General features: G+C 71.0%; 32 protein-coding genes. 18 read left to right on the forward strand and 14 right to left on the reverse strand.

What is annotated here, in order from left to right; genetic code table 11:
- Nucleotides 1-228: 228 nt before the first annotated feature.
- Nucleotides 229-1,572 carry a UDP-glucose dehydrogenase family protein gene (locus ACFWM2_RS14570; protein WP_383278180.1) on the reverse strand — a complete coding sequence of 448 codons (1,344 nt, stop codon included), beginning with the start codon at nt 1,570-1,572 and terminating at the stop codon, nt 229-231.
- Nucleotides 1,573-1,782: 210 nt separating this feature from the next.
- Here ACFWM2_RS14570 and ACFWM2_RS14575 point away from each other — a divergent pair, with 210 nt between their 5' ends.
- Nucleotides 1,783-2,955, forward strand: a complete 1,173-nt coding sequence (locus ACFWM2_RS14575) for an acyl-CoA dehydrogenase family protein (RefSeq protein ID WP_383278183.1) — start codon at nt 1,783-1,785, stop codon at nt 2,953-2,955.
- Between the two features lie 68 nt (nt 2,956-3,023).
- Here ACFWM2_RS14575 and ACFWM2_RS14580 read toward each other — a convergent pair whose 3' ends face one another.
- The gene (locus ACFWM2_RS14580) at nt 3,024-4,301 is read right to left on the reverse strand and encodes an LCP family protein (RefSeq protein ID WP_383278186.1); all 1,278 of its coding nucleotides are present in this window, start codon (nt 4,299-4,301) and stop codon (nt 3,024-3,026) included.
- 108 nt (nt 4,302-4,409) lie between these two features.
- Here ACFWM2_RS14580 and ACFWM2_RS14585 point away from each other — a divergent pair, with 108 nt between their 5' ends.
- Complete coding sequence (locus ACFWM2_RS14585; protein ID WP_383278189.1) at nt 4,410-4,970, forward strand: acyl-CoA thioesterase; 561 nt, start codon at nt 4,410-4,412, stop codon at nt 4,968-4,970.
- 206 nt (nt 4,971-5,176) lie between these two features.
- Here ACFWM2_RS14585 and ACFWM2_RS14590 read toward each other — a convergent pair whose 3' ends face one another.
- Entirely contained in the window at nt 5,177-6,538 is a 1,362-nt protein-coding gene (locus ACFWM2_RS14590; RefSeq protein WP_383278191.1) for an LCP family protein, read from the reverse strand.
- Nucleotides 6,539-6,765: 227 nt separating this feature from the next.
- Here ACFWM2_RS14590 and ACFWM2_RS14595 point away from each other — a divergent pair, with 227 nt between their 5' ends.
- A complete protein-coding gene (locus ACFWM2_RS14595) occupies nt 6,766-7,794 on the forward strand; it encodes a glycosyltransferase family 2 protein (RefSeq protein ID WP_383278194.1) in 1,029 nt (342 codons plus the stop codon).
- 70 nt (nt 7,795-7,864) lie between these two features.
- On the opposite strand, the gene ACFWM2_RS14600 is transcribed toward ACFWM2_RS14595, so the two are convergent.
- From ACFWM2_RS14600 to ACFWM2_RS14615, 4 genes are all read right to left on the reverse strand, one after another.
- A complete protein-coding gene (locus ACFWM2_RS14600; protein WP_383278197.1) occupies nt 7,865-9,667 on the reverse strand; it encodes an LCP family protein in 1,803 nt (600 codons plus the stop codon).
- Between the two features lie 124 nt (nt 9,668-9,791).
- Nucleotides 9,792-11,534, reverse strand: a complete 1,743-nt coding sequence (locus ACFWM2_RS14605; protein WP_383278200.1) for an LCP family protein — start codon at nt 11,532-11,534, stop codon at nt 9,792-9,794.
- Between the two features lie 239 nt (nt 11,535-11,773).
- The gene (locus ACFWM2_RS14610; RefSeq protein WP_383278202.1) at nt 11,774-13,135 is read right to left on the reverse strand and encodes an LCP family protein; all 1,362 of its coding nucleotides are present in this window, start codon (nt 13,133-13,135) and stop codon (nt 11,774-11,776) included.
- 711 nt (nt 13,136-13,846) lie between these two features.
- Complete coding sequence (locus ACFWM2_RS14615; protein WP_383278205.1) at nt 13,847-14,602, reverse strand: TIGR03089 family protein; 756 nt, start codon at nt 14,600-14,602, stop codon at nt 13,847-13,849.
- 128 nt (nt 14,603-14,730) lie between these two features.
- Between ACFWM2_RS14615 and ACFWM2_RS14620 the strand changes: the two genes are divergently transcribed.
- Nucleotides 14,731-16,293 carry a peptidoglycan recognition protein gene (locus ACFWM2_RS14620; protein ID WP_383278208.1) on the forward strand — a complete coding sequence of 521 codons (1,563 nt, stop codon included), beginning with the start codon at nt 14,731-14,733 and terminating at the stop codon, nt 16,291-16,293.
- Nucleotides 16,294-16,411: 118 nt separating this feature from the next.
- Nucleotides 16,412-17,494 (forward strand): sugar phosphate nucleotidyltransferase, encoded by a 1,083-nt coding sequence (locus ACFWM2_RS14625; RefSeq protein WP_383278211.1) that lies wholly within the window; start codon nt 16,412-16,414, stop codon nt 17,492-17,494.
- Between the two features lie 171 nt (nt 17,495-17,665).
- On the opposite strand, the gene ACFWM2_RS14630 is transcribed toward ACFWM2_RS14625, so the two are convergent.
- The 4 genes from ACFWM2_RS14630 to ACFWM2_RS14645 form a co-directional block, all read right to left on the reverse strand.
- Complete coding sequence (locus ACFWM2_RS14630) at nt 17,666-18,667, reverse strand: DNA-3-methyladenine glycosylase family protein (protein WP_383278214.1); 1,002 nt, start codon at nt 18,665-18,667, stop codon at nt 17,666-17,668.
- A 68-nt stretch (nt 18,668-18,735) separates the two neighbouring features.
- On the reverse strand, nt 18,736-20,064 hold the full coding sequence (locus ACFWM2_RS14635; protein WP_383278217.1) for a coenzyme F420-0:L-glutamate ligase: 1,329 nt from the start codon (nt 20,062-20,064) through the stop codon (nt 18,736-18,738).
- A complete protein-coding gene (gene cofD / locus ACFWM2_RS14640; RefSeq protein ID WP_383278220.1) occupies nt 20,061-21,020 on the reverse strand; it encodes a 2-phospho-L-lactate transferase in 960 nt (319 codons plus the stop codon). Before cofD ends, ACFWM2_RS14635 begins: the two co-directional genes overlap by 4 nt.
- A gap of 42 nt (nt 21,021-21,062) precedes the next feature.
- A complete protein-coding gene (locus ACFWM2_RS14645; RefSeq protein WP_383278223.1) occupies nt 21,063-21,551 on the reverse strand; it encodes a cysteine dioxygenase in 489 nt (162 codons plus the stop codon).
- Nucleotides 21,552-22,235: 684 nt separating this feature from the next.
- Here ACFWM2_RS14645 and ACFWM2_RS14650 point away from each other — a divergent pair.
- The 3 genes from ACFWM2_RS14650 (at nt 22,236) to ACFWM2_RS14660 (ending at nt 27,839) form a co-directional block, all read left to right on the forward strand.
- Complete coding sequence (locus ACFWM2_RS14650) at nt 22,236-22,499, forward strand: WhiB family transcriptional regulator (RefSeq protein ID WP_003975777.1); 264 nt, start codon at nt 22,236-22,238, stop codon at nt 22,497-22,499.
- Nucleotides 22,500-22,695: 196 nt separating this feature from the next.
- Nucleotides 22,696-26,346: a glycosyltransferase gene (locus ACFWM2_RS14655; protein ID WP_383278226.1), complete on the forward strand. Its 3,651-nt coding sequence runs from the start codon at nt 22,696-22,698 to the stop codon at nt 26,344-26,346.
- The gene (locus tag ACFWM2_RS14660; RefSeq protein ID WP_383278229.1) at nt 26,343-27,839 is read left to right on the forward strand and encodes a DUF5719 family protein; all 1,497 of its coding nucleotides are present in this window, start codon (nt 26,343-26,345) and stop codon (nt 27,837-27,839) included. Before ACFWM2_RS14655 ends, ACFWM2_RS14660 begins: the two co-directional genes overlap by 4 nt.
- Before the next feature lie 148 nt (nt 27,840-27,987).
- Here the strand turns inward: ACFWM2_RS14660 and ACFWM2_RS14665 are convergent, their stop codons facing one another.
- Nucleotides 27,988-28,437 carry a metallopeptidase family protein gene (locus tag ACFWM2_RS14665; protein ID WP_383278352.1) on the reverse strand — a complete coding sequence of 150 codons (450 nt, stop codon included), beginning with the start codon at nt 28,435-28,437 and terminating at the stop codon, nt 27,988-27,990.
- 512 nt (nt 28,438-28,949) lie between these two features.
- Between ACFWM2_RS14665 and ACFWM2_RS14670 the strand changes: the two genes are divergently transcribed.
- The 7 genes from ACFWM2_RS14670 (at nt 28,950) to ACFWM2_RS14700 (ending at nt 36,637) form a co-directional block, all read left to right on the forward strand.
- Complete coding sequence (locus ACFWM2_RS14670) at nt 28,950-29,327, forward strand: DUF3499 domain-containing protein (protein WP_383278232.1); 378 nt, start codon at nt 28,950-28,952, stop codon at nt 29,325-29,327.
- A gap of 165 nt (nt 29,328-29,492) precedes the next feature.
- Nucleotides 29,493-31,109 carry an L-lactate permease gene (locus ACFWM2_RS14675; protein ID WP_383278235.1) on the forward strand — a complete coding sequence of 539 codons (1,617 nt, stop codon included), beginning with the start codon at nt 29,493-29,495 and terminating at the stop codon, nt 31,107-31,109.
- Nucleotides 31,110-31,259: 150 nt separating this feature from the next.
- On the forward strand, nt 31,260-32,621 hold the full coding sequence (locus tag ACFWM2_RS14680) for a phosphomannomutase/phosphoglucomutase (RefSeq protein WP_383278238.1): 1,362 nt from the start codon (nt 31,260-31,262) through the stop codon (nt 32,619-32,621).
- Between the two features lie 304 nt (nt 32,622-32,925).
- Nucleotides 32,926-33,096 carry a Trm112 family protein gene (locus ACFWM2_RS14685; RefSeq protein ID WP_266699539.1) on the forward strand — a complete coding sequence of 57 codons (171 nt, stop codon included), beginning with the start codon at nt 32,926-32,928 and terminating at the stop codon, nt 33,094-33,096.
- A 25-nt stretch (nt 33,097-33,121) separates the two neighbouring features.
- Nucleotides 33,122-34,249: an SIS domain-containing protein gene (locus ACFWM2_RS14690; protein WP_383278241.1), complete on the forward strand. Its 1,128-nt coding sequence runs from the start codon at nt 33,122-33,124 to the stop codon at nt 34,247-34,249.
- Between the two features lie 144 nt (nt 34,250-34,393).
- The gene (manA, locus tag ACFWM2_RS14695; RefSeq protein ID WP_383278244.1) at nt 34,394-35,545 is read left to right on the forward strand and encodes a mannose-6-phosphate isomerase, class I; all 1,152 of its coding nucleotides are present in this window, start codon (nt 34,394-34,396) and stop codon (nt 35,543-35,545) included.
- Between the two features lie 117 nt (nt 35,546-35,662).
- Nucleotides 35,663-36,637: a cation diffusion facilitator family transporter gene (locus ACFWM2_RS14700; RefSeq protein ID WP_383278247.1), complete on the forward strand. Its 975-nt coding sequence runs from the start codon at nt 35,663-35,665 to the stop codon at nt 36,635-36,637.
- 218 nt (nt 36,638-36,855) lie between these two features.
- Here ACFWM2_RS14700 and ACFWM2_RS14705 read toward each other — a convergent pair whose 3' ends face one another.
- Nucleotides 36,856-38,991, reverse strand: a complete 2,136-nt coding sequence (locus tag ACFWM2_RS14705) for a fructose-specific PTS transporter subunit EIIC (protein WP_383278250.1) — start codon at nt 38,989-38,991, stop codon at nt 36,856-36,858.
- A gap of 644 nt (nt 38,992-39,635) precedes the next feature.
- Between ACFWM2_RS14705 and ahcY the strand changes: the two genes are divergently transcribed.
- Nucleotides 39,636-41,093, forward strand: coding sequence for an adenosylhomocysteinase (ahcY, locus tag ACFWM2_RS14710; RefSeq protein WP_383278253.1), 1,458 nt, complete (start codon nt 39,636-39,638; stop codon nt 41,091-41,093).
- Nucleotides 41,094-41,434: 341 nt separating this feature from the next.
- Nucleotides 41,435-42,049 carry a hypothetical protein gene (locus ACFWM2_RS14715; protein WP_383278256.1) on the forward strand — a complete coding sequence of 205 codons (615 nt, stop codon included), beginning with the start codon at nt 41,435-41,437 and terminating at the stop codon, nt 42,047-42,049.
- A gap of 88 nt (nt 42,050-42,137) precedes the next feature.
- Here the strand turns inward: ACFWM2_RS14715 and ACFWM2_RS14720 are convergent, their stop codons facing one another.
- On the reverse strand, nt 42,138-43,256 hold the full coding sequence (locus ACFWM2_RS14720; RefSeq protein ID WP_383278259.1) for an RDD family protein: 1,119 nt from the start codon (nt 43,254-43,256) through the stop codon (nt 42,138-42,140).
- Nucleotides 43,257-43,374: 118 nt separating this feature from the next.
- On the opposite strand from ACFWM2_RS14720, the gene ACFWM2_RS14725 reads away from it, so the two are divergent.
- A complete protein-coding gene (locus ACFWM2_RS14725; protein WP_383278262.1) occupies nt 43,375-44,382 on the forward strand; it encodes a stage II sporulation protein M in 1,008 nt (335 codons plus the stop codon).
- Nucleotides 44,383-44,750: the final 368 nt, after the last annotated feature.

Here is a 44,750-nt window from a genome sequence, read left to right on the forward strand (position 1 = left end):
GCGCCTCTACCACGCGAAGTAACGCCTCTGGCCCCGCCCGGGTCCTGTTAGGTGGGGGACGGGGTGGGGACGCCGTTCCGGCCGACCGATCCTCGGCCGGACCGGCGTCCGCCTTGCGTGCGGTGCCGGGCCGGCTGCTCTGCCGGTGCCGGGCCGGCTGCTCTGCCGGGGCCCGTCCGGCTGCCGGGCCGGGCCGTGCGGGTGGGCCGAGGCCCCGGAGTACCGGGACTAGGCCGTGGGCCGGCCCATCGCGCGGTACGTCCAGCCGGCCCGGCGCCACAGCTCCGGGTCGAGCGCGTTGCGGCCGTCGAGGAGCACGCGGGCCGTGACCGCCTCGCCCAGCGCCGCCGGGTCCAGCTCGCGGAACTCGCGCCACTCGGTGAGGTGCAGGACGACGTCGGCCCCGCGCACGGCCTCCACCGCGGAGTCGGCGTACCCGAGCGTCGGGAAGAGCCGGCGCGCGTTCTGCATGCCCTTCGGGTCGTAGACGGTGACCTGGCCGCCCTGGAGGTGGATCTGCCCGGCCACGTTCAGCGCCGGCGAATCACGGACGTCGTCCGAGTCGGGCTTGAACGTCGCGCCCAGGACGGCGACCCGCTTGCCGAGGAAGGACCCGCCGCCGAGCGCCTCGCGCGCCAGCTCCACCATCTGACCGCGCTGGCGCATGTTGATCGAGTCGATCTCGCGCAGGAAGGTGAGCGCCTGGTCGGCACCCAGCTCACCGGCCCGGGCCATGAAGGCACGGATGTCCTTGGGCAGACAGCCGCCGCCGAACCCGATGCCGGCCCGCAGGAACTTCTTGCCGATCCGGTCGTCGTGCCCGATCGCCTCGGCCAGCTTGGCGACGTCGCCGCCGGCGGCCTCGCAGACCTCCGCCATGGCGTTGATGAACGAGATCTTGGTGGCCAGGAAGGAGTTCGCCGAGGTCTTCACCAGCTCGGCGGTCGGGAAGTCGGTCACCACGAACGGCGAGCCCTCGGCCACCGGCGTGGTGTACACCTCGCGCAGCAGCTTCTCGGCCCGCTCGCTGCGCACGCCGACGACGATGCGGTCGGGGTGCAGCGTGTCCTTCACGGCGAAGCCCTCGCGCAGGAACTCCGGGTTCCAGGCGAGCTCGGCGTCCTCACCCGCGGGCGCCAGCTCGGCCAGCGTGCGGGCCAGCCGGTCCGCCGAGCCGACCGGCACCGTGGACTTGCCGACCACGAGGGCGGGGCCCTTCAGATGCGGGGCGAGCGACGCGAAGGCGGCATCGACGTACGACATGTCGCACGCGTACTCACCGTGCTTCTGCGGGGTGTTGACGCAGACGAAGTGGATGTCGCCGAAGTCCGCGACCTCGGCCCAGTCCATGGTGAAGCGCAGCCGCCCGCTGGATCCCTCGATGCCCGCGACATGCTTGCGCAGCAGCTCCTCGAGACCGGGCTCGTACATCGGGACCTCGCCCCGCTGCAGCATCTCGATCTTCTCCGGCACCACGTCGAGACCGAGAACCTCGAAGCCGAGCTCGGCCATGGCCGCGGCGTGGGTGGCGCCGAGATAGCCGGTGCCGATCACGGTGATCTTGAGGGCCATGGGTGCTCCTGGTTTCAGCGGCCGTGGGTGCGGTGCCCGAGCATAGTCGGGGCTCGGCGGCCCCCTTCACCGGGCACTTTCCCCCTGGTCCTGACCGCTGTCGCCAAGCTCACGTGCCCCTCCCCTCAGCGGCCCCTTTCCCTCCCGTGGGCCGCCCCTTAAAATTTGGGTTACTTAACGGTAATTAGCATCCTTGGAGCGTGAGAGACCTTGGCCGGATCGGCTGATTTCGACTTGTACCGTCCGTCCGAGGAGCACGACATGCTCAGGGACGCGATCCGTTCGCTGGCCGAGGCGAAGATCGCGCCGTACGCGGCCGTGGTGGACGAGGAAGCCCGTTTCCCCCAGGAGGCCCTGGACGCTCTGGTCTCCTCCGACCTGCACGCCGTGCACGTACCCGAGTCGTACGGCGGCGCGGGTGCGGACGCGCTGGCCACGGTCATCGTGATCGAGGAGGTGGCCCGCGTCTGCGCGTCGTCCTCCCTGATCCCCGCGGTGAACAAGCTGGGCTCGCTCCCGGTGATCCTCTCCGGCTCCGAGGACCTGAAGAAGAAGTACCTCGGCCCGCTCGCCAAGGGCGACGGCATGTTCTCGTACTGTCTCTCCGAGCCGGACGCGGGCTCGGACGCGGCGGGCATGAAGACCAGGGCGGTCCGCGACGGCGACTCCTACGTCCTCAACGGCGTGAAGCGCTGGATCACCAACGCCGGCGTCTCCGAGTACTACACGGTGATGGCGGTCACCGACCCCACCAAGCGCTCCAAGGGCATCTCGGCCTTCGTCGTCGAGAAGTCGGACGAGGGCGTCTCCTTCGGCGCCCCGGAGAAGAAGCTCGGCATCAAGGGCTCGCCGACCCGCGAGGTCTACCTCGACAACGTGCGCATCCCCGCGGACCGCATCATCGGCGAGGAGGGCACGGGCTTCGCCACCGCGATGAAGACCCTGGACCACACCCGCATCACCATCGCCGCCCAGGCTCTCGGCATCGCCCAGGGCGCCCTCGACTACGCCAAGGGCTACGTCCAGGAGCGCAAGCAGTTCGGCAAGCCGATCGGCGACTTCCAGGGCATCCAGTTCATGCTCGCCGACATGGCCATGAAGATCGAGGCCGCGCGGCAGCTGACGTACGCGGCGGCGGCCAAGTCGGAGCGCGTCACCGCCGGCGGCAAGGAGAGCGACCTCACCTTCCAGGGCGCCGCGGCCAAGTGCTTCGCCTCCGATGTCGCCATGGAGGTCACCACGGACGCCGTCCAGCTCCTCGGCGGCTACGGCTACACCCGTGACTACCCGGTCGAGCGCATGATGCGCGACGCGAAGATCACGCAGATTTACGAGGGCACGAATCAGGTGCAGCGGATCGTGATGGCGCGCAACCTGCCGTAGTCCGCCGCCCCTCACGACCGAAGGGCCCCGCCGGTGCGACCGGCGGGGCCCTTCGTGTGCGGTGCGGCTCAGTTGCCCGAGACAGTCACCTTGTCGTCGTTCTTCAGCTCGTTCACCAGGGTCTTGACCTTGGCCTTGTCCCAGACGAGGTTGCTGCCGGTGGAGCCGGAGATCGGCATGTTCATGGACTTGCCGTCGCCGCCGCTGACGCTCTTCATCGCCCAGAACATGTCACCCAGGCCGAGCAGCCCCATGTCCTTGTCGACGACCAGGGTGTCCAGGCCGGCGCTCATGGTCGGGTAGAGCTTGAAAGGGTTCAGGATCGTGCTCGGCGTCGCGACCTGGTTGGCCAGCGCCGACAGGAACTTCTGCTGGTTCTTCGTACGGTCCAGGTCGCTGCCCGCGAGGGCGTACCGGGTGCGTACGAACGCCAGCGCCTGCTCACCGTTCAGCGTCTGCGTGCCCGCCTCGAAGTCGGCGCCGGACTTGGTGTCCTTCATGCCGCCCTTGGGGATGTCGATGTCCACACCGCCGACCGAGTCGACGATGTTCGCGAAGCCCGCGAAGCCGATCTCCACGTAGTGGTCGATGTGCAGGCCGGTGTTGAACTCGACCGTGCGCACCAGCAGCTCGGGACCGTCCTCCGCGTACGCGGCGTTCAGCTTCACGTGCCGGCCCGTGCCCGGGTACGTCTTGCCGCTGTCGGAGCCCTTGAAGGTGGGGATCTCGACGTCGGAGTCGCGGGGGAGGGAGACCAGGGTGTCGCCGTTGCTCCCGGTGTGCAGGATCATCATCGAGTCCGTGCGCTTGCCCTCGGCGGACCCGGTGTGGAGCTTCTTCTTCTCCTCGGCGGACATGCCGGCGCGGCTGTCCGAGCCGACGATCAGGTAGTTCGTGCCCTTGCCCGACTCCGGCCGGTCGATCACCTTGGAGAGATCGACGTCACGGTGGAGCTTGGAGTCGGCCCAGAAGTACGTGCCGACGGAGACCACGATCAGCAGCGTGACCAGCGTGAGCGCGGTCCACTTGATGCGCCGGCGCCAGTTCGGTGCGGGGCGCGGGCCCCGGCCACCGGGACCGGGGCCGCCCGGTCCCTGCGGGCCGCCGCCGTAGACGTGGCCGGTGTTGTATCCGCTGTCGTAGCCGTCGTCGTACCCCTGTCCGTCGACGTACGACGGCTGCTGCGGTACTCCGCTGTACGGCGGCGCCGACGGGCCCGGACCGGGCGTCGCCGGGTCACGCCGGACCTGCCGCATCACGCGGGCGCTCTCCGGCTGTGCGCCGGCGCTGCCGGCGCCGTACCGGTTGCTCCGCCTGTCATCCCGCCCGTCGGGCCAATCGTTCATGCCGCCAGTGTGCAGTGCCCGGCTATGTGCCTTACAAGGGCCGAAGGAAAATAGGACCAGTGCTGTTGCGAAGCTGACACAAAATGACCGCGGCATAAGGTGGAGGTCATGACAGACCAGGCCCTCGCTCCGGAATCAGATGTTCCGGAAGGCATTCCGGGCAAACCGACCTCGGCGTCCCGGACCACCCTCAGCCACATCATGACCCACAACGACACCAACCTTCTGGGTACGGTGCACGGCGGTGTGATCATGAAACTGGTCGACGACGCGGCCGGCGCCGTGGCGGGGCGGCACTCCGGTGGGCCCGCCGTCACCGCGTCCATGGACGAGATGGCCTTCCTGGAGCCGGTCCGGGTGGGCGACCTCGTCCATGTGAAGGCCCAGGTCAACTGGACCGGGCGGACCTCCATGGAGGTCGGCGTCCGCGTCCTTGCGGAGCGCTGGAACGAGTCCGCCCCGGCCACCCAGGTCGGCTCCGCCTACCTCGTCTTCGCCGCCGTCGACGCCGACGGGAAGCCGCGGCGGGTGCCGCCGGTGCTTCCGGAGACCGAGCGGGACGAGCGGCGGTACCAGGAGGCGCAGATCCGCCGCACCCACCGGCTCGCCCGGCGGCGCGCGATCATGGAGCTCCGGGAGAAGCGGGCGGCCGAGGGGCTGGACGACTAGGTTGTCGCCCACTTTGCCGGTGACTCGGGCGCTGGTGTGACCGGCCCCTGGCGTGACCGGCCCCTGGCGCAACCGGCCCCTGGCGCAACCGGCCCCTGGTGTGACCGACCCGGGGGCTGCCGCCCCCAGGCCCCCGCTTCGGCCTGGACGGCCTCGTCCTCAAGCGCCGGACGGGCTATTGCCTGTTACGGGCATCCCACTGCCTGTTACGGGCACACCACCTGGTCGCCCGTCACCACGCCGAACTCGCCCTGGTACGGGTCGGCCGCCTTCACTCGGCGGACGCCCTTGTAGTCGGCTCCGGCGATCACCTTGAGGGTGGGGCCCTGGTTCTTCACGGCGCGGAGTTCGCAGCCGGGCAGTGCGGTGGCGAGGGACTTCGCGGAGCGGTCCCAGCGGGGGTCGTAGGCGACCACGGTGCGCCGGGCGGTCCGGTCGGCGGCGTCCGTGGGGAGGCGTGTGGTGAGGAACCCGGTGGCGGCGAGCGCGGCGTCGACGCGGCCGCCGAGCCCCTCGGTGGGCGTCGCGTTCTCGATCTGGACCCGGATCTGCTGCGGGGCGACGTCGACCCGCAGCGCCTTGCTCTTCTTCTTGTGCCGGGCAAGCGGCTGGTCGTCGCGCAGGGCCCGGAAGAGCTTCTGCGCCTTCGGCTCGTCCCACTTCAGGGTCTCGCCGATGCCCTTCACCATGTAGGCCATCTGTCCGATCGGCACGGTGGTGAACTCGGACGAGGAGGGCGAGAAGTTCCGCATCGCCCGCCCCAGGTCCAGGAGTTCGTCGGTGCCGAACCCCTTGTCCGCGCGGACCGAGCCGAGCACGGCGTGGGTGACGTCACGGAACTTCATCGGGTTCAGCAGCACCCCGGACGAGGTCGCCTGCTCGATCAGCGCCGCGAGGAACCGCTGCTGACGCTGCATCCGGCCGAGGTCGGAGGCGCTGTCGACGTGCCGGGAGCGCACGTACTGGAGCGCCTCGCCGCCGTTGAGCCGGTGCGAGCCGGCCGGCAGGTCAAGGCCGGTGTACGCGTCCTTCATCGGCTCCGCGGTGCAGATCTCCACGCCACCGAGCACGTCCACCGTCTTCATGAAGCTGGTGAAGTCGACCTCCAGATAGTGGTCGATCTTGACGTGGGTCATGTTCTCGACGGTGCGCACGGTCAGCTGCGGGCCGCCCTCCGCGTACGCCGCGTTCAGCTTCACCGGGTGCGGGCCGTGCCGCTTGCCGGTGGTCTGGTCGGTGTGCGCGGGCGTCTCGGCGTACGAGTCGCGCGGCAGGCTCACGACGCTGGCCCGCTCCCGGTCCTCCGAGATGTGCACGATCATGATCGTGTCCGTGCAGTGGCAGGGGGCGCCGCCCAGCCGGTACTTCTGCCGCTCCGCCTCCGTGATCTTGTCGCGGCCGTCGGTGCCGACGAGCAGGACGTTCATCCCGTTGCCCGCCTCGGGACGGTTCTTCATGTCCTTGAAGGGGTCGACCCGGGCGATGTCGGCGTCGAGGCTGGTGACCACCGCGTGTCCGATGCCGGCGGAGGCGAGGACCACCACGGAGAGCGTGGTGACCATCCGCATGGCCCAGCGCGGCTTCTTCCGCCGTAGGGGGGGCCGCCGGGATCCGGGCGGTTGCGGACGGTGGGCAGGGGGAGCTGGGGAGCGGGGCGGCGTGGGCACGGGGGACACCTCCGCGTAGGCCGGGCGTGGGGATCCGTGAGCACCGTAGGCCCATACGATCTGCGGCCCGGCCCCGTAGCGCCGGCGGCGCGCGACCGTGTCCCCCATTCGCGGTAACGTGACGTCCGATGAGCGAGAAGTCTGACGTGCGAGCCCCCGCTGTTTCTGTGATCATGCCCGTCCTCAACGAGGAGCGGCATCTGCGCGGGGCCGTCCAAGCGATCCTGGCGCAGGAGTACGACGGCGAGATGGAGGTGGTCATCGCCATCGGCCCGTCCTCGGACCGTACGGACGAGATCGCCGCCGAACTCGTACGGGAAGATCCACGCGTCCACACCGTGCCGAACCCGACCGGCCGCACCCCCGCCGCGCTGAACGCCGCGATCAAGGCGTCCCGGCACCCCGTCGTCGTACGCGTCGACGGGCACGGGATGCTGTCGCCGAACTACATCGCGACCGCCGTACGCCTCCTCGCGGAGACCGGCGCGCAGAACGTCGGCGGGATCATGCATGCCGAGGGCGAGAACGACTGGGAGCACGCCGTCGCCGCCGCGATGACGTCGAAGATCGGTGTGGGCAACGCCGCCTTCCACACGGGCGGCGAGGCCGGCCCCGCGGAGACCGTCTATCTCGGCGTCTTCCGGCGCGAGGCCCTGGAACAGCAGGGCGGCTACAACGAGGAGTTCATCCGCGCCCAGGACTGGGAGCTGAACTTCCGGATCCGCGAGGCGGGCGGACTGATCTGGTTCTCGCCCGAGCTGCGGGTGTCCTACCGGCCGCGTCCCTCGATGCGCGCGCTCGCCAAGCAGTACAAGGACTACGGGCGCTGGCGCCACGTCGTCGCCCGCTACCACGAGGGCTCCATCAACCTGCGCTACCTCGCCCCGCCGACCGCGGTGTGCGCGACAGCGGCGGGTGTCGTGGTCGGGCTCGCGCTGACGCCCTGGGGCCTGGTGGTTCCCGGCGGCTATCTCGCGGCCATCGCGCTCGGCTCGGTGCCGGCGGGCAAGGGTCTGCCGCTGAAGGCGCGGCTGCAGATCCCGCTCGCCCTCGCCACCATGCACATGTCGTGGGGCTGGGGCTTCCTCACCAGCCCGAGGGCGCTGGCGAAGCGGGTCATCGCCTCGCGCCGCCCCGCGGTGCTCAGCTCCAACTGAGTTTCCAGAGCTGCCAGTTGGGCCCCACTCCGACGGAGTGGGGCCCAACTGCCGTTCCGTGCGGGCCCGCCTACCAGGTGTAGTCCGGGTCGACGTGCATACAGGCCTCGGTGTCCGAGCCGTTGAGCGCGTCGGCCGACTTCGGGGTGTCGTTGTTGTCGTCGGCGGCGGTGTAGGTGTTGCCCTCGCGCCAGTCGGCGCCGACCACCAGCGTGACACCGGAGACGTTCGTCGACTTCTCCACCGCGCTGAAGGGGATGCCGAGGGACTTGGCGACCCGCTGCGCGTCACCCTCCAGATCGGCGCTCGGATAGCGGATGACCGTCTCGTCCTCGGTGAGCGCCGTCGTCGAGTCGGCCGTCGCGGTGGTGAAGCCCTTGCCTACGAGCAGCTGGGCCACCGCGCTCGCCCGTCCGCTCACCGGCGCCAGCGTGCTGGTCCGGGTGCCGTTCTGCACCTGCACCGCGATCTTGTCGTCCGCCGCGGCCGGATCCGACGACGCCTTGTCCTCGGTCTTCTTCTTGCTGTCCTTGCCGTCCAGCGCGATGTCCTCGCGCACCAGCCGGAAGACCTTCTCGGCGTCCGTCGGCTTGGGCAGCACCCGGTTGCCGTCGGAGGAGTACACCCACGGCATGGTGGTCATGGTGATGCGCTTCGTCGGGACCTTCTTCAGCTCGTTGCTGAGGTCGTAGAGGTCCTTCACCGTGCCCAGACCGTCGTCGACGGTGAGCGCGTCGGTGGCCGTCTCGGCGAGCTTGCGCAGCTTGTTCGGGTTGCTCAGCGTGGTGTTGGCGCGCAGCTGGCGGACCATCGAGTTCATGTACTGGTGCTGGGCCTTGGTCCGGCCTATGTCGGAACCGTCCTCGAAGCCGTACCGCGTCCGCAGCCACTGCAGGGCCTGCTTGCCCTTGATGGACGTCGTGCCCTTCTCCAGCTTCAGGCCCGAGCCGTGGCCGGAGGAGGTGTGGGAGTAGATGTTGGCGTCCACGCAGACCGGGACACCCCCGATGGCGTCGGCCATCGACACCACCCCGGCGAAGTCGACCATCATGAAGTGGTCGATGTGGATGTCGGTGAGCTTCTCCCAGGTGGCGACCGTGCAGCCGGGACCGCCGCGGCCCAGCGAGTCGTTCGTCATCGTGGGCAGCGTGCTCGCCGCATACGTCTTCTTGGTGTCCGGGTCGGTGCACTTGGGGATCTGCAGCAGCGTGTCGCGCGGCATGCTGACCACCGACATGTTGGTGCGGTCCGCCGAGAGGTGCAGCAGCATCTGGACGTCCGCGCGCGCTGTCCCGCCGAAGGTGTCCTTGGCGCCGCCGAGCTTCTGGTTCTCCTCGGAGTCCCGTGCGTCGGAGCCGATCAGGAGGATGTTCAGCGGGGTCTGGCCCGCCGCGTTGGGCTTGGACTCGGCGGCCCTGTCCTTGGCGTCGCCGATGTTCAGGTCGTCCTTCTTGATGTTGGCGTTGAGGTGCTGGTAGTAGAGATAACCGGCACCCGCGGTGCCAAGTATCAGTACCGCCAGAACCGTCGCGGACCAGCGCAGCGCGCGGCGTCTGCGGCGCGGCCGGGCTCCGCCGCCGCGGCGGCGTCCGCCGCCCCCGTGCCGGCTGCGGCCCTGCGGTTCGGGCCGTGGCCCGTCCTCGCTGTCCTGGCCGTTCTCCGGGGCCGGCCCGCCGTCCCCGTCGGCCCGGCGGTCGTCCTCCTGCACCGGACGGCCCTTCCCCCGAGCCGGATCGCCGTCTCGTCGAGCCGGATCTCCGTCCCGTTGAGTCGGATCGCCGTTCTCGTCGTACAGACTGTCGTCCCAGCCCAGTTCACCGGCGTGCCGGACACGTGGTCGAGCCCCCTCACCACGCACACTGCTCCGCGCCATCTCCCTGCCCCTCCCCACCCCGCGCCTGACAAACGGGTCCGTCCCGCGTCCAGTTGGACGCGCGAGCGCCCATGTTGGTTGGACGCCTGCGTCCTGTTAGACGCTCGACAGACCCGTCAGGTCATCAACTGGCGCACTCTTGCTTGTCCGCCGTGGACTTCTGGATCCCCTCCGGTGCCTTCGAGGGCGCCGTCAGCGGCACCCCGGCACCCTTGAAGTCCTTGCCGAGGGTCAGCACGATCGCGGGCAGACCCTGAGCGTTCTTCTCGCTCTTGCCGGGCTTCAGCGCCGACCCCGGCAACCCCATGAGGTCGGCCAGCTTGCGTGCCTGATCGGCCTGGTCGGGAGAGTACTCCAGGGTCGTCTTGCTGAGGGTTTCGTCCGCGTTTCCGAGCTGGCTCGACTTGAGCACGCCCTCATCATTCTGCAACCAGTTAAGAGTTTCCTGTGCGGAGCCGGCCACGGCGCCGCCGTTGTAGATGTCGACGCGGATGTCGGAGGCGGCGGACTGCGAGCCCTTGAGGCGGGCGGTGTCCTCGGCCTTCTCCTTCTTCTCCTTCTGCTTCACCTCGGTCAGCGAGGTGTCGCTCTTGATCATCTCGAACAGCGGGTCCGCCTGGGCCGGGTTGACGACGACCGTCGCCTTCACCTTCTCGGCGGGGTTGTCGAGCACCGGCAGCGTGGTGAAGGTGATGTTCTTCGGCGGGACCTTCTTCAGCTCCAGGGCCACGTCCTTGAGCGTGCTGACCTTGCCGATGCCGGTGTCGACGGTGAGCGCCTTGGTGGCGGCCTCGGCCAGCTTGTACAGCTTGGTGGGGCTGGTCAGGGTGTCACTGGAGGCCATCTTCCGCATGAGGGAACCCAGGAACTGCTGCTGCACCTTGATGCGGTCGAGGTCGCCCTCGTTGCCGAAGCTGTGCCGGGTGCGGACGAAGGCCAGCGCCTGCTCGCCCTTCACCGTGGACTTGCCGGCGGGCAGCTTGAGGTGCGACTCCTTGTCGTCGACGGCGTGGGCCACACAGACCTCGACACCGCCCACCGCGGTGGTCAGCGTCTTGACCGCGTTGAAGTCCGCCATCATGAAGTGGTCGGGCGCGATGCCGGTGAGTTCCTTGACCGTGAGCATGGTGCAGCCGGCGTTGCGGTCGTTCTGACCGAGGCTCGTGTTGAAGCGGACGCCGTCCGTGCCCGAGATCACCTTCTCGGTGCCGTCGGCCTGCTTGACCGGGCAGTCCGGGATGTCGGTGATCAGGTCACGCGGGATGCTCAACGCGGTCGCGTTGGAACGGTCCTTGGCCACGTGCAGCAGGATGTTGGTGTCGGCGTGACCGACGCTGTTCTTGTCGCCGTAGCCCTCGTTGCCCGCACCGGTGCGCTTGTCCGTGCCGATGATCAGGATGTTGAAGGCCTCGTCCTTGCTGAAGCCGTTCTTGCCCGCGCTGCCGACGTCCGTGGTGTTGACGTTGCCCTCTAGGTGCTTGAGGTAGAGGTAGGCCGCCGCCGAGACGGCGACCAGCACGAAGGCCATCGTGCCGCCGGTCCACAGCAGTATTTTCTTGGCCTTCGACTTATTGGCCTTCTTCGGCTGGGTCCGCGACCGGCGCCGGCCCGGCGGCGGCTCGGCGGGCGCACCACGGCGCCTGCGCGGTCCGGGCACTGTGTCGGGTGCGGGGGACTCACGCGGTTCCCGGCCCGGCGCGGTGCGCGTGCGAGCCGATCCACCGGAGGACGTCCTGCGCGGTCTCGGGACTCCTGATTGCGGTGCGGAAGGAGTCAGTCGCAGTTCGTATTCACCGGTGGTCGGGTTGAGTACCCACTGGTCTGCGGGGTCGATGTCGTCCGCCCGCCCACGGCCTTGCGCGTCCACGGTTGTCTGAATCCTCCGTCGGGGCCACGCGGCGCCCTTTTTCCCCCTCCAAAAAGGCGCTCGGGTCTCGGTCATGCAGTGCGCGACCCCAGGACTGACCTCGTGGCCGGGTGCACCGGATCGCTCACACTATCCGCCCAGTTCAGCGTGGAGCGACGACGGTGACAAATTCCACTTCCATACAACTGGGCAATCCGCCCCATTTCTTGGGACTGGAGTTCCCCGGCTTGGTGTGCGCTTTACCCACAGCCGTCCTCGGCGGCCGTGTTGCCGCGGAAAGTGGGCGTCGGATCGGGGGCGTCGACGGGGACGTCCGGCCGTTTTCTCCCCGGCTTCCCGTCGTCGTAGGAGCCCTCTTCGCCGTCGTACGCGTCGTCGCCGGAGGAGTCGTACGAGGAGTCGTACGACTCCTCGTCACCGCCCTCGTACGAGTTCTTCTTGTTCCGGGATGCCTCATTACTGCTCTTGGTGCCGGAATCCTCCGGAAGGTTCTTCGCGACCTCCAGCGGAGCGTCCGAGCGCAGCCGGGCGAACAGTCTGTCGGCGTCCGGCTCCACGAGCTGGTCGCGATTGGCGTTGTAGACGTACGACGTCCGGGGCACCGTCAGGAACTGCACCCGGTCCGTGGGGATGTCCCGCAGGCCGCGCACCAGCTGGTACAGCCCGCGCAGATTCGCCAGGTCGGGGTCCGTGGTGAGCGACGAGGTGGCGGCGTCGAGCACCGGATAGAGCTTCGTGGGGTTGAGCAGTACGTCGTTGCTCTGCACCTTGTTGACCAGCGCCCCCAGGAACCGCTGCTGCCGGTCCATCCGATCGGTGTCGCTGCCGTCGCCGATGCTCTTGCGGGCGCGTACGTAGCCGAGCGCCTGCTCGCCGTTGAGGCGCACCTTCCCCGCGGGCAGTCTCAGCTTGGCCGCCTTGTCGTCGATCGGCTCCTTCAGGCACACCTGGACGCCGTCGACCGCGTCGACCATCTCCTTGAACCCGTGGAAGTCCACGACCATGTGGTGGTCGATGCGGACGTTCGTGAGCTTCTCGACGGTACGGATCGTGCAGGCCGAACCCCCGCTCTCGTAGGCGGAGTTGAACATCGCGAACACCGCGTCGGTTCGGGTGCCGTCGGGGCGACGGCAGCTGGGCACGTCCACCATCAGGTCGCGCGGCAGCGAGACGGCGGTCGCGCTGCGCCGGTCGGCGGCCAGGTGCAGCAGGATCGTGGTGTCGGAGCGCTCGGTGCCGGAGTCCCGTCCGTACTTGTCGTTGCCGTCGCCGGAGCGCGAGTCCGATCCGATCAGCAGGATGTTCTGCGCGCCGCGCACCAGTGCGGTGGGCCGCTCCTTGTCGTACCGCGCCAGCTCGGCGGCGGTGTCGTTGTCCGCCGTGATGTTCGCGTTCAGCTTCTCGTAGACCGCCCAGCCGGCCCCCGCGGCACCGACGACCGCGACGACGACTCCGATCGCCGCGCAGCGCAGCCAGCGCCGCCGACGGCGTATGAGCCCGGTGCCGGTGGGGGACGCCCCCACCCCGGGTCCCAGCGTGGCCGCCGCCTCAGGCGCGTCGTCGTCCGGACGTCCGGAGGGCGTGCCTGCCGTGTCGGTCACTTCGGGATCCACCCCTCCTGGCGTACGAGCGTGACGTGCGTGACGTGCTCTTACGACCATCGCCCGGGAGGGGCCGGTGGGCCCGTGGGCGGGGGTTGGGTGTGGGCCGAACGGGCGACGGCGGGCGCCCACCGGAGCGGCCGGGTGCGGGGTGGGGAGCGCTCGGAGCCGGCACCCCCGAGAGGCGTCCCCCGCTCGGCCGCGCCCGGTTCGCCCGGAGGGGTTGGCCGCGCTGTCCCGGAGGCCGCCTCGCGATGGGCCCTCCCTGTTCCCAGGGAGGGCTACCGGGAGGAGCGTTCCGCAGTCGCGGGACCGTGTGTGCGCCTCGGAGGATTACTGGGCTGCCCGGGAGGGGCCGTCTGGGCCGTCTCGCGGCCGGATGGCTGCGGCTCCGGCTGCGGTGGGTGGCCGGTGCTCGCCTGCCGGGTTGCCGGTCGTCGGGTCGTCGGGTCGTCGGGGAGGGGTCGTCTCGCGGTCGGGCGGTTTCCGGGTGCGGTGGGTGGGCGGGGTTCTCTGGTGGCCGGGGCTCGCCCGGCGGGTGGTCCGGGAACGGGTCGTCTCGCGGTCCGGCGGCTCCGGGTGCGGTGGGTGCGCCGGGCTTTCTTGTGGCCGGTGCCCGCCCGCGGGTCGCCGCGTTTTCCGGGGGCGGGCCGTGTTGCGGTCCGACGGCTCCGGGGTGCCTTGGGCGGGCGGTGCTCCTCGCCCGGAGGGCTACCGCGCTGTCGCCGTCACCCGCTCGCTCTCGATCCGCTTGGCCAGGCCGTCCTCACCCAGCTGGTCGAGGTTGCGGCACAGCACCACGGACCCGCCGGCCGCGAGCGCTGCGTACAGCCCGGCGCTCAGCCCTTCCCAGGTGTCGTACGACAGCGCCGACAGGATGCGCGAGCCGGGTCCCGTCAGATCGAGCGCGGGCGCGTCGGCGCGGGCCCGCTCGACGACCTCGGCGCCCGTGTACTCCGCCCCGGCGACGATCAGCGCCGGCTCCTCCGGGTCCACGGGCGCGTACGGCTGGAAGCGGTCGCCCTGGCTCGGTACCTCGACGGCGTAGTCGGCGTAGCCGGCCGGCGGGGCGGGGAAGCGGCGTCCCAGGGGCGCGAGCGAGAGCGCGATCCGCTCGCCCGAGCAGGCGAGACCGGCCTCGAACTCGCCGGGCCCCGCGACGACGTGGTCCGCGGCGGCCGGATCGCCCCCGACATCCGCGACGGCGCCCACCGAGGAACACGCGAGCAGCCACACCGCTGTCTGCCAGTGCGCGGGCAGCAGCAGCGCGACCCGGTCGCCGGGCTCGGCGGAGAGCTCGCCCTGGAGCAGATTGGCGGTCTTGGCCACCCAATTGGCGAAGGTGGCCACGGACAGTTCGACGCGTTCGCCCGTGGCGTCGTCGTAGAAGGTCACCAGGGGGCGTGCGGGATCCGTAGCGAGCGCGGATCGCAGCAGGTCGGCAGGGGTGCGGTCGGTGGCGGTCACGCGGGCAAGCGTACGCGGGGGCGCCCGGCGCGTCAGAGCTGACGGTTCGCCGGATCGGACGAGTGGGCCCGACGACCCGTCAATTCCCCGATGGACAGATATGTATGACTATGTCCACGATCGTTGGCATGCGTGGATTTCTTGCTTCCTCGATCGGTGTCACGTGTGCGGCGGCCCTGGCCCTTCCGGGCGCCCTGCCTGCTTCGGCCTCCGTGCCCAGGGCGCAGACGGCCTCCGCCTTCCGGGCGGACGAGGCGTCGTCCCCGGGCGGGACGCGCGCCGCGTCCAACGCGTCCAACGCGTCCAACGCGTCCAACGCCTCCAGTGCTGCGAACGCCGCCAACGCCGCCGCGGCGGAGGCGGCCGTCCCCGGCAGTACCCAGTCCCTCCCTCTCGCCCCGCTCACCCGCGACCGGGCCATCGGATCCGCCGCGTCCGAACAGGGCGTGATGAGACGGGACGTACGACCGTTCTCGCTCCTCGGCGTCATCTGGGACGACCCGGACACCGAGCTGCACGGCCGGGTCCAGGTCCGTACCCGGTCCGCGGGCGGCAACCGCTGGTCCGGCTGGCAGGACGTCGAGACGCACAACCACGAACACGCGGCCGACCCCGACACCGCCGAGCGCGACTCGGGCCGGGTGCGCGGGGCGACGGCGCCGCTGTGGGTGGGCAACTCGAACGGCGTCGAGGTGCGGGTGCAGGCAGAGACGGACGACCGGTCCACCTCCGCCGACGACTCGCCGCTCCCCAGGGGGCTGCACCTCGAACTCGTCGACCCCGGCGCGGGACCCTCCACGCGCGCCCCCATGGAGGCGCCGAGCGCGGGCGCGCAGGCCGAAGAGGCCGCCGCCAACGCCGACCTCGCGCCCCTGGGCGCCACCGAGATCCCGGCGCTCTCCAAGGAGCGGACCGAGGAGGAGTTCCTCGCCACGCAAGGGGCGCGGGACGAGGAACGCGCGCCGGGCGCGGCGCGAGGAGCTGAGCAGCGCGGAACTGAGCGGCGCGCGGTGCAGGGGAGTGAACAGCGCGCACTGGGGAGCGCACGGCGCGTACAGCAGGAGAGCGAGCGGCGCGCACAGCCCTACATCGGCCCGCGCCCGCGCATCGTCACGCGCCGGGGCTGGGGCGCGAACGAGAGCCTCCGTGAGCGGGGCTTCATCTACACGGGGAGGGTCAAGGCGGCCTTCGTGCACCACACCGCGTCGGGCAACAAGTACAGCTGCTCTCAAGCCCCTTCGGTCATCCGCAGTATCTACCGCTACCACGTCAAGAGCAGCGGCTGGCGTGACATCGGCTACAACTTCCTCGTCGACAAGTGCGGGACCATCTACGAAGGCCGCGCCGGGGGCGTGGCGAAGCCCGTCATGGGTGCCCACACCCTCGGGTTCAACACCAACAGCATGGGGATCGCCGTCCTCGGCAGCTTCGGCTCCGCCAAGCCGACCGCCGCGGCGGTGAAGGCCATCGCGAAGCTCACCGCCTGGAAGCTGGGCTTGTTCGGCGCCAATCCGCGCGGCAAGACATACCTGAAGTCCGGTGGTGGCAATCTCTACCGAAAAGGAAAGAACGTACGACTGAATGTGATCTCCGGCCATCGGGACGGATTCGCCACCGAGTGTCCGGGACGCCGTCTCTACAGCAAGCTCGGCACGGCCCGTTCCACGGCGGCTCGCTACCAGGGCCGATGAGGACCGGTGACACCCCACGTCGATGGAAGCGGCCGTCGGATCGGCCGTCGAACGGTCTGCATACACTGGCCGGCCGAAACACAGTTCGGCCGGCCCCAGCAGGAAGCAGAGACGACAGGTGACTGAAGCGATCCTCCTGGTCGGCGGCAGAGGCACCCGACTGCGCCCGCTCACCGTGCACACCCCCAAGCCGATGGTTCCGGCGGCCGGGGTCCCGTTCCTCACGCACCAGCTGGCGCGGGCGAGGGCGGCGGGCGTGGAGCACATCGTCCTGGCGACCTCGTACCTGGCCGAGGTCTTCGAGCCGTACTTCGGTGACGGCTCGGCGCTGGGTCTCCACATCGAGTACGTCACCGAGGACGAGCCCCTCGGCACCGGCGGCGCCATCCGCAACGTGGCCTCGCGCCTGCACTCGGGGCCGGACGAACCGGTGCTGATCTTCAACGGCGACATCCTCACCGGCCTGGACATCCCCGCTCTCGTCCGCACCCACGAGACCTCCGGCGCGGACGTCTCCCTGCACCTCACCCGGGTCGAGGACCCGCGGGCGTACGGCCTGGTCCCGACGGATTCCTCGGGTCGTGTGACGGCCTTCCTGGAGAAGCCGCAGACCCCGGAGGAGATCGTGACCGACCAGATCAACGCGGGGGCGTACGTCTTCCGCCGCTCGGTCATCGACACGATCCCCGCGGGCCGCCCGGTCTCGGTGGAGCGCGAGACGTTCCCGGAGCTGCTCGCCACGGGCGCCCACCTCCAGGGCATGGTCGACTCCACGTACTGGCTCGACCTGGGCACCCCGCAGGCCTTCGTCCGCGGCTCCGCGGACCTGGTCCTCGGCCGCGCCCCCTCCCCGGCCGTCCCCGGCCGCTGCGGCGACCGCCTCGTCCTCCCCACCGCCACGGTCGCCCCCGACGCCAAACTCACCGGCGGCACGGTGGTCGGCGAGGGCGCGTACGTCGGCGAGGGCGCCCGTATCGCCGGCAGCGCGATCCTGGAGGGCGCCGTGGTGGAACCCGGCGCCGTCATCACGGACTCCCTCGTCGGCGCCCGCGCCCGCATCGGCCGGCGCTCGATCCTCACCGGCGCGGTCATCGGGGACGCCGCGCTCATCGGCCCGGACAACGAACTGCGCGAAGGCGTCCGCGTATGGTGCGACGCCCGCATCCCAGCGGGCGCGGTCCGCTTCTCGTCGGACCAGTAGCCACGCCGGACCACTCGCGCCGGAGGGGCTGGAGATTTCCAGCCCGTCCGGCGTTTGAGGACGAGCGCGCAGCGCGATACGGGGGTCTGGGGGCGGAGGCCCCAGGGACGGGACGGGAAGGGGCGGAGGGGGCGAAAACCGCCCTGGATTCCGCCAGGCCGCCGCCCCCGGCTAAAGCCGCCCGATGTCCCATCGAGGCATTTTCGGCACCCGCCGCGGCGGCGTACGCCCACCCAGCAGAATGAACCGCGCCGCCCGATGCCGCTGCCCGGCGTACGGCTCCAACAGCGCCAGCATCACCGCGTCGTCCGCATCGCGGTCGCCCGCCAGCGAGTACCCCACGATCCCGGGCAGGTGCAGATCCCCGACCGTCACCGAATCCGCGGCCCCATGACTGCGCTGCACGACCTCGGCGGAGGTCCAGGGCCCGATCCCGGACACCAGCTCCAGCCGGGCCTGGGCCCGCACGGGGTCGAGGGCCACGGCCTCCTCCAGCCGCGGAGCCACCCGCACCGCCCGCAGGATCGTCGACGCCCGCTTGTTGTCGACCCCGGCCCGGTGCCACTCCCAGGAGGGAATCAGCGCCCAGCTCCGCGGAGCCGGCATGACATGCATCCGCCCGTCCACAGGCCCCGGCGCCGGCTCCCCGAACTTCCGTACGAGCAAGCGCCAGGCCCGGTACGCCTCGTCCGTAGTGACCTTCTGTTCGAGGATCGACGGGATCAGGGACTCCAGGACCAGGCCGGTCCGGGTCAGCCGCAGTCCGGGACGCCGGTGCCGCGCCGCGGCCACCAGCCGGTGCCGTGGTTCGAAGACGCTCGGGTCGTCCAACGCCCCCAGCAGTGCGGGGAGTTGCTCCAGCAGCCAGTCCGCCCCCGGCCCCCACGCCGCCGCCTCGACGGCCCCGCCCCGCGCCGCGACCCGCAGCGTGCCGGGCCCGGCGGGCGTACGGCTGGCCCGCCACACGGACCCGTCCGGCGTCGTACGGAAGGTCGGGTCGCCCGGCCCTCGGCGCAGCGGTCCGAGCACCAGTCCGAGATCGAGCGGGCCCTCGGGCACCCAGGTCCGCCGCCGCCCGCCGGCGCTCTCCTGCCGCGGCACGCCTCCGGGCACGGCGACATGCCCGCCGCGCACGGTCGTGCGCGTCGGCCGGGGAGCGAAACGTCCAGCCACGGATGGGTCCTAGGGGTGCTCGGGGTGCCCTACGAGGGTAGGCGGTCCTGACGCCTGAGCCGGGTGACTCAGCGCACCTCGATGAAGGCGGCGGCGTCCCGCGGGGGCCGCGCCTTCGGCTCCTCGGCCGCGTGCCCGACGGCGACGGCGCCCATGGGGTCCCACCCTTCGGGCAGCCCCAGCACCTCCCGTACGACATCCCGGCAGAACATCGTCGACGACACCCATGCCGAGCCGAGCCGTTCACCGGCGAGCGCCACCAGGAAGTTCTGCACCCCGGCGCCGGCGGCGACCACGAACATCTCCCGCTCGGCCGCGTCCCGGCGCGTGTCCCCGTACGTGTGGGAGCCGTCCGTCACCAGACACGGCACCGCCAGGTAGGGCGCCGCGCGCAGCACGTCACCGCGCCGCACGCGCTTGGCGATCGACTCCGGCGACTTCCCGTCCCGGTGCAGATCCGCGATCCACGCGTCCCGCATGGCGTCGAGCAGCCGGGTCCTGGACTCCTCGGACTCCAGGAGCACGAACCGCCAGGGCGTCGTGTGGTGCGGCGCCGGAGCGGTCACCGCCGCGGCCACCGCGCGCCGGACCGCACCCGGGTCGACCGGCTCGTCGGTGAAGGCCCGCACCGTGCGCCGCTGGGTCACCGCCTCGCGGACTGCCTCCGACGTACCGAGCCGGAACATGTCGTCGCGCGCGCCGCGCACCATCGCCCGCGCCCCCTCGCCGCCGTCCTCGGCCACCACATGCGCCAGCCCGCGCACGACGGCGACGGGCAGCCCGGCGGACTTGCCCTTCACCAGGTCGCCCGCGGCGGCGAGCTCGTCGGCCGTGGCGACGACGGTGGCGCTGAGCGGATTGCCGTACGCGTCCGTGCCCCCGCGCAGGTCGTCGAGCACCTGTACGCCCGCGGCCCCGATGGCGACATCGGTGAGCCCGGTCCGCCACGGCCGCCCGAAGGTGTCGGTGACGACGACGCCGAGGTCGACCCCCAGCACGTCCCGCAGCCCGTCCCGCAGGGCGCGCGCGGACGCGTCGGGGTCCTCGGGCAGCAGCAGTACGGTCCCGGCCGGTGTGTTGGAGGCGTCGACGCCGGCCGCGGCCATCACGAGCCCCTGCCGGTTCTCGACGATGCGCAGGGCGCCGCGCCGCGCCACCACGCGTACGGTCTCGGCGTCGATGGCCGCCTCACGGTCGGCCGCCTCGACCACCCGGCCCTCCGCCTTGGAGACGATCTTCGAGGTGACGAGGAGCACGTCCCCGTCGACCAGATCCGGCTCGGCCGCGGCGATGAGCTTGGCGAGGTCGTCGCCCGGCTGCACCTCCGGGAGGCCGGTCAGGGCCCACACCCGGTAGCCCGGGGCCGCCCCCGCGCGCGTGGACAGGTCGTCGCTCAAATGCCCCGCACCTCCTCCGCCAGCGTCAGCGCCTCACGCGCCATCTGCGCCGTGGCGTCGAGGTCGGACATCATCAGCGGTACGGCCCGGCAGCGGATGCCCGCCGACTCCACCCGCTCGACCACGGACGCGTCCACCGTGTCGACGAGCCAGCCGTCCAGGAGCCCCGAGCCGTAGTGCTCGGCGACCGCCGCGGCGTTCGACTCGACGCCCACCGCGGCCAGCACCTTGTCGGCCATGCCGCGCACGGGCGCGTCCCCGACGATGGGGGAGAGGCCGACCACCGGGACACCCGCGTCGGCGATCGCCTCCCGGATGCCGGGCACCGCGAGGATCGTGCCGACGGACACCACGGGGTTGGAGGGCGGGAAGAGCACGACATCGGCCTCGGCGATGGCTTCGAGGACGCCGGGCGCGGGCTTGGCCTGCTCGGCTCCGACCGGCACCACGGCCTGCGCCTCGACGGAGGCCCGCAGCCGTACCCAGTACTCCTGGAAGTGGATCGCCTTGCGCTCGCCGTCGATCTCGACGGCGACATGCGTCTCCACGCGGTCGTCGGACATGGGGATCAGCCGGACGCCCGGCTTCCACCGGTCGCACAGCGCCTCGGTGACGGCGCTGAGCGGATAGCCGGCGCCGAGCATCTGCGTCCGCACGATGTGTGTGCCGAAGTCGCGGTCGCCGAGTCCGAACCACTCCGGCCCGACCCCGTACGCCGCGAGCTCCTCCTTGAGGTGGAACGTCTCGTCGGCCCGCCCCCAGCCCTGCTCCTCGTTGATACCGCCGCCGAGCGTGTACATCACCGTGTCGAGGTCCGGGCAGACCTTCAGCCCGAAGAGGTGGATGTCGTCCCCGGTGTTGCCGATGACCGTGATGTCCGCGTCCGGCACGGCCCGCTGAAGACCACGCAGGAACCGGGCACCACCGATGCCGCCTGCCAGAACCACAATGCGCATGGGGTTCAGTCTTGCAGGCGGCTACGACAACGTGTCAGCCGGTTACGAGACCTCGGCGACCGCGCACCGGGCGGCGTGCATGGGCATCTCGGTGAGCCCGGGGTAGTACACGTGCAGGCTGGCCGCCGGTTCGAGCGTGTCGTTGACGACCTCGTGGACGTAACCCGGCGCGAAGACCCGCTGTGCACCGGCGCGCAACGCGCGCGTGCCGCGATCGGTCCGCTCGGTCAGCGCGCCGTCCAGCACCGTCAGTACGCCGGAGGAGAGGCCGTGGTCGTGGAGTCCGCTGCCCTGCCCGGGCACCCAGGAGAGCAGCCACACCTCGTAGCCCGGTCCGGTCTGCAGCCGGTGGTACCAGCGTGAGGTCGCGTCGTACTGGACGAGGTGCTCCCACTGGGAGCGGTCGGCGGCGATGGAGCGGGCGAGGCCGACGAACTCGGCCACCGTGGCGGGGTGTTCGCGCGGCGGCTGGAGCAGGTGCGGGACCTCGAGGATGTCCCCGGCGATCTGGAGGTCGTTGTCGCTGTTCATGGGTGCGGTGGTTCCTCGGCGGGAGAGTGCTGGGGTGTCGCAGACGGGTTCCGACCGGATCACGGGCGGGAGGGGTCGCCCTGGTGCGGGCGGGATGTCGCCTCGGTGGGGCGAGGCAGCCGGAGCGCGGTACGGCTCAACAGCTGGGACAGCAACAGCAACAGCGAGCGCGGGCAGCACCGTGGGACCCGGCGGTGCGGGTCGAGGCGGGCGCCAAGTTCGCGAGCATGCCCACCAGCACATCGGTTCACACCTCGACTGTCAACTTCACGTCCGCCATGTGGGAGATGTTTCACCTCATCCGGTTCAACTCGCAGGCGAAAGGTTTGTTCAGGAGGCTCCCCGGACACATGGCGCACAACCGGGCGCGCAAACCTCGCCGCGATCCCGTGATCCATATGTGATCCGGTTCGCTTCGTCGTACGTGTCGGAACGAGATCGAACTCCTGGGCGTCTCTCCCTTCGAGGGATCGGGCGCCCCGCCTGGGTCCTGCGGCTGTCTTGGTTTATGCCGATTTGAACACTTTCCGCATAGCCTTGGTTCCGCAGAGTGAATAAGGGGCCCAATAGCAGATCTCGGCTTGACTGGCCCGGATCGGCACACTTGTAATTTCACTCGTGTCGTTCAGCCGAAATCGGTAACGGCAGCATCACGGGGACGCGAAAGACAGACGAGGGGCGCACATGACCGAGCTGGTGCAGCAACTGCTGGTCGACGACGCGGACGAGGAACTCGGCTGGCAGGAGCGCGCGCTGTGCGCCCAGACCGACCCCGAGTCCTTCTTTCCCGAGAAGGGCGGCTCCACCCGCGAGGCCAAGAAGGTCTGTCTCGCCTGTGAGGTCCGCTCCGAGTGCCTCGAATACGCGCTCGCCAATGACGAGCGGTTCGGCATCTGGGGCGGTCTGTCCGAAAGGGAGCGACGACGTCTGAAGAAGGCCGCCGTCTGACCGGACGGCGCCGTTCCTGAGTGCCGAGGGCCCTCCGTACCGAGACGTAAGACCGGCCCGTCGCGTGTGGGTTGTCCACAGGCGGCGGGCCGCTGTGCTGCTCAGCCGTTAGTGTGGGCCCTCGTCCGAGACGTCCCGCTGTCCCCGCCGGACACAGACGTCCACCGCAGTCCATCGAACCGGGGCCCGTACCTCGATGTCCGTGCACAGCCATCCGGCAGCCCAACACGACGCTGCCGCTCCTGAGTTCCCGCGCCACGTGGTGACCGCGGTGCTCGTCTCCCACGACGGCGCCCGCTGGCTGCCCGAGGCGCTCGCCGGCCTGCTCGGCCAGGAGCGCCCCGTACAGAACGCGATGGCGGCCGACACCGGCAGCGCGGACGACTCCGCCCAGCTCCTCACCGACGCGCTCGGCGCCGAGCGCGTGCTGCACCTCGCTCGGCGGACCGGCTTCGGTCAGGCCGTGGAAGAGGCCTCCCGCAACGCGGGCGTGCTCACGCCGGACGACCTGCCGTATCTGAAGCGTCCCAGCGGGTGGGATCCCGTCACCCGCACCTGGCGCGACGACGCCTACGACCTGCCGGAGTTCCCGCACGGCGAGCCCGAGCAGTGGCTGTGGCTGCTGCACGACGACAGCGCCCCCGACCCGGACGCCCTGGCCCAGCTGCTGCGCGTCGTGGAGAACGAGCAGGAGCTCGGCAATGAAGTCGCCGTCGTCGGCCCCAAGCTCCGCGGCTGGTACGACCGGCGGCAGCTCCTGGAAGTCGGCGTCACCATCGCCAACTCCGGCCGCCGCTGGACGGGCCTGGACCGCCGCGAGCAGGACCAGGGCCAGCACGACCACGTCCACCCCGTGCTGTCCGTGTCCACCGCCGGCATGCTGATCCGGCGCGATGTCTTCGAGGAGCTCGGCGGGTTCGACCGGCGGCTGCCCCTGATGCGTGACGACGTCGACCTGTGCTGGCGCGCCCAGGCCGCCGGACACCGCGTCCTCGTCGCCCCCGAGGCGGTCGTCCGGCACGCCGAGGCCGCCTCCCGCGAGCGCCGCACCGTCGACTGCGTGGGCCGCACCTCCGCCTCCCCGCACAAGGTCGACAAAGCGGGCGCCACGTACACCCTCCTCGTCAACGCGCGTACGGCACAGCTGCCCTGGATCCTGATCCGGCTCGTGCTCGGCACCCTGGTGCGCACGGTCGCGTATCTGGTCGGCAAGGTCCCCGGACAGGCCGTCGACGAGATCCGCGGCCTGCTGGGGACACTGCTCCGCCCGGAGCGGATCATCGCGGGCCGGCGCAGGCGCGGCCGCCCGCAGGTCGACAAGGGGGAGCTGCGCGCGCTGTTCCCGCCGCCCGGTGCCACAGTCCGGGCCACCGTCGAACAGGCCGCGGGCAGTCTCGTCGGCCGCTCCGACCCCGAGACCGTCGCCGGCGCCGGACGGCACGGCGGAGCGGTCGAGTCCGGACCCGGCGGCGACGACGCCGACTTCCTGGAGGTCGAACAGTTCGCCCGGCTCAAGCGCGTCGCCCGCAAGCCCGGACCGGTGCTCTTCGTGGTCCTGCTGTTCGTCTCGCTCATCGCCTGCCGCGCGCTGCTCGGCGGTGGCGCGCTGGCCGGTGGCGCACTGCTGCCCGCGCCGGCCGACTCCTCCGAGCTCTGGTCGCGTTATCTGGACGGCTGGCATCCGGTGGGCGCAGGCGGCACGCAGTCCGCGCCGCCGTATCTCGCACTCGTCGCCATGCTGTCGAGCCTCTTGTTCGGCTCCACCGGGCTCGCGGTCACCGTGCTCCTCGTCTGCTCCGTGCCGCTGGCCGGCTTCGCGGCGTACTTCGCTTCGCGGCCCCTCGCCGAGTCGCGACTGCTGCGCGCCTGGGCCTCCGTCGCGTACGCCTTCCTGCCCGCCGCCACCGGCGCTCTCGCCGGCGGCCGGATCGGCACCGCGGTTCTCGCGATCCTGCTCCCGCTCATCGCGCGCGCGGGCGTCGCGGCCAGCGGCCTCGCCCACTCCTCGGGTGCGCGCGGCAGTTGGCGTGCCACCTGGGCGTACGCGCTCCTGCTGACGTTCACGACGGCCTTCACGCCGATCGTGTGGCCGATCGCGCTGGTCCTCGGAATCGCCCTCCTCGTGGTGCGCCGCGGCGAGATCACCGCCTACGGCCTGCGCTTCCTGGCCCAGCTCGGCACGCCGCTGCTGATCCTCGCCCCGTGGTCGCTGACGCTGCTTCCGTTCGGCTTCTTCAAGGAAGCCGGCCTGGAGTACGGCGACAGCGCCGCCTCCTCGCTCGATCTGCTCGGGGCCAGCCCGGGCGGTCCGGGCACGGTCAGCGGGCTGATGCTCATCGGCATCGTGCTGGCCGCGCTGGCCGCCCTGCTGCGAAGCGAGCGGCAGCGGGCGGTGTGGGGGGCCTGGGCCGTCGCCCTGGTCGCTCTCGTCTTCGCCGTGCTGTCGAACAGCTCCACCTGGGCCGGCCCCGCCACCCTCGTCTACGGCCTCGCCCTGCTGGCCGCCGCCGCGGTCGGTGCCGACGGGGCACGCGCGCGTGTGGCCGAGCAGAGCTTCGGCTGGCGTCAGCCGGTGGCCGCGCTCATCGCGTTCACCGCGGCCGCCGGTCCGCTGCTCGTCGCCGCGGGCTGGATGATCGGCGGCGCCGACGGACCCGTGGAGCGGCGCGACCCGGTGCAGGTGCCGGCGTTCGTCGCCGAGGAGAGCGGCACCCGCGACCAGGCCCGCACCCTCGTCCTCGACAGCGACACCACCGCCCGCGTGGGCTACACCCTCGTCCGCGGCTCCGGCGCCCGGCTCGGCGACGCCGAACTCGCCACGGCGGGCGGCGAGAACCAGAAGCTCGACAAGGTCGTCGCCAACCTCGTGGCCGGCTCCGGCGCCGACCAGGCCGACCAGCTCGGCGGTTTCGCCGTGCGCTACGTCCTGGTCCGCAAGGGCGCGCCCCGCGAAGTCAGCCGGGTCCTGGACGCCACGCCGGGCCTGAGCCGGCTCAGCCAGGCGGACGGCAGCGCCCTGTGGCGCGTGGACCGGCAGGTCTCCCGAGCCGCCATCGTCACCAAGTCCGGTGAGCCGCAGGCCGTCGCCGCCGGACCCGTCGAACTGCACACGACCGTCCCCGCGGGCGCCGCGGGCCGCGTGCTGCGCATCGCCGACTCGGCCGACGAGGGCTGGACGGCCACCCTGGACGGGCAGCCGCTCACCCGCACCACGGTCGACGGCTGGGCGCAGGGCTTCGAACTGCCCGCCGCCGGTGGGAAGCTGGACGTCGCCTTCGACGACCCGGTCGGGCACACCGCCTGGCTGTGGGTGCAGGGCGCGCTGGCCGTAGTCCTCGTGGTGCTCGCCCTGCCGGGCCGGCGCCGCGACGTCGACGACGACCTCCCCGAGCAGGAGCCGGTCGTGCCCGCGCAGGAGGTCACCGGCGAGGGCCGCCGCGCGCGCCGGCTGCGCGCCCAGGCCGAGGCGGAGGCGGAGCTCACCGACCCGGACGACCCCGGCTTCCCGCCCCCTCCCGCGGAGGAGATCTCCGCCGCCGCCGTCCCGCAGCAGCAGGCGTACGGCGAATGGGACACGGCGAGTTACGCGGGCGCCGAGTACGGCACCTACGGGGGCGAGCAGTACCAGAACAACCAGCAGTACCCGGCGGGCACCTACGAGCAGCCGTACCAGGCGGACCCCTACCAGGGCGGCCAGTACGACCCGTACGCGTACGGGGGCACGACGGCGTACGACCAGACGTACCACCAGGGTTACGAGATGCCGTACGACCCGGAGCAGCCCCCCGTGCCGCCGCAGCCGCCCCATGGCACCGACAGTGAGCGCCCCGACGGGAGCCAGCAGTGAACCGCACCACCCTTTCCCTGATCGCCGGCGCCGGCGCGCTCGCCGCCGTCACCGGATTCGCCGCGCTCACCGCGCCCGACGCCTCCGGCGGCGACACGGCGAAAGCGGCCGCTCAACTGCCCGTGGAGCGCACCAGCCTGCTCTGCCCGCAGCCCAGCACCTCCGACCTCGCGGAGACCGCGTACACGTCCTTCACGCCCGTCTCGAAGGGCACCGGCAGCAGCGGCACGGCCCAACTCAAGTCGGCGGCGGGGAAGTCGGCGGACGGCGCCAAGAGCGGCACGGACAAGAAGAAGGCCGACAAGCCTGTCCTGACACCCAAGGAGCCCGGCAAGCCGGTCACCGGCGCCACTTCGGGTGCCGACGCGCCCGCGCTCGTCGGCACCGCGGAGGGCAGGTTCGCTCCCGGCTGGACCGTCCAGGAGACGACCGAGGTCGCCGCGGGCACCGGACGCGGTCTGCTCGGCGCCAACTGCACCGCTCCGGACACCGAGTTCTGGTTCCCGGGCGCCAGCACCTCCGACGACCGTACGGACTATGCGCACTTGACCAACCCGGACGACTCGGCCGCCGTCGTCGACATCGAGCTGTACGGCAAGGACGGCGCCCTCAAGTCCACGGTGGGGGAGGGCATCACGGTCCAGCCGCACTCCAGCGAGGCGATCCTGCTGTCCACGCTCACCGACGAGCCGCAGACCAACCTGACCGTGCACGTGAGTGTCCGCAGCGGACGGGTGGCCGCCGCCGTCCAGGCCCTCGACGACAAGCTCGGCGGCGACTGGCTGCAGGCCGCCACGGACCCGGCGGCCGGACTCGTCCTGCCGGGCATCCCCAAGGACGCCACGTCGGTGCGCCTGGTCGCCTTCGCGCCCGGAGACAGCGACGCCGACCTGAAGGTGCGCCTCGCCTCACCGTCCGGGTCGATCACCCCCGCCGGGAACGAGACGCTGCACGTCAAGGCCGGCATGACCGCCGCCGTCGACCTCGGCGACGTCACGCGCGGGGAGGCCGGTTCCCTGGTGCTCACGCCCACCGACGAGTCGGTGCCGATCGTGGCCGCGCTGCGGGTGGTGCGCGGCAAGGGCGACAAGCAGGAGACGGCGTTCATCCCGGCCACCGCCGCGATCGGCACGCGCGCGACGGTCGCCGACAACCGCTCCAAGGGCAGCACGCTCGCCCTGACCGCCCCGGGCCGTACCGCCGAGGTCAAGGTCACGGCCTCGGCGGGCAGCGGGGGCGGTACGGCGGTGACGAAGACGTACACGATCAAGGGCGGTACGACACAGAACGTGGACGCGCCCGTCCCCGCCGGCCTCAAGGGCACGTACGCGCTGACGGTGGAGCCGGTGTCCGGAGGCTCCGTCTACGCCTCGCGGACGCTGGCCGTCACGATCGAGGGTGTGCCCGCCTTCACGGTGCAGACCCTTCCGGACGACCGCGGGACGGTGGCCGTGCCGCGGGCGGAGCAGGATCTGTCGGTGCTGCAGAAGTAGCGATCGACGACCCGGCCGGCGGTCCCCCCGGTTCTCGGCGGGGGTGAAGGAGTGACCCTGACGAGGGACCGGGTCAGGGTCACCGCGGGGCCGGGCAGCCGTGTTGTCGTCACCGGGAGGGCGTCCCAGTGAGCCGCACCGGCGATCCTCAGTCCTCGCCGTACCGGGGATCCACCGTCTCCGGGGTCAGCCCGAGGATCTCCGCCACCTGTTCCACGACGACCTCGTGCACCAGGGCCGCGCGCTCGTCGCGGTTCTTGGTGCGGATCTCGACCGGGCGCCGGTAGACGACCACGCGCGCGGGGCGGTCCTCGTGCGCCGGGATCGTGCCTCCCAGGGGGACGGCCTCGTCGTTCCACGTCTCGCCGGGGGCGTCGATGCGAGGCACCTCCAGGACCAGGAAGTCGATCTCGGAGAGCTGCGGCCAGCGCCGCTCCAGACGCTCCACGGAGTCCTGCACCAGGTCGGCGAAGACCTCGGCGCGGCTCGCGGCCAGCGGGACCTGAGGCGGCGCGACGGGGCCGCGCATGCCCCTGCCGTGGCGGTCGCGGCGGCGGGGCCCGGGTGCTGCGGCGCGGGGCGGTACGGGGTTGTCCATCACTGACGAAGCGTAGTCCCCGCGGGGGCCGGGCGCCCGGCCCCCGCGCGGCCGGCCGGGGACGGCGAGTGCGCAGCCGCCATCGGGCGGTACTCACGGTGCCGTGCCGGGAAGCGCCCCTGGGGGCGTGCCGGGAGGGCCGATCGGTGCCGCGCCGGAAGGGGCATCGGTGCTGTGCCAGGAGGGACATCGATGCTGGGGTCTCCGCCGCGGGGCGACACCGCCCGTGCACCGCGCCTCATGTCGCCCGTCCTGTCGCTCGATGACCATTCCGGCCAAGGTTGGGCTCGTTTCCGTATCCCTCCAAGACCGTCGATCTCATGGCAATTGACGGGGTTTGCTCCAAGTAGTGATCGGATCCAGGTCCGTTCAAGATCGTGCCGGTGGACGTACTCCCAGCTCAGCGGCGCCTGTTCGGAAGTGCGAGTGAGTCGTCTCACAGCACGACACGGTGGAGTGACCCGGGGGAGAGTCGTCGCGGCCCGCTCAAGAGTGCGGTACCGTCCAACGTCGTGAGCCCTGTACGTCGCTGTTCGCGCACCGCTTGCGGCCGTCCCGCCGTCGCGACGCTGACGTACGTCTACGCCGACTCGACCGCGGTCCTCGGCCCGCTCGCCACCTACGCCGAACCCCACTGCTACGACCTGTGCGCCGAGCACTCCGCGCGCCTCACCGCGCCTCGCGGCTGGGAGGTCGTCCGGCTGTCCGACGGCTCGGCTCCCTCGCGCCCCAGCGGCGACGACCTCGAAGCGCTCGCCAACGCGGTCCGCGAGGCGGCCCGCCCGCAGCAGCGCACGGCGGAGGCCGGTGGCGCCAACCCGCGTACGGCGGACCCCATGGAGGTCGCGCGCCGCGGCCATCTGCGGGTACTGCGCTCACCGGACAACTGACGCTCCCGAGCTGTCGGCTGGGGCAACCGGGCCTCTTCCGCCCGCGTCCCGTGTGCCGATTCCGGTCGCCCGTGCACAGCCATTGACGTGGCACTGTCGTGGAGCCGACCATTCCGTCGCCCGTGAGAAATCGCTTTCCGCCTTGCGGAATCCGGGGAGGCGCCCATGTACGTCCAGGAACTGGAACCCGTCGCCGGCTCGCTCGGCCTGTCCGCACTTGTCGCGACCCTGCCGCTCGTCATCGTTCTCGTCCTGCTGGGCGGCATCCGGATGAAGGCGCATCTCGCCGGGCTCATCGGCCTGCTGGCGGCGGCGCTGGTCGCCTGGCTCGCCTACGGCATGCCGGTCGGTCAGACGCTCTCCAGTGCCGCCCAGGGAGCCGTCTTCGGCCTGTTCCCGATCCTGTGGATCGTCGTCAACGCCCTCTGGGTGTACCGGATGACGGTCCGAACGCGGCACTTCGACATCCTGCGTCGCTCGTTCGGGCGGTTGTCCGACGACCCGCGCATCCAGGCGCTCGTGATCGCCTTCTGCTTCGGCGCGCTCCTGGAGGCGCTCGCGGGCTTCGGTGCGCCCGTGGCGATCTGTTCGGTCATGCTCGTCGCGCTCGGCTTCGACCCGGTGCGCGCCGCGGTCGTCGCGCTGGTCGCCAACACCGCGCCGGTCGCCTTCGGCGCCATGGGCACTCCCGTGGTGACGCTGGCCCAAGTGACCGGTCTTTCCCTGGATTCCGTCGCCTCCGTAGTGGGTCGGCAGACCCCGCTGCTCGCTCTTGTCGTCCCCCTGGTGCTCGTGTTCCTGGTCGACGGGCGACGCGGGCTGCGCGAGACCTGGGTGCCCGCCCTGGTGTGCGGAATCGCCTTCGCCGCCGCACAGTTCGCCGCGTCCAACTACGTCTCCGCGCAACTCGCCGACATCGGTGCCTCCTTGGCGGGTGCGGCCGCGCTGGTCGCCGTACCGCAGGCGCGCAGGCCCGCCGCCGAGCCCGTACGCGTCGCGGTCCTGACCGGCGTACGCAGCGAGGACCTGGACGAGGACGACCCGCGCCCCGAAGTCGTCCGCGCCTATGCCCCGTACGTCCTGATCATCGTCATCTTCTCGATCGCGCAGATCCCGGTGGTCAAGGACTGGCTCGCCAAGGCGACACGGGTCTTCGACTGGCCGTTCCTGAACGTCGTCGGCCCGGACGGGAAGCCGGTCGGCGGGAACGTCTTCACCTGGCCGATCGTGTCGACGGGCGGCACGTTGGTGCTGCTCGCCGGGCTGCTGACGGCGGTCGTTCTCGGGGTGCACGCGCGCGTGGCGGTCAGGGAGTGGGCGGCCACCGTGCACGAGTTGAGGTTCGCCATCCTCACCGTGACGTCCGTGCTGGCGCTCGCCTACGTCATGAACCTGTCCGGACAGGCGGCCACGATCGGTCACTTCGTGGCGGCGGCCGGCGCGGGACTCGCCTTCCTGTCACCGGTCCTGGGGTGGTTCGGGGTCGCCGTCTCGGGCTCCGACACGTCGGCCAACGCCCTCTTCGGCGCCCTCCAGGTGAGCGCCGCACGGGAATCCGGGCTGTCGCCCGAACTGCTCGCCGCCGCCAACAGCTCAGGCGGTGTCCTCGGGAAGATGATCTCGCCGCAGAACCTGACCATCGCGTGCGCGGCGGTCGGGCTCGCGGGGCGCGAGGGCGACCTGCTGCGCAAGGTGCTGCCCTGGAGCATCGGGCTGCTGCTGGTCATGTGCCTGATCGTGATGGGGCAGAGCTCGCCGGTCCTGGACTGGATGCTGCCGTGAGCCTTCTCGGGGCGCGTGGTCGTGAGGTTCAGGTCGCGCGGTCCTGAACCTCAGGTCAAACGGTGTGTGTCCGCTCAGCCTCTTCACAGCCGATTGTCGGTTCGTGCGGGTAGTTTGGGGTCACTGCCGAGAACTCCAGGAGGGTTGGCCGTGGCTGCTGATCTGTCACAGCTCGTGAAGGCGTACGACGTCCGCGGGGTGGTCCCGGACCAGTGGGACGAGACGCTGGCCGAGCTGTTCGGGGCGGCCTTCGCCCAGGTGACCGACGCCGACGCGATCGTGATCGGTCACGACATGCGGCCCTCGTCCCCGGGCCTGTCGCGTGCCTTCGCGCGCGGGGCGGCGGAACGCGGTGTCGACGTCACCGAGATCGGCCTCTGCTCGACCGACCAGCTATACTACGCGTCGGGCGCGTTCGACCTGCCGGGCGCCATGTTCACGGCGTCGCACAACCCCGCTCAGTACAACGGCATCAAGATGTGCCGGGCGGGCGCGTCACCCGTCGGTCAGGACACGGGCCTCTCCGAGATCCGCGAACTCGTCGAGTCCTGGGTCGACTCGGGCGCCCCGAAGTCGGACGCCACACCGGGCACGATCACCCAGCGTGACACGTTGGAGGATTACGCGGCGTACCTCCGCGGTCTCGTCGACCTGACCTCCATCCGCCCCCTGAAGGTCGTCGTCGACGCGGGCAACGGCATGGGCGGGCACACCGTGCCGACCGTCTTCGCCGGCCTGCCCCTCGAGCTCGTCCCGATGTACTTCGAGCTGGACGGCACGTTCCCGAACCACGAGGCCAACCCGCTCGACGCGAAGAACATCGTCGACCTCCAGAAGCGCGTCCGCCAGGAGAGCGCCGACCTCGGCATCGCCTTCGACGGCGACGCGGACCGCTGCTTCGTCGTCGACGAGCACGGCGACCCCGTCTCGCCGTCAGCCATCACCGCCCTGGTCGCCTCCCGCGAACTCGCCAAGCACGGCGGCGGCACGGTGATCCACAACCTCATTACCTCCTGGTCGGTGCCGGAGGTCGTCCGGGAGAACGGCGGCAAGCCGGTCCGCACGCGCGTGGGCCACTCGTTCATCAAGGAGCAGATGGCCAAGACCGGCGCCATCTTCGGCGGCGAGCACTCGGCGCACTACTACTTCCGCGACTTCTGGAACGCGGACACGGGCATGCTCGCCGCGTTGCACGTCCTCGCCGCGCTCGGCGGCCAGGACGGCCCGCTCTCCGGGCTCGTCGCCCAGTACGACCGCTACGCCGGATCCGGCGAGATCAACTCCACGGTCGACGACCAGACGGCCCGTCTCGCCGCCATCAAGTCGGCGTACGAGGGCCGCGACGGCGTCACCCTGGACGAGCTCGACGGACTGACCGTCACCGCCGCCGACTGGTGGTTCAACGTTCGCCCCTCCAACACGGAGCCCCTGCTGCGCCTGAACGCGGAGGCGCGGGACGAGGCGACGGTGGCGAAGGTACGGGACGAGGTGCTGGAGATCATCAGGGGCTGAGGCGCCGTACGCCGCTGAGGGCGCCGGTCCGTGGGCGCCGGTCCGTGGGCGCCGGCCTTTGGGTGCCGGCCCACCCGCGGGCGCCGGGGCCGGTCCTTGGCCGGACGGCCGGATGGCCGCGCAACGTCGTACGCCGCTGAGGGTGCGGGTCCGCAGCCGCCGGGCCCGCTCCCCGGCCGCACCACGCCCACGCGTGCAGGCGGGCCGCCCGGCGTCCCGGGCGACCGTCCTGCCGGCCGGGGCACCCCGGGGCCCACGGCGGTACCCTGACCAGGCCGCATCCACCTGTTCGGAAGGACACCCCATGCCGCTCGAAGCCGGCCTCCTGGAGATCCTCGCCTGCCCGGCCTGCCACGCCCCGCTCAAGGAGCAGGAGAGCGAGCTGGTCTGCACCGGTCAGGACTGCGGCCTTGCCTACCCAGTCCGGGACGGCATCCCCGTACTCCTCGTCGACGAGGCCCGCCGCCCCGCGTAACGACGAGGATCGGAGGCTGCCGCCCATGCTCGACGAATCGCTGCTCGACACCCCTGACGCACTGTCCGAGGCGGACCGCCGGGGCCTGCTCCGCGGCGCCGCCGAGGCCGGCGCCCGGGTCCGCACCGCCGCCCGGTTCGCCGCCGAGGCAGGCGTCAACGAGCTGAAGCCCGACGGCCGGCCGCGCGCCGTCCTGATCGCGGGCCCCGGCATCGCGTCCGCAGGCGTCGCCGACCTGCTCGGCACCCTCGCCGGCGCCGGCTGCCCCGTGACCCGGCTGCACCCCGCCGGAGTGGCTCCCGCCGCGGGCGCCCTGCGCTGGGAACTCCCCGGCTGGGCGGGCCCGGTGGACCTCGTCCTCGTCGCCACCCCCGACGGCACCGAACCGGGCCTCGGACTCCTGATCGAACAGGCCTACCGCCGCGGCAGCACCGTCGTCGCCGTGGCCCCCGCCGGCACCCCGATCGCCGAGGCCGTCGACGGCGCGCACGGCCTGTTCGTCCCGATGGCCACCGCCCCGTACGAGGCGGACCAGCCCGCCGCCGCGTCCGCCCCCGGTGTCCTGTGGGCGCTGCTCACCCCGCTGCTCGCGATCCTCGACCGCGCCGGCCTGCTCTCCGCGCCGCCCGAGGCTCTGCAGAAGGTCGCCGACCGCCTCGACCAGGTCGCCGAACGCTGCGGACCCGCCATCGCGACGTACAGCAATCCCGCCAAGACGCTCGCCGTGGAACTCGCCGAGGCGCTTCCGGTGATCTGGACCGAGGGAGCCTCCGCCGGACCCGCCGGGCGCCGCTTCGTCGCCGCGCTCGCCGAACTGGCCGGCCGTCCCGCGCTCGCCGCCGAACTCCCCGAGGCGCTCTCCTCGCACAGCGTCCTGCTCTCCGGCGCGCTCGCCGCGGGTGCCGACCCCGAGAACTTCTTCCGCGACCGCGTCGAGGAACAGCAGGCCCTGCACGCGCGCGTGGTGCTGCTCCGGGACCGTCCCATCGGCGGCCTCACCGCCGCCCCGGCCGCCCGCGAGCTGGCCCTCAGCCACGACACCGCGATCAGCGAGCTCGAACCGGAGGAGGGCCCCGAACTGGAGACCCTCGCCGAACTGATCGCCATCACGGATTTCGCCGCCGTTTACCTCGCGCTCGCTTCGGGGGCCTGATCTTGACCACGCCGGACGACTCGGCCGCCAGTGCCGGGACACCATGACCCGGGCCGGGCGGCGACCGAGCCGGACAGCCGGGCCCGCGGCCCGCGCCTGACGACCAGCGCCCGCTGAGCAGCGTACGTACGGAGAGAACACTCGATGGACCGCCTCGACAACACCGTCCGCCCCTACGCCTGGGGCTCGATCACCGCCATCCCGCGACTGCTCGGCGTGGAGCCGACCGGTGAGCCGCAGGCCGAGATGTGGATGGGCGCCCACCCCGGCGCGCCCTCGGGCACCGCGCGCGGCCCGCTCAACCAGGTGATCGACCAGGACCCCGAGCGGGAGCTCGGCCCGGCGGCCGTCGCCAAGTTCGGCCCCCGTCTGCCGTTCCTGCTGAAGATCCTCGCCGCGGTCGCGCCGCTCTCCCTCCAGGTCCACCCCGACCTCGCGCAGGCGAAGGAGGGTTACGAGGACGAGGAGCGCCGCGGCATCCCGATCGACGCCGGCCACCGCAACTACAAGGACGCCAACCACAAGCCCGAACTCATCTGTGCGCTCACGGAGTTCGACGGCCTCTGCGGCTTCCGGGCGCCCGGTGCCGCCGCCGACCTGCTGGCCGGCCTGGACGTCGACTCCCTCAAGCCGTACGTCGACCTGCTGCACGCGCATCCCGACGAGGCCGCCCTGCGCGAGGTGTTGACGGCGGTCCTCACCGCCGACCGCGAGGAGATGGCCCACACGGTCACCGAGACCGCGGCCGCCTGCTCCCGGCTCGGCGGCGCCTACGCGCCGTACGCCGACATCGCCCACCACTACCCGGGCGACCCCGGTGTCATCGCGGCGATGCTGCTCAATTACGTCCAACTGCAGCCCGGTGAAGCCCTGTTCCTCGGCGCGGGAGTCCCGCACGCCTATCTCAACGGCCTCGGCGTCGAGATCATGGCCAACAGCGACAACGTCCTGCGCTGCGGCCTGACCCCCAAGCACGTCGACGTACCCGAACTCCTGCGCATCGTCCGCTTCGAGGCGAGCGACCCCGGCGTACTGCGGCCGGAGGCGTCACCGGACGGCGAGGAGGTCTACGAGACCCCCATCGACGAGTTCCGCCTCTCCCGGTACGTCCTCGCGGCGGGCGCGGTTTCGCAGGACCTCACCCGTGCCACCCCGCAGATCCTGCTGTGCACGGCCGGGACCGTACAGGCGGGCGAATTCACCCTGTCCCCGGGTGAGTCCGTGTTCGTACCGGCGGCGGAAAAGGCCGAAGTGTCCGGGCCTGGCACGATCTTCCGGGCCACCGTGGTGGTCTGACGGGGCTGGCGCGAAGGGCTGCCGCGCCGATGTCGGACCGGGCTGCAAGAATGGCCCATCGCAAAGGACGGGCAAAGGCCCGGTGACTGGCAGAGGGCGAAGGGACACCCCGGACACATGAGCGCGTCAGGCGGCAACAAGGCGATCGTGGCGGCACTCGGCGCCAACCTCGCGATCGCGGCAGCGAAGTTCGTGGCGTTCCTCTTCAGCGGTTCGTCGTCGATGCTCGCCGAGTCCGTGCACTCGCTCGCCGACTCCGGGAACCAGGCCCTGCTTCTGGTCGGCGGCAAGAAGGCCCAGCGCGAGGCGACCCCGCAGCACCCGTTCGGCTACGGCCGCGAGCGCTACATCTACGCCTTCCTCGTCTCCATCGTCCTCTTCTCGGTCGGCGGCATGTTCGCCGTCTACGAGGGCTACGAGAAGATCCGCCACCCCCACGAGCTGGACAACTGGTACTGGCCCGTGGGCGTCCTGGTGTTCGCGATCATCGCCGAGGGCTTCTCGTTCCGTACGGCCATCAAGGAGTCCAACCCGCTGCGCGGCGACCACTCCTGGAAGGAGTTCGTCCGCCGCGCCAAGGCCCCCGAGCTGCCGGTCGTCCTCCTGGAGGACCTCGGTGCCCTGGTCGGTCTGGTCCTCGCGCTCGGCGGCGTCGGCCTTGCCCTGCTCACCGACGACGGCGTCTGGGACGGCATCGGCACTCTCTGCATCGGCATCCTGCTCATCCTGATCGCGCTCGTGCTGGCCGCCGAGACCAAGTCCCTGCTGCTCGGCGAGTCCGCCGGCGTCGACGAGGTCAAGAAGATCGAGACCGCCATCGTCGACGGCAACACGGTCACCGGCATCATCCACATGCGCACGCTCCACCTCGGCCCGGAGGAGCTCCTGGTCGCCGCCAAGATCGCCGTCCAGCACGACGACACGGCCGCGGAGGTCGCCTCGGCGATCAACGCCGCCGAGGCCCGCATCCGCGAAGCGGTCCCGATCGCCCGCGTCATCTACCTGGAGCCGGACATCTACAGCGAGGCCGAGGCGGCCAAGGGCGCCGACCTGGAGGCGACGCCCGGGGGACCCGCACAGACGGGCCACTGACCTTCCCGGTCTGCGCCGGGGACTTCACCCCTGGACGGGCCACGGCGGCGGTGGAGGCGGAGCTCGCCTCCACCGCCGTACCACCAGCCCCCTGCGCATCACTGTCCCCTCCCCGCACGGCCCTCCCGCGCGCGCAGATGCCCGAGGTCCTCGGTGAACACCACGCGACAGGCCCCGCGCCAGGTCGGCCGCGGGGCCCGTCGTCACTCGCCTTCCGGCTACTGGATCTCGCGCAGTACGTCGAGGATCGCCGCGGTGTCCTCGGCTGTCGTGAGCCGCTCACGGAAAGCGGGGTCCATCAGCTTCCGCGACAACAGCGCCAGAATCCGCAGATGCTCGTCACCCGCTGCCGCCTCCGGTACGGCGATCATGAAGACCAGCTTGGCCCTGGTGTCGTCGAGCGCACCCCACTCGATGCCCTCGGCGGAGCGGGCGAACCCGACGACCGGCGCGCTCACCGCGTCCGTCTTGGCGTGCGGAATCGCGATCTCCTCGCCGAGACCCGTGGTGCCCTGCGCCTCACGCCGCAGCGCGGTCCGCACGAGTTCCTCCACGTCGTCGACCCTGCCGCTCGCGGCGAGCAGGCCGGCCATCTCACGGATCGCGGACTCCTTGTCCCCGGCGTCGAGTTGCACCTTCACGGTCTGCTCGGTGAGGTGACCGGAGAGGACGCGGTCGTCGGAAGCGGGCGGTGCTGTCGTGGCCGGGCCCACCTTCGGGGGCACCTCAGCCTCAGTGACCGGGGTCGTCTTCGACGCGGCGGTCCGGGTCGCCTCGGTCGTGGTGGCCTGGGTCGTGGTGGCCTGCGTCGCCTTCGGCGCGGAGACCGTACCGCCTCCGGTCAGGGCACCCGCACCGACGAGCGCGGGCTCGGACCGGGGGGCGGGCAGGTCCACGAGCGGCTCGCCCCGGCGCCGGCGTTCGGCGAGGTCCACGAGCGCCACTGTCGTCAGCGCCGTCACCGCGGTACCGATCGCCACGGCCACGAAGAACATCGGTACGCCGCCCACGGCACCCAGCAGCGCCACGATCGGCCCGCCGTGGGGCACCGCGTCCTCAACCCCGGCGAGTCCGGCGACCGCGCCGGCCACCGCACCGCCGAGCATGTTCGCGGGGATGACCTGCGCGGGCCGCGCCGCCGCGAAGGGGATCGCACCTTCGGAGATCCCGAAGCAGCCCATGAACAGCGAAGCCAGACCGGTTTCGCGTTCCTGTTCGGTGTAGAGGCGCTTGCGGATCAGCGTGGCCACGCCCTGGCCGAGCGGCATGACCGGAATCGCCGCCGCGCACATGCCCATGACCGTCTGGTTGCCGGTCGCGATGAGTCCCGCGCCGAAGAGGAACGCCGTCTTGTTGACCGGCCCGCCCATGTCGAACGCGATCATGAGCCCGAGAATCGCGCCGAGCAGCACCGCGCTCGTCCCGGTCATGCCGCTGAGCCAGCTGGTCAGATGCTCGAAGACCCACGAGATCGGCTTCCCGATCACGTAGATGAAGAACATGCCGAGCGCGGTGGTCGCCACGATCGGGATCACGATGATCGGCATGATCGGCTGCGCGAACTTCGGGACCTTGACCTTCTTGATCCACAGCACCAGATATCCGGCGAGGAAGCCGGTCACGATCGCCCCGATGAAGCCCGCCCCCGCCTTGGAGTCGTACAGCGAACCGGTGTTGGCGATCCAGCCGCCGATCATGCCGGGCACCAGAGCGGGCCGGTCCCCGATCGCGTACGCGATGTAGCCGGACAGGATCGGCACCATCAGCGTGAAGCCGATGACGCCGATGTTGTTCACGTCCATCCAGAAGGAGTCCTTCGGGATGACCAGGCCGCCGGACGGGTCCGTGTGCCCGCCCAGCGAGAGCGATATCGCGATCAGCAGCCCGCCGACCACGACGAACGGGATCATGTAGCTGACCCCGTTCATCAGGGCCTTGTACGCCACGCTCCGCTCTTTGCCACCGCCGCTCGTCGAGGCGACCGTGGCGTCGGCCGTGTGCACGGGCGCCGACTGCACCTGCTCGATCAGCCGCTCGGGATGGTGGATCCCTTCGGCCACCCCGACGGTGATGACCCGCTTTCCCGCGAACCGGCTCAGGTCCACGTCCTTGTCGGCGGCGACGATGACGCCGTCGGCGGTGTTGACATCGTTGTCATCGAGCACATTCTCGGCGCCGATGGATCCCTGGGTCTCCACCTTCATGTCGATCCCGAGTCGCTCCGCTGCCTGCGAGAGCTTCTCGGCCGCCATGTACGTGTGGGCGATACCGGTCGGGCATGCGGTCACGGCGAGCAGCTTCAATCGCTTCTGCTCGCCGCCGCCCGTGGGGGGAGGGCCGGCTGGACTGGTCACGTGGATCTCCTAACGCCTTTGTCACGCGAGACGACGTCCCGGACGCCCCGCAGATCGCTCTCCTGCTCCCGATCTCCTCGCATAGTGCAACAGGTGTCCAGCGATCGAAAGGCTCAGAAGTCCCTGTTTGTCCAGGTCTGATGGCTCCTGTTGCCCGTCTCGTTCGTTCCCTGTTACCGATCCCCATGACGTTCCGTTATCGGCCCGACGTCCGACGGGCGCGTCCTTCCGCATGCCGACACGCCCGTTCCACGTCCTGACGCGCCCCGTCCACGTCCTGACGAGTCCCTTTTTGCGGCCTCATGACGTGGACCGGATACCGATCCTCCGATACGGTCCCGGCGCACCCCTCGCGATGACCCGGCGCGTCCCTCGCCATGACCCGGCGCCTCCCGCGTGACAGCCCGGCGGATCGGATGCGGGCTGGGGTCGGCAGGCTCACCGGTGTAGCTTGGTGGAAGAGCCAGACGTCGCTGCTGATGGCGGTCGGGCGGCCCTTCCGGGGGCCGGCCGAGGGAGAGAGGGCCTCCGACGGACTGCGCTGCGCGCACCGCGGCATGCCCGTGCCCCGTTCGGGCAGGCGTGCGTCGCCGCCGCGCAGACCAGCCGTATCCACCTCGCCCCAATCCCGAGGAGCAGCTCGAATGTCGACTGTCGCCACCGACCAGGATTTCAAGGTCGCCGATCTCTCTCTGGCCGCGTTCGGTCGCAAGGAAATCACTCTCGCCGAGCATGAGATGCCCGGTCTGATGTCGATCCGCAAGGAGTACGCCGCGACGCAGCCGCTGGCCGGCGCTCGCGTCACCGGTTCGCTGCACATGACGGTCCAGACCGCCGTGCTGATCGAGACCCTGGTCGCGCTGGGCGCCGAGGTGCGCTGGGCGTCCTGCAACATCTTCTCCACCCAGGACCACGCGGCCGCCGCCATCGCGGTCGGCCCGAACGGCACTCCCGACAACCCCCAGGGCGTCCCGGTCTTCGCCTGGAAGGGCGAGAGCCTGGAGGAGTACTGGTGGTGCACGGAGCAGGCGCTGACCTGGCCGAACACCCCGACCGGCGGCCCGAACATGATCCTGGACGACGGTGGTGACGCCACCATGCTCGTCCACAAGGGCGTCGAGTACGAGAAGGACGGCAAGGTCCCCTCCGTCGACACCGCCGAGTCCGACGAGCACCGCGTCGTGCTCGAGGTCCTGACCCGCACCATCACCGACGGCTCGCAGAAGTGGACCCAGCTCGCCTCGGAGATCCGCGGCGTGACCGAGGAGACCACGACCGGCGTCCACCGCCTGTACGAGATGCACCGTGACGGCACCCTGCTGTTCCCGGCGATCAACGTGAACGACGCGGTGACGAAGTCGAAGTTCGACAACAAGTACGGCTGTCGGCACTCGCTGATCGACGGCATCAACCGTGCCACCGACGTCCTCATCGGCGGCAAGACCGCGGTCGTGTGCGGTTACGGCGATGTGGGCAAGGGCTGCGCGGAGTCGCTGCGGGGTCAGGGTGCCCGGGTGATCATCACCGAGATCGACCCGATCTGCGCGCTGCAGGCGGCGATGGACGGCTACCAGGTCACGACGCTGGACGAGGTCGTGGACAAGGCGGACATCTTCGTCACCACGACCGGCAACAAGGACATCATCATGGCCTCGGACATGGCCCGGATGAAGCACCAGGCCATCGTGGGCAACATCGGTCACTTCGACAACGAGATCGACATGGCCGGCCTGGCGCAGCTGCCGGGCATCGTCAAGGACGAGGTCAAGCCGCAGGTCCACACGTGGACGTTCCCCGACGGCAAGGTCCTGATCGTGCTGTCGGAGGGCCGACTGCTGAACCTGGGCAACGCGACCGGTCACCCCTCGTTCGTGATGTCCAACTCGTTCGCGGACCAGACCCTGGCCCAGATCGAGCTGTTCACCAAGCCCGACGAGTACCCGACCGACGTGTACGTGCTGCCCAAGCACCTCGACGAGAAGGTCGCCCGCCTCCACCTCGACGCGCTCGGCGTGAAGCTGACGACGCTCCGCCCCGAGCAGGCCTCGTACATCGGCGTCGAGGTCGAGGGCCCGTACAAGTCGGACCACTACCGCTACTGAGCTGCTGCTGAGCCGTTGCTGGGCGCTCACCTCAGTCACGAGGTGAGCGCACTCGCAAGCACTCGCAAGCACCGCCTCACCGAGTACGTGGTGAGCGTGACGGCTGCCTCACCCCGCCTACTCGGCGAGCCTCACTGCCGGCTCACCGAGTAGACGGTGATCGTGACGCAGCACGCAGCACGCAGCACGCAGCACGCAGCACGCAGCACGCAGCACGCAGAGCAGGCGAACGCGTCCGTGCACTGACGCGCTCCTCAGCAGCAGGTCCCAGGCAGGCCCCCGCACCCCCGTGTCGGGGGCCTGCCCCTTGCCGGACCGACCCCGGAAGACCCAGGACCCTCATGCCTCGCGGCCGATATTCGATCCACGATCCGCACGACCACACCCCCCTCGCCGAAGAACACTTCCACTGCGCGCCGGGCCCCTCCGGCTGGCGCTACGTCTCCCAACTCACCACCCCCTCCGGAGAGCACGCCGGCTCCGTCGACCTCGCGCTCGACGAACTCGGCCGCCCCATCCGCCTCGAACTCCACGCCGCGAGCTGGCAGGTCCGCGGCGCGGCTCTCGACGGCGTCACCTGGGTCCGCACCGACCCCACCGGCACGGAGGCCACGGAAGGCAATGTCCAAGCCCACGCCTTCACCGGCACCTCACCGGCGTTCCTCGTCGCCACCGCTCGTCTCCTGCGCCTCACCCCCGATGCCTCCGCAACCCGCGTACGCCTCGTCGCCTTCACGGACCCGGTCCTCGCCCCCCGCACCGTCGACCAGTCCTGGGCCCTGATGACGAGAGAAACACACGCCACTGACAATGGCCCGCTGACCGTGGACGAATACCAGGTCACAGCGCTGGACACCGGTGAGCAGAACGCCGTTCACATCGCGGGCGACGTGGTCCTGGCGGCCCCCGGCATCGAGCTGGAGGACCTGGAGTCGCCGCCGTCGGCGCACGCCTGACGCGCGATCACCCGCCGCACGCGGGCCGATCCCGCGCACGAATCCCTGAGAGCGACGCCTGAGTCCTGCGCCTGACGGTGCCCTGCCGTCAGGCGGGCGGTGCGAAACCGGTGGGGGACCGATCGGGCTGCTCGGGCGGGGCCTGCCGGTCCCCCGATTGCTGGTCCTGCGGCTGCTGCTGGTGGCCCGGGGGGCTCGCGTCGGCCGGTGGCGTCGGCCTCGCCGCGTCGAACCGACCCGGTGCCGAGACTTGCCCTCCGCCCTCAGCTCCGGGCGGAGAATAGGCAGGCGCGGCCGGATAGGGGAATCCGCCCGGGTAGGCCGCAGCGGACCCGCCACCACCCGGTGTCCCGCTCGGCCGACTCGAAGCGGGAGACGAGCCCGCATACGCCCCGCCAGTACCTGGGTACTCCCCGGTGGGAACCCCATGCGCGACCGGGCCGTTGCCCGGCGCCCGCCGGCCACCGGACGCACGCCGTACCTCGCGCGCCTGCCGCTCCTGCACCACGGCCGCCAGGTACGCAGCCGCCGGAACCCCCTGCGGTGCCGGAGTCCCCGTGCACGCCGCGAGATCACCGGCGAGGCGCTGCGCCATCTCCCAGCCGACCTGCGGATCCAACTGCTGCATCCGCGTCAGGTACTGGCGGATGGCCAGCCATAGCCCGTCCGGAACCGCCGACAGATCAAGGCCGGAGAACCGTCCCGCCAGCCAGGGCGGCGGCGGGGGCACGAAGCGCGCGCGCCCGGCAGGCACCCTCTCCCGTACGACGAGCGTTCCCGCGAACACGTCCCCGAGCCGTCTCCCGCGCTCGGAGAGCAGCGAGGCGATGCACGCCACGATCCCGAACGTCATCAGGATCTCCACCACGCCGACCGCGCCCCGGACCAGCGCATGCCGGAACCGGATCGGACCGCCGTCGTCCCGCACCACCCGCAGCCCGCACGCCAGCTTCCCCAGCGAGCGCCCATGACTGAGCGTCTCCACGGCGATCGGCCCACCCACCAGGACCAACAGGAAGGCCGCGATCGTTATCGCGATCTGTGCCGCGTCGTCCAGGTCGCCTGTCGAGAACACCACGGCGATGCTCACGAACAGGTAGACGACCATGGTCACGGCCAGGTCGAGCAACACCGCCAGAGCTCGGCTCGGCAGCTTCGCGGGGCGCAACTCCAGCGCCACCGCCTCGCCCGTCACTAGCTCACTCACGCCTGCCGTCCTTCCCCTGAGCCGCCCCGAGAACCGCCAGTCTGCCAAGCTGAGGGCGCATCGCGCCGCAGTACGACAAGCTGACACGCAGTACGAGGGACGAGGAGCAGCAAAACCGATGGACCTCGACGTCTTCGTGTCCGCCCACCGCGCCGAGTGGGACCGCCTCGACGCCCTGTTGCACCGCCAGCGCCGCCTCAACGGTGCCGAGGCCGACGAGCTCGTCGCCCTCTACCAACGCACCGCCACCCACCTCTCCCTGATCCAGTCCAGCGCACCTGATCCCCAACTGACCGGACGCCTGAGCCAACTGGTGGCACGCGCGCGTAGTGCCGTGACAGGCACCCGCCGCGCCTCCTGGCGCGATGTCACACGCTTCCTTGCCCACGGCTTTCCCGCCGCGGTCTACCGCTCACGCCACTGGTGGGTACCGACAGCCCTCGTCTCCATCGTCGTAGCGACCCTCCTGGGGTGGTGGATCGGTACGCACCCCGAGGTGCAGTCGTCGATCGCGGCCCCCAGCGAGCTGCGCGACCTCACCCGCCCCGGCGGAGAGTACGAGACGTACTACTCCAGTCACCCCGCCGCGTCCTTCGCCGCCCAGGTCTGGACGAACAACGCCCAGGCAGCCGCGATGTGCCTGGTCCTCGGGATCTTCCTGGGGATCCCGGTCATCTGGATCCTCTTCCAGAACATGCTCAACCTGGGCGTGGGCTTCGGCCTGATGTCGTCCGCGGGCCGCTTCGACACCTTCCTCGGACTCATCCTTCCGCACGGCCTCCTGGAGCTGACCGCCGTCTTCGTCGCGGCGGGTACGGGCTTGCGCCTCGGCTGGACACTGATCGATCCGGGCCCCCGCTCCCGCCGCATCGCCCTCGCCGAGGAGGGCCGCGCCGCTCTCGGCATGGCCATCGGGCTCGCCCTGGTCCTCTTCATCTCCGGCGCCATCGAAGGCTTCGTCACCCCCTCAGGCCTCCCCACCTGGGCCCGAATAGGCATAGGCATCACCGCTGAACTGGCATTCCTCGCGTACGTCTATGTCCTGGGCGGCCGCGCGGTCCGCTCCGGCGAGACGGGCGACGTCGAAGCGGCTGAGCGCAGCGCCACGGTTCCCACCGCAGCCTGATGTGCGTCCACCCTTGCTGACCTGCTAGTCTCCTCTTCGCCCCAAGGGAGTCGTTGACACGGACCCAACGGGGAGGTAGATTCGAACAGTTGCCTAGAACTGGACACGTCCGGTGGCAACGGCTAGTTTCTAACTGCTTCCGGAGACAATCGATTTCCGAGAAGCCACTCCTGATGATTCAGAAATGGATGCCGGTCAGTCCGGCCCAAATCTTCTGATAAAGTCGGAGTCGCCGGAAAGGGAAACGCGGAAGCGGAAACCTGGAAAGCACCGAGGGAATCGGAGCCGGAAACGGTCTGATAGAGTCGGAAACGCAAGACCGAAGGGAAGCGCCCGGAGGAAAGCCCGAGAGGGTGAGTACAAAGGAA

The sequence above is a fragment of the Streptomyces sp. NPDC058371 genome (genome assembly GCF_042723265.1).
Lineage (GTDB): Bacteria > Actinomycetota > Actinomycetes > Streptomycetales > Streptomycetaceae > Streptomyces.

Coding starts and splice junctions, on each gene's coding strand:
- ACFWM2_RS14570 (WP_383278180.1), bottom strand. CDS start 1,572: ATGGCCCTCAAGATCACCGTGATCGGCACCGGCTATCTCGGCGCCACC.
- manA (WP_383278244.1), top strand. CDS start 34,394: ATGGACCGCCTCGACAACACCGTCCGCCCCTACGCCTGGGGCTCGATC.
- ACFWM2_RS14655 (WP_383278226.1), top strand. CDS start 22,696: ATGTCCGTGCACAGCCATCCGGCAGCCCAACACGACGCTGCCGCTCCT.
- ACFWM2_RS14665 (WP_383278352.1), bottom strand. CDS start 28,437: ATGGACAACCCCGTACCGCCCCGCGCCGCAGCACCCGGGCCCCGCCGC.
- cofD (WP_383278220.1), bottom strand. CDS start 21,020: ATGCGCATTGTGGTTCTGGCAGGCGGCATCGGTGGTGCCCGGTTCCTG.
- ACFWM2_RS14725 (WP_383278262.1), top strand. CDS start 43,375: ATGGACCTCGACGTCTTCGTGTCCGCCCACCGCGCCGAGTGGGACCGC.
- ACFWM2_RS14690 (WP_383278241.1), top strand. CDS start 33,122: ATGCTCGACGAATCGCTGCTCGACACCCCTGACGCACTGTCCGAGGCG.
- ahcY (WP_383278253.1), top strand. CDS start 39,636: ATGTCGACTGTCGCCACCGACCAGGATTTCAAGGTCGCCGATCTCTCT.
- ACFWM2_RS14685 (WP_266699539.1), top strand. CDS start 32,926: ATGCCGCTCGAAGCCGGCCTCCTGGAGATCCTCGCCTGCCCGGCCTGC.
- ACFWM2_RS14645 (WP_383278223.1), bottom strand. CDS start 21,551: ATGAACAGCGACAACGACCTCCAGATCGCCGGGGACATCCTCGAGGTC.
- ACFWM2_RS14600 (WP_383278197.1), bottom strand. CDS start 9,667: ATGGCGCGGAGCAGTGTGCGTGGTGAGGGGGCTCGACCACGTGTCCGG.
- ACFWM2_RS14580 (WP_383278186.1), bottom strand. CDS start 4,301: ATGAACGATTGGCCCGACGGGCGGGATGACAGGCGGAGCAACCGGTAC.
- ACFWM2_RS14620 (WP_383278208.1), top strand. CDS start 14,731: ATGCGTGGATTTCTTGCTTCCTCGATCGGTGTCACGTGTGCGGCGGCC.
- ACFWM2_RS14585 (WP_383278189.1), top strand. CDS start 4,410: ATGACAGACCAGGCCCTCGCTCCGGAATCAGATGTTCCGGAAGGCATT.
- ACFWM2_RS14715 (WP_383278256.1), top strand. CDS start 41,435: ATGCCTCGCGGCCGATATTCGATCCACGATCCGCACGACCACACCCCC.
- ACFWM2_RS14595 (WP_383278194.1), top strand. CDS start 6,766: ATGAGCGAGAAGTCTGACGTGCGAGCCCCCGCTGTTTCTGTGATCATG.
- ACFWM2_RS14590 (WP_383278191.1), bottom strand. CDS start 6,538: ATGCGGATGGTCACCACGCTCTCCGTGGTGGTCCTCGCCTCCGCCGGC.
- ACFWM2_RS14675 (WP_383278235.1), top strand. CDS start 29,493: ATGTACGTCCAGGAACTGGAACCCGTCGCCGGCTCGCTCGGCCTGTCC.
- ACFWM2_RS14700 (WP_383278247.1), top strand. CDS start 35,663: ATGAGCGCGTCAGGCGGCAACAAGGCGATCGTGGCGGCACTCGGCGCC.
- ACFWM2_RS14650 (WP_003975777.1), top strand. CDS start 22,236: ATGACCGAGCTGGTGCAGCAACTGCTGGTCGACGACGCGGACGAGGAA.